This is a genomic window from Paraburkholderia sp., from assembly GCF_050742655.1.
In the GTDB taxonomy this organism is placed as follows: domain Bacteria; phylum Pseudomonadota; class Gammaproteobacteria; order Burkholderiales; family Burkholderiaceae; genus Paraburkholderia.
In genome coordinates, this window is record NZ_JBOIGG010000022.1 from 1 (window position 1) to 56,830 (window position 56,830).

The window sequence follows — 56,830 nt, forward strand, 5'->3', positions numbered from 1 at the left end:
CCGTGAAACGACTCCACGCCGATGATAGTGCGGATTGCCCGTGTGAAAGTAGGTAATCGTCAGGCTCCCCAGCAGCAACACCCGCCCCCGCCCGCCCTCAGGCTCGCGGGGGCGTCGTGCTTTATGCCACAGCCTCCGCTATTTCTCCCCAGCCCCTCTCCCCGTCTATATCCCTCGCTCCAACGCCACACATTTGGTGTTCGACTACAGCAACTGGCGTAGTACATCCCGAATGGCAATTTCGAATGGTGTGCGCCTGCCGATACCAAGTTTCTCAAGGTTGCTCGAGTCGAGGTGGCAATCATGAGGCCGCGGCGTAGAGTCGGTCGGCGCTCTTTGCGGGATAAGACAAGCCTCAACTTGCAGGGCTGCTGCCAGATGCGCGGCGATGTCGTACTTTGTCATCGGCTGGTCGCCAGACCAATGGGTAACGCCGCTTACGGTTTTTCCGTGGAAATGTCGAGCGAGTAATTGCCGGATAACGAACGCAACATCCGGTGTGTAAGTTGGATATCGGACGGCCCACGCGTCCATCGTTGCCGGTGCGGTATCAGTTGAGGCAATGATGGACGGCACCAAGCTGGTTACTGCGGATTCTTGCCAATCGGTAACCGGTCCATATAGCAGAGGCAGGCGGAGCACGCACCCGGCGTGTGCGGCATCGATGAGTGCGCGTTCCCCAAGCAATTTGCTGCGGCCATACGCGTTGAGTGGGCACGGCGGGTCGTCGGCCAGGTAAGGTGGCCGAGTGCCGTCAAATACATAATCAGTCGAAATGGACAAAGTCCACGCGTTCACGCGATTGGCTGCCGCAGCTATATTTTGAACTGCCACGACATTCATGGCATGAGCACGCGCCGGCTCCAGTTCACAGACATCCGGTTTGCGCTCTGCGGCAGCAATCACAATAGCGTGCGGCGCCTCGCGGTCGATAAACCGCATGACTTCGCCGGCATTGCAAATATCCAGCGAAATCATCTCTGGGGATACTCGACGGAACGCAGTCGGCACGATACGCCACTCTCGCTCTTTCGCGAGTTCTCTCGCGATTGCCCGACCTAGCAAGCCCGAAGCGCCAATTACCGCAACAGTAAAAGGCATCGGCCGACGCTCGACCATCAGCTGGTGACGATTGCATCGCCGACGACGGTATAGCCCGCGTCGACGATCGCCGCTTCCAGCACTTTCACGAGTTGCTGCGACTCCACAACAACGCGACGCTCCGCGAGATCGACCTTCACTTGTGCGGACGCATCTTGATCGCGAATCGCCTCTGTGACGGCGGCGACACAGTGTTGGCAGCTCATGCCCTCGACGTGGAACTCGGTAGTCATCTTTTACCTCCAGAAAATGAACGGATCGAAAAATCAGCTTAGACCTTCCAAGTGTGGGAAGGTGTAGCATAAAAAATCGAAACTTGGAGCGAATTTGATGAACATTGGCGAAGCGGCAGGCGCGTCCGGAGTTACTGCCAAGATGATCAGATACTACGAAAGCGTTGGCTTGCTGAGTGCCAAAGGGCGTACTCCGGCTGGCTACCGAGTGTACGGGACCAAAGAAATTCACTCGTTGCGTTTTATCCGGCAGGCACGCCGTCTCGGATTTCTCGTGGAGGACATTCGCAAGCTTTTAGCGTTGTGGCAGGATCACTCCCGTGCGAGCGCTGAGGTCAAGTCAATCGCACTCGAGCATGTAGCCGAACTTGACCATCGAATTGCGGAACTGACGGAAATGCGCGATACGCTCACACATCTGGCGAATCATTGTCACGGGAATGCGCGTCCAGATTGCCCGATCATCGAGCGATTGGCGGCTGAACAGCCGTAATTCTGAGGAATGATAAGGTAGCGTGACGAGTCGCAACCGTCGCACTAAGCTGTTGCACGCTCGCAACAAGATTGCACCAAAAAAGTGCAAATCACATCAATCGCCACTTGCCGGTTGATGTAAATTTAATTTAAATCAATGGGTTATTGGAAAAATCTGAGCGCACCATTCCAAAACGGAATGCACATCAGTCGGGCATTTCACTAGCAAAGATCGGTTGGAAGCCTATAATGCGGGTTAACCCTTTTAAGGGAAATCCCTGATGCTCGAATTCACCAGGGGTTCTATTGATCCTTGGAGAACATCATGATTGCGTACCTTCTGGAAAAGCTGAGCAACTGGTTTGAAAGCGCTGAACGTAGCCGCCGTGAGGCCTATCTAGCATCGTCGGCTGACATCGTGCAACTTGAGCAGCGTATTCGTTCGCTCGAGACCAACGGTTACTCGCTGTAAACCGCTCGGCCCAACGCGGCTCGGTAAAGCCACAATGCAGCAGCATCAAAAGCCCCGTTTAGCGGGGCTTTGTCGTTTGTGGCAGGTCGAATGTTTCTGCGGCATGGCGCTGGCGCGAACGCCACGACGAAGGTAAGGTATAAATCATCGGCTGCTGCCTGTCGCAGGCCGTTGATCACTGGATCCGCGCATGCTTTTTATTCGACCATTCCGCTGTTTGCGGCGCTTTGCAGTTCCGACGGCGCTTGCTTCAGTGTTTGCTGTATCGACTGCGCTGGCGGCATCGTCAAGCGGCGGCCAACCGCTGATTCTCGATACGCAGAGGGGGATCAGCGACGGTCAGGGCGGAACAGTACTTCAGACGGCGCCTCTTTCCCATGCGCGGATCGTCGAAGCGCAACCCATTGCGACACCAACCGAACTCGCGCCGAACTCGTCGCCTCCGATTCTCGTTGCACCCTATATCGAGCTTCCCGCGACTGGTCAGTCGCAAGCTGCACCGAAACCTCCGCTACGTGTGCCGGTGTCGCGGCAATAGGCGAGGTTTCAGCCTTAACCTCTGGCGGGGAAGGGGGGCGTTTCCTGGGCGTGTGCATCCTTCCAGTCGTGAACCCGCAGGCGTAACGCTCGAAATTCATGTCACTGGTCAGGCAACGCAGCTCGGTTGCCGGGGAAACACGTCGACTAAACCAGCCACAGCGTACGCTTCAGTCGCCGCGATGTTCGAGCTTGAACTGCGCGGAGCCGTCCTCTTTCAATGCGTCGACGAGCCACGGCATGGTGTCTTTCAGCGTTTTTGCCAGCGTGTAGGGCGGATTGAGCACGAATATGCCGCTGCCGAATAATCCAAAACCATCCGAGGGCGGATTGCCGATCGTCAACGAGACGTGCAGCCAGTTCCTGTCTTGCAATCGCTTCAACTGATCGGGGAATCGCTGGGATTCGAGGCGCGCAACCTGCGGGTACCAGATCACGTAAGTCCCGTTGGCGAAGCGTCGAAGACTCTCTTCGACACATGTGAGCGTCCGTGCGTAGTCGCGTTTGTCTTCATACGAAGGGTCGATCAGCACGAGCGCACGGCGCGGGGGCGGGGGCAACAGCGCCTTGATGCCGTCGAACCCATCGCCGGCATAGAGCAGTGCGCGCCGGCCCGCGTCGCGGAAGTTGTGACGCAGCACATCGATTTCCGTACTGTGCAACTCGAAGAGGCGCATCCGGTCCTGCTCGCGCATCAGTCTCCATGCCAGATACGGTGAGCCCGGGTAGTACCGCAGATGGCCGTCCGGATTGAGCGCGGCCACTTCGTCGAGGTATTCGGCGAGCATGGGCGGCAGATCCTTGCGTTCCCACAGTTTGCCGACACCGGTCTCGAATTCAGCGGTTTTTGTCGCGTAACCTTCTTTCAGCGAATAGACACCGGCGCCTGCATGCGTATCGATGTACCAGTAAGCCTTGTCTTTCTGGCCGAGGTAGCGCAGCAGTTGCACGACAACGGCATGTTTCAGGACGTCGGCGTGGTTTCCGGCATGAAAGGCGTGGCGGTAGCTGAGCATGGTTTCGCGAGAAACGACGTAAACGGGGTCTGTCGGAACACGGTATCGCGCATGTGCCCGGCAGGTCGAGGGGGTCGCGTATTGTACGCGACCCCCTGCGCTTTTCAGCGAAGATGGACTACGGCAACCCCTCGTCCGCTAGTCGTGCGAGTCGCCGACGATCTCCTCGATCTTCAGCTTGATTTCCGGGGTGATCTTCGTTGCGATCTCATGAGCCTTCATATTTTCAGCGATCTGCTCGATGCGCGAGGCGCCGGTGATTACCGTGCTGACATTAGGATTCTTCAAAATCCATGCGATCGCGAGTTGTCCGATCGAACATCCCAGCTCATCCGCGACACCGCCGAGCTTTCCGACAACATCGTTCTTGCCGGTATCCGTTACCTGCTTGCGCAGCCAGTCGTATCCCTGCAGCTGCGCGCGGCTGTCGGCAGGCACGCCGCCGCGATACTTGCCGGTCAGCAGCCCGGACGCGAGCGGACTCCACGTGGTCAACCCCAGTCCGATATCCTCATACAGCCGCTGGTACTCCTGTTCGACGCGCTTGCGATGGAACAGATTGTATTGGGGCTGTTCCATCACGGGCTTATGTAGATGGTGCCGCTCGGCGATCTCATACGCCGCGCGAATTTCGTCGGCGCTCCATTCCGACGTGCCCCAGTACAGCGCCTTGCCGCGCGTGATCATGTCGCTCATCGCCCAGACCGTTTCCTCCACGGGCGTATTGGGATCAGGCCGGTGGCAGAACACGAGATCGACGTAGTCGAGCTGCAGACGTTTCAGCGAACCGTCGATCGCGTTCAGCAGATATTTACGGTTCAGCGTGTGGTACTGATTGGGCGCTTCATTCAAGCCCCAGAAGAATTTCGTGGACACGATATAGCTGACACGCGACCAGCCGAGTTCCTTCAATGCATGCCCCATGATCTCTTCGGATTTTCCGCTCGCGTAGACCTCCGCGTTGTCGAAGAAATTGACGCCGGCATCGCGCGCGGCAGCGAGCGATTCACGGGCCGCGCTCCGGTCCACCTGATTGCCGTACGTAACCCATGAGCCAATGGATAATTCGCTGACTTGCAGGCCGGAGCGGCCGAGTCGCCGGTAGTTCATGCGTGCCTCCTGGAGTGGGGTCGATCGGAATGCCACAGCTTAATCCGATCCGGGCAGGCGCGTAGGCTGCGGTGGCAACCACTGCCGCTTCATATGCCTTCATGCACAATACCAGGCAATGCCGGCGCGCGGTATCCGGCCGGACGGACTATGCCGTTCGGCCAGCTTTCTGCACGCCGGTTGCGATGTAATGATTCACCAACTGGACGACACCGTCGACGTCGTGTTCACGACGGTCGAGGACTTTGCACAAACAGTGCTGTTCCTGTCGTCGTTCCTGAGCGCTGCGCTTGCCGGCCAGTCGTTCCTCGTGAGCCATGGCTGGTTCATGCAGTAAGCCGATCAACGCCCCAAAAGGAGAGCGGCCATGACCGAACGCAATGTCAAACGCACACGCGCGGAAGTACCGGGCGGCGACAGCGCGGCGCGCACAGCCTCAGCAGCAGCGCCAGTCGACTCGTCGAAGTACGAGTCGATTGCGCTGATGCTGCAGGGCGGAGGGGCGCTCGGTGCCTATCAGGCAGGCGTTTATCAGGGTCTCGACGAGGCAGGCATCCGGCCGAACTGGCTCGCCGGCATCTCGATCGGTGCGTTGAACACCGCGATCATCGCGGGTAATGCGCCTGAACATCGCGTCGCGCGGCTGCTCGAATTTTGGGAAACCATCTGTCAGCCGGCTTTCGGTCCGCCGTTGCCGGCGTTCATCGAGCAAACGCTATTCAATTCGACGGACGCGGTGCGTAAAGCGTTCACCGCAATGCAGGCCGTCGGTGCGGTCGTGGAAGGGCAGAAGGGCTTCTTCGTACCGCGCTTCCCGCCGCCGCTGCCCGCTGTGTCTGGACCTCCGCAAGCCGCGAGCTATTACGACACGACGCCGCTCAAATCGACACTCGAACGGCTGTGCGATTTCGACCGGATCAACTCGCGCGAAGTGCGCGTCTCGGTTGGTGCGGTGAACGTCGGTACCGGCAATTTCGCTTACTTCGACAATACCCGCATGACGCTGCGGGCAGAGCATTTCATCGCGTCCGGTGCATTGCCGCCGGGCTTCGCGGCAGTCGAAATCGACGGCGAATACTTCTGGGACGGCGGCCTGATGTCGAACACCCCGCTCTACGAAGTGGTGCAGACTACGCCGCGCTACGACACGCTGGCGTTTCAGGTCGATCTATGGAGTTCGCGCGGACCGGTGCCGGACAACATCACCGACGTTCAGGGCCGCATGAAGGACATCCAGTATTCCAGCCGCACGCGGCTCGTCACGGACATGCTGCAGCGTTCGCAGCGCTTTCGTCATGTCTTGCGTGAGGTACTTGACCGCGTCGCGCCCGAGCATCGCGAGGACTCATGGTGCCGGCTCGCGGAAGATCTCTCATGCTCGAAGCGGTATAACGTGATCCATCTGATCTACCGGCAGAAAGAGTACGAAGGGCAGTTCAAGGATTATCAGTTCGGACTGTCGACGATGCGGGAACATTGGTCGAGCGGTCTGGAAGACATTCGCCAGTCGCTCGCGCAACCCGGCTGGCTCGATATGCCGGATAACGACGCAGGTTTCGTGACTCACGATATCCATCGCGATACGCGTTGAGTCCGGCGGAGTTCGCATCTGGCGCGTGTATCGCAAAAGCAAACGGCGCTCCAAAAGCGAGCGCCGTTCTCACACGCGAAGCCTGAAAAACCCGGCCTCCCGCAGTTTTACTTCAGCACATGTGCAATCGCGTTGGCGACTACGTCGAGATTGCGCGTGTTGAGCGCCGCGACGCAGATGCGACCGGTGCTCACGGCGTAGATGCCGAATTCGTCGCGCAGACGATCGACTTGCGGAGCCGTCAGACCCGAGTAGGAGAACATGCCGCGCTGCGCACTCACAAAGCTGAAATCGCGAGTCGCGCCGGCGCTCTTCAGGCGCTCGACAAGCCCGTTGCGCATCGTGCGGATGCGATCGCGCATTTCGCCGAGTTCGCTTTCCCACGTCGCGCGCAGTTCGGGCGATGCGAGCACTGCAGCGACGACCGAGCCGCCGTGCGTCGGCGGGTTCGAATAGTTCGTGCGAATCACGCGCTTCAGTTGCGACAGCACGCGCGTCGCTTCTTCCTTGCTGCCCGTGATGATCGACAGCGCGCCGACGCGCTCGCCGTACAGCGAGAAGGACTTCGAGAACGACGACGAGACGAACACGTTCAGTTCGGCTGCGGCAAAAAGATGTACCGCGGCGGCATCCGCGTCGATGTCGTCGCCGAAGCCTTGATAGGCGATATCGAGGAACGGAACGAGACCGCGTGCTTTCACGACTTCGACGATCTGCTTCCACTGATCGGTGGTGAGATCGACGCCGGTCGGGTTATGGCAGCACGCGTGCAGCACGACGACGGTGCCCGCGGCGTAGCTGTTCAACGCGTCGAGCATGCCGGCGAAATTCACGCCGTGCGTCGCTGCGTCGTAATACGGGTACGACACGACCTCGAAGCCGGCGCCTTCGAACAGCGCGCGGTGGTTTTCCCAGCTGGGATCGCTGATCGCAACCTTCGCGGCCGGGTTCAGGCGCTTCAGGAAATCCGCGCCGATCTTCAGTGCGCCCGTGCCGCCGAGTGCCTGCGCCGTCACGACACGGCCCGCTGCGATCAGCGGCGAGTCGTTGCCGAGCAGCAGTTTTTGCACGGCGGCATCATAGGCGGCGATTCCTTCGATCGGCAGGTAGCCGCGCGGCAGCGCTGCCTCGACACGTGCCTTTTCCGCGTCGCGCACGGCACGCAGCAGCGGAATCTTGCCTTCCTCGTTGGTGTAGACGCCCACGCCGAGATTGACCTTGGTGGTGCGGGTGTCGGCGTTGAAGGCTTCGTTCAGGCCCAGGATCGGGTCGCGGGGGGCAAGTTCGACGGCGGAAAAGAGAGACATGATGGGATCGGCAGTAGTGAGAAGAAGGCTTCAGGCGCGGCTGGCCGGTCGTGGCTCGATGAGGCGAGCGGTGTGCGGCTGACGCGCGTAACACGCCATTGTAGCGAATCCGTGCCCGTTTTTTAGGCTGGATCGTGTTGGCAGGCGGGTTTTTCCACGCCGGCGCTGGCTGCTGCCAGCGTACTGTCAGCAAGCCGGGTATAGACCCGGCTCCAGGCGGCCCAAACCGCTAAAATAGTCCTTTGCTCCCGCCGAGGATGCCGCATCCATGTCCGAACATCACCTGTCCGAGGTCGACGACGCGCTCGACGAGTCGAAATTCGTCGCATTCGAGGGCTCACCGTTCCAGCTGTATCAGCCTTATCTGCCGGCCGGCGATCAGCCGACAGCGATCGAGACGCTCGTCGAGGGTATCGAGGACGGCCTGTCGTTCCAGACGCTGCTCGGCGTGACCGGGTCGGGCAAGACGTTCACGATGGCGAATGTGATCGCGCGGCTCGGCCGCCCGGCCATCGTCTTCGCGCCCAACAAGACGCTCGCCGCCCAGCTGTATTCGGAGTTCCGCGAGTTCTTCCCACGCAACGCGGTCGAGTACTTCGTGTCGTACTACGACTACTACCAGCCCGAGGCCTACGTGCCGCAGCGGGATCTGTTTATCGAAAAGGACTCGTCGATCAACGAGCACATCGAACAGATGCGGCTGTCGGCGACCAAGAGCCTGATGGAGCGCCGCGACGTCGTGATTGTCGCGACCGTGTCGGCGATCTACGGTATCGGCAATCCGTCCGAGTACCACAAGATGATCCTGACGCTGCGCACCGGCGACAAGATCGGGCAGCGTGAGGTCATCGCGCGGCTGATCGCGATGCAGTACACGCGCAACGAAGCGGACTTCCAGCGCGGCGCGTTCCGCGTGCGCGGCGATACGATCGACATCTTTCCGGCGGAGCACGCCGAGATGGCGGTGCGCATCGAACTGTTCGACGACGAGGTCGAAACGCTGCAGCTGTTCGATCCGCTGACAGGCCGTGTGCGGCAGAAAATTACGCGCTTCACCGTATATCCGTCGTCGCACTACGTGACGCCGCGCGAAACCGTGATGCGCGCGGTCGAAACGATCAAGACCGAGCTTCGCGAGCGGCTCGAGTTCTTTCATCGCGACACCAAGCTGGTCGAAGCGCAGCGTATCGAGCAGCGCACGCGTTTCGATCTGGAGATGCTGCAGGAGCTCGGCTTCTGCAAGGGCATCGAGAACTACTCGCGGCACTTTTCGGGCGCGGCGCCGGGCGAACCGCCGCCGACGCTAGTCGACTATCTGCCGACCGACGCGCTGATGCTGCTCGACGAATCGCACGTGCTGATTGGCCAGTTGAACGGCATGTACAACGGCGACCGGGCGCGCAAGGAGAATCTCGTCGATTACGGTTTCCGGCTACCGTCCGCGCTTGATAACCGGCCTCTGAAGTTCAACGAGTTCGAACGCAAGATGCGCCAGGTCGTGTTCGTTTCGGCCACGCCGGCGGACTACGAAAAGAAGACATCGGGGCAGGTCGCCGAGCAGCTGGTGCGCCCCACCGGCCTCGTCGATCCGGAAATCGAAGTGCGTCCGGCGACGAGCCAGGTCGACGACATCCTGTCCGAGATCAACGAACGCGTGAAGGTGGGCGATCGCGTACTGGTCACCGTGCTGACGAAACGTATGGCCGAGCAGCTCACCGAGTTCCTGTCGGATCACGGTGTGAAGGTGCGCTATCTGCACAGCGACATCGACACGGTGGAGCGGGTCGAAATCATCCGCGATCTGCGGCTCGGCACGTTCGACGTGCTCGTTGGGATCAACCTGCTGCGCGAAGGGCTCGACATTCCGGAAGTGTCGCTCGTCGCGATTCTCGACGCGGACAAGGAAGGCTTCCTGCGCGCCGAGCGCTCGCTGATCCAGACGGTCGGTCGTGCTGCGCGCAACGTGAACGGCAAGGCGATCCTGTACGCCGACAGGATGACCGACTCGATGCGTCGCGCGATCGACGAGACTGAACGTCGGCGGGCGAAGCAGATTGCCTTCAACCTGGAAAATGGCATTACGCCGCGCGGCGTGGTGAAGCGGATCAAGGACATCATCGACGGTGTGTACAACGTCGACGAAGCACGCGCCGAGCTGAAGGAGCAACAGCAGCGCGCGAAATTCGAGGACATGTCCGAGAAGCAGCTCGCGAAGGAACTCAAGCGGCTCGAGAAGCAGATGATGGAGCACGCGAAGAATCTCGAATTCGAAAAGGCCGCTCAGGCACGCGATCAGCTCGCGCTGCTGCGCGAACGCGTTTTCGGCGCGAACGTCGGCGATCATCTGACCGGCACCTGAAGCGTCACGAGCGAAGCATGAACGCAGCGTCGGAGAGGCGCTCGCGTTCGATTCCTGCCATACCGGTTCTGCGAGTCCGCAGAGACTGTCAACCCCCTTCCACGAGCTTTCATCATTGTTCCGGCCGCGGAACGATGTTAAACTCATATTGAGAATGGTTCGCATTAACGTGTTTCGTCGCTTTTCAGGGTCGCTTCCGGAGCGGCGATACGCGAAGAGCGTCCGTTGAGAAGGTCAGTAGCCGGTCTATCAGATAAAAACAAGGAGTTGCAATGCAGGTTTCTTCATTCTTGCGTGCCGGCCTGATGGCCGCCGCAATCGGCGCCGCCGTGTCGGTTTCGGCTGCCGAATTCCCGATCGGCAAGCAGCAGATCCAGGGCGGCATGGAAATCGGCGCGGTGTATCTGCAGCCGATCACGATGGAGCCGGAAGGCATGATGCGCAAGGCGTCGGATTCGGACGTCCATCTCGAGGCCGACATCCACGCGGTGAAGAACAACCCGACCGGTTTCGCCGAAGGCGACTGGATGCCGTATCTGCAGGTTCACTACGAGCTGTCGAAGGCCAACTGGTCGCAGAAAGGCGATCTGATGGCGATGGTGGCGAGCGACGGTCCGCACTACGGCGACAACGTCAAACTGGCTGGCCCGGGCAAATACCATCTGAAGCTGATCGTCGAACCGCCGATGCAGACCGGCCACATGGCGTTCGGCCGTCACGTCGACAAGGAAACCGGCGTGGGTCCGTGGTTCAAGCCGTTCACGCTCGAGTACGACTTCACGTACGCCGGCATCGGCAAAAAGGGCGGCTACTGATCGCGTAGCGGCTAGCGGCGGATAACGGCGGATAACGGCGACAAAGTCTTCAGGAAGGGGCAATGGGAATCAACAGGAAGTTCGCGCTGCTTGCCGCGACGATGCTCTTCGCCGGCGTGGCACAGGCAGTGGATCTGCCGACTTTCAAGCTGGAGATGAGCGACGGCAAGCTGAACCCGGCGCGGATCGAAGTGCCGGCTGGTCAGCGTATCAAGATCGAGATCGTGAATACGGGCAAGGGCGCGGCGGAGTTCGAGAGCGTTCAGCTACGCAAGGAAAAGGTTCTGGCGCCGGGAGCGGACTCGTTCGTCGTGATCGCGCCGCTTTCGCCGGGCGAGTACAAGTTCTTCGACGATTTCCATCAGCAGGCCCAAGGGGTCATCGTCGCGAAGTAGTGGGCGAAGCATGGGCGTAAGGCGTTCGCCTGGCAATGGAGGATATCGATGGGTCAGGTGATGTTCATCGTATGGCGAGAAAGCGTCGAGGCGCTGCTCGTCGTCGGCATTCTGTACGCGTGGCTGAGGAACGGCGACGCTGACGCGCGGCGCGGCCTGCCGTACCTGTGGGCTGGCGTCGGGGTCGGGGTGCTCGCGGCGATCGCGCTCGGCGCGGCGCTCGTCGGGTTTACCGAGGTCCTGTCCGGTGACGCGCAGGATTATTTTCAGACCGCGATGGTGCTGGTCGCGTGCGTGCTGATCGTGCAGATGGTGCTGTGGATGAAACAGCACGGCCGCACGCTGAAGCGCGACATGGAACAGTCGCTGCGGCAGAGCACACGCAATTCGAACGGGTGGGGCGTTGCGGTGCTGGTCGCGCTCGCCATTGCCCGCGAAGGCAGCGAGACGGTGATCTTTCTGTACGGCCTCGGCTTTGGGCAGACGGGGCACGTCGACGGCAGCCAGATTCTCGCGGTGTTGATCGGCCTCGGGCTCGCGTTCCTCACGTTCTATATGCTGCAACTCGGCGGGAAAGTGTTCTCATGGCGGCATTTTTTCCGCGTCACTGAAATCATGCTGCTGCTTCTCGGCGCGGGGCTGTTCCAGACTGGCGTCGACAAGCTGATCGACAAGGAGATCCTGCCGACGCTCGTCGATCAGCTGTGGAATACGTCCGCAGTACTCGACGATTCCAGCACGTTCGGCTCGCTCGTCGCGACACTGACCGGCTATCGCGCGCATCCGGCATTGATGAACCTGCTTGCGTACGCGCTTTACTGGGTCGTCGTCTATCTGCTGGTGCGTCGCGCGTCGCGCGGGCCGGCGCAGCGAACAGCGGGACGCGCGGCATGACGAGCGTCGCCGTCCGCCCGGGCCGCCTTGCCGGGGCCGGTCAATGGATGCAGCGACATGGCGCGGCTATCCGCGGCATCCAGTGGATCGTCGTCGCGGTCTATGCCTTTCTGATTCTCGTCCCGGCATTCACGCCGCTGCCCGACGACAGCGCGCATCTGTGGAACAACCTGACGCTGGCCGCGCAGTTCGTCTTCTGGGGTATCTGGTGGCCATTCGTGCTGCTGTCGATGGTGATGCTGGGTCGCGTGTGGTGCGGCGTGCTGTGTCCAGAAGGCGCGCTCGCCGAGTTCGCGAGCAAGTATGGCCGCGGCCGGGCTATTCCGCACTGGATGCGCTGGGGCGGCTGGCCGTTCGTGGCCTTCGGCCTGACGACCATCTACGGGCAGATGGTGAGCGTCTACCAGTATCCGAAAGCGGTGCTGCTGGTACTGGGCGGATCGACCTTCGCCGCGATGATCATTGGCTTGCTGTATGGGCGCGAGAAGCGCGTCTGGTGCAAGTATCTCTGCCCTGTCAACGGGGTTTTTTCGCTTCTGGCGCGGCTTGCGCCATTCCACTACAAGGTCGATGAGGACGCGTGGCGTCGCTCGTATAAAGAGGGCGAGCACGGACATCGCGTGGTCCCGATCAATTGTGCGCCGCTGTTGCCGCTGCGGAAGATGAAGGGCGCCGAGGCGTGCCACATGTGCGGCCGCTGCGCCGGCCATCGGGATGCGATTGCGCTGACCTGGCGCGCGCCGTCCACCGAGGTCGTCGATCTCGGCGACAAACAGGCGAGCGCATGGGATACCGCGTTGATCCTGTATGGCCTGCTCGGCATCGCGATCGGCGCTTTCCACTGGACCGCGTCGACGTGGTTCGTCGATCTGAAGACTTTCTTCGCCACCTGGCTGATCGATCGCGACATCACGTGGCCGCTCGAGACCAACGCGCCGTGGTTCCTCTTCACGCATTACCCCGATCAGAACGACGTGTTCTCGTGGCTCGACGGGACGATGGTGATCGGCTACATCCTTGCGACCGCAGTCGTCTATGGCACGACGCTGCTCGTGCTGCTGGCCGGTGCGACGCGGATGTTGGGGCGCTTCGAATGGCGTCGGCTGCATCATCTGGCGCAGGGGCTAATTCCGATCGCGGGTGCTGGCGTGTTCCTCGGCCTGTCCGCGACGACGCTGTCGCTGCTGCGCTCGGAGCACGTACCGCTGTGGTGGGCGTCGGAGCTGCGCATCGCGATTCTCGTCGTCGCCAACGTGTGGAGCGCGTGGCTCGCGTGGCTCGTTACCCGTCGCTATACCGAACGCCTCGTGCCGCGCCTGCTGTCGCTGGCGTGGTTCGCCGCCGCACTGGCTGTCGTCGACAGCGCATGGTGGCTGATGTTCTGGGGCTGGTCGCGCTAGTCTTGCATCGCTGACCGCACGCCTTTCGCCGCATTCTGCAAAAACCACGTATCAATCGATCCGGAGATGTCCTGTGAGAACCCGACCCGCACTGACCGACGATGACGTCAGGAAAATGGCCGACGCCGCACACGCCCATGCCGCTGACAACCAGTGGAACGTGACGATCGCGATCGTCGACGACGGCGGCCATCTGTTTCATCTGCATCGAATGGAAAAGGCCGCGCCGTCCTCGGTCGACATCGCGACCGGCAAGGCGCGTACTGCTGCGCTCGGTCGGCGCGAAAGCAAGGTCTACGAGGACATCATCAAACAGGGGCGGGTCGCGTTCCTCAGCGCGCCGATGGTCGGCATGCTGGAAGGCGGTGTGCCGGTGATCGCCGACGGCGAAGTGGTGGGGGCGATCGGCGTGTCGGGCGTGAAGTCGGATCAGGATGCGGCGATTGCCCGCGCGGGCATCGCGGCGCTGGGGCTCAGCTAATCGAGACTGCGTAACAACACCGCGCATCAATAGGCAAAGGCCTTGCAGATGATCTTCATCTGCAAGGCCTTTTGTACTTCCAGGACTTCGATGCTGGCGTCAATTGCCCGACAGGCAAGAGCGCATTGCGGTGAGAACCAGAAAAAGCGGCCTGGCTGGCTGTGACGGCTGGCTTGGTGTCTGCACGAAGGGGTCTAGATCTCGCGTGCAAGCCGTCGTGGCTGGCTAAGGCCTAACACCTCTCGAGGAGGTGGTCCCCACAATACCCGGTACTTACTTCGTCAAAATGAGCTTGCCCAGACGCGTCGCACGCAGCTGATAAGTCTCGCCGTTGTGCATGATGCTGACGTGGCTGCGGCCTTGCAGCAGTGCATCGCTACGCACCACAGTGTCCGTTGAATCGGCAGGCGGGACGCTTCGCGAAACGGACGACGGCGCGGTGCTGCCCGTAACCGATGGAGCCTGCGACCCTGCCTTGGGACCGCTGGTCAGCGCGGCGGTCGGGCGGCGCAGGCTAAGCGTGGAAGAGCGCGTCAGGTCGGTCATTCGTTCCATCGGTTTGTCGATTCGATGGAGTGATTCTAAATGATAATGGTTCTTATTAACAAGAAGAAGAATTGATCGGAAGGGGATTCCGATAGTCGAGACGGGGGAGGCGCCGCAGACGAACTGCGGCGCTGGCGGATCAATGCAGCGGACCGGCGTCCTTGGGACTCAGCACGTATTGCCGGATCAATCGCACGGTGTCGATGTCGGACTCGCGGTAGGCGGACTTGACGATCTCCTGGGTCTGGCGGGCGTCTTCGCTTTCGTCGACGGGCAGGCTCGTGGTGTATTCGAAGCGCAGGAATAGCTGCAGCTCGTCCGGTTGCTCGATCGTCATGGTCAGCGAGCCGCCGACGTAGCTGTCGGTGGCGAGAATGTCGTATCGCACGCTGTTGTTCGGCTGCAGCGTGACGCGGTCGCGCACGGTGGCCTGGCCGTAATGCAGCTCGCGCTCGAGCGTGCTCTCGGTCCGCGAGACGATCGTGCAGCTGTCGAGTCCGAGCACGAACAGCTGCGGCTGTTCCGCGCGCAGCACGAGTCCTTCCCACAGTTGCTCGCGGGTCATTGTGTCGACGAACGGATTCAACGGATCGTTGATCTGGATCAGGTGTTCGAAATTCAAAACGGCAGCTTCCTTTTCAAGCGCATCGTCGGTCGATGCCAGTGCTGGAGCGAGGACGCGATCACGCAGCGGCCAGCCCCGTGCGGATCGTGATCGGACGCGTGAGGATCTTGTGGACTGGGCACGCATTCGCAATTTGCAAAAGCCGTTCCCGCTGTTCATCCGACAGGTCGCCTTCGAGCACAACCCGGCGGTCGATCGTCGAACCGGTGTCGCCGGTTTCGATCGACAGCGTGACGTGCACATTGTCGAGCGGCCAGCCCTTGCGTTGCGCGTACATTTTCAACGTGATCGACGTACACGCACCGAGGCTCGACAGCAGCAGATCGACGGGCGTCGGGCCGCGATCGCCGCCGCCGACCGATTCGGGTTCGTCGCCGAGCCACGTATGTCTGCCGTTGTCGAGCACGACCTGAAAATCTGCCGAACCGGTGTGTGCGGTAACGCTGGACCCTGCCATGAAGACTCCTGATCGGGAATAGGCCTGCCGCGCAAGGCGGCGCGAGCCGTTATTGTGACCGAAGTGACCGGAGTCGGTTACGTTCTCGTGCCGGACAGAACGCCGACTAGAGAAGAAAAGCGCTCCGCGCCGGAACGGCGGGAGCGCTTTTTTGTACGAGGAGCCCGGTTGAAATTACGCGTCATTCAATGCGTGATCTGCCCCATCTTGCCTGACTGGTAGTCGAGCACCGCCTGACGGATTTCCGCTTCGCTGTTCATCACGAACGGACCGTAGCGCACCACCGGTTCCTTCAGCGGTACGCCGCCGAGCAGCAGCACGTCGAGCGGCTCGTTGCCGGCTGCGAACGTCACCGTGTCGCCGTCGTCGTTGAACACGACCATCTGCCGCGCGTCGACCTCGTGCCCGTCTTCACCGTAAAAGCCCTTGCCGGACAGCGAATACGCGAACACGCGATAGTCGCGCGGCACCGGATGAACGATCCTCGCGCCCGGCTGCAGCGTGAAATGCTGATACAGGATCGGCGTGTGGGTCTCGATCGCCGCCTTGACGCCAAGCGCTTCGCCCGCGATCACTTTCACGCGCACTGTGCCGTCATCCGATGTCGCAACCGGAATACGCGCCGACGGAATCTCCTGATAGCGCGGTGCGGTCATCTTGTCGCTGCGCGGCAGGTTCACCCACAGCTGCAGCCCATGCACGCGACCGCCGGTGCGGGTAAATTCCGGGTCGGGCATCTCACTGTGCACGACGCCCGAGCCTGCGGTCATCCATTGCACGTCGCCTGCGCGCAGCGTGCCTGAGTGGCCCGCCGAATCCTTGTGGCCGAATTGTCCTTCGAGCGCGTACGTGACCGTTTCGAAACCGCGATGCGGGTGATCCGGCGCACCTTTCGCTTCGCCGGGTGCGTAGTCGACCGGTCCCATTTCGTCGAGCAGCAGGAACGGATCGAAGTCCATCAAGAGACGCGTCGGAAACGGACGGTGGACGATAAAACCGCCGCCTTCCGTCGTCCGAACGGCGGGAAACGTGCGCTCGATCGTGCGGGTCGTGGTCATCACAGTCGCCTTAAAAAATTGGGGAATAGCGTCATTTTTGAAACATGGAGCTATTATAGGGACCGTTTACGCCAGTGCCAGCCGTCCGGCCGCAATGGATTGTTCTGAAAATGGAACGATGACATGAATATCGATTCGCACAACCTGAACGACCTGATGTACTTTTCGCAGGTCGTCGAACACGGCGGCTTTTCCGCCGCCGAGCGGGTGCTCGGGATTTCGAAGTCGCGGTTGTCGCGGCGGTTGACCGAGCTGGAAGCGTCGCTCGGCGTCCGTTTGCTGCAGCGCTCGACCCGCAAGCTCGCGTTGACCGAAGCGGGGCAATTGTTCTACCAGCATTGCCAGGCGATGCTGCAGGAAGCGCGCACCGCGGTGAACGTCGTGCAGCAGCTGCGCGCGTCGCCGCGTGGCACGGTGCGCGTCAGCGTACCGGTCACGCTGTCGCAGACGATGATGGCGCAGATCCTGCCGGAATTCATGCATCGCTACCCGGAAGTGCGCATCGTGATGCGCGTGACCAATCGCGTCGTGGATCTGTTCGAAGATTCCGTCGACGTCGCGTTGCGGGTGCGCTCCGAGCCACCCGAAAACGCGAACATCGTCGTGCGCCCGTTATGGCGCACGCAGCAGATGCTGGTCGGCGCGCCGAGCCTGCTGAATCAGCATGCACCGCCGATGCAGCCCGCGGATCTGACGCACTTCGAAACGCTCGATACACCGACGGGCGACGGCCGTCACGTGTTCAATCTGATCGCGCCGGACGGCGCCCGGCACGCGCACGAACACGAGCCTCGTCTCGTCAGCGCCGACCTGATCGCGATCCTCGAAGTCGTGCTGGCGGGCATCGGCATCGCTGCATTGCCGGAGATGATGTACGGCGCCGCGTTGCGTTCGGGACAACTGTCACCGGTGATGCCCGGCTGGACGCTGCCGACGCCACAGCTGTATGCGGTCTTCCTGTCGCGGCAGGGGATGGTGCCGGCGGTGCGCAGCTTCATCGACTACCTCGTGGAAATGCTCGATCCTGACTCCGGCAAATACTCGGTGGGCGAGTGTCCGACGCGCGAATCGGTGCGTGCGGCGCAGGAGGCCGAAGCGTTGTGAGCGGTGCGCATCGCTTTTGGCATTTAAGCGTCGCCTGCGATGAGTACTTTCAATGGCTGTTTGCTTGAATGCGCCTCCGCGTCGACCTATATTTGAATCCCTTTCGTTAAGGAGTCTCTTGGCGAAAACTCATGGCCGCTATCATAGCGAGCCTGATAGGGCTGACCGCGCTGTCCGTGTCGATCACGGCTGTCGCATGTGGTGACTCCGGCCACACCCGTGGCAAGTGAACCCGCCGCCCGAATGCGCCGCGTGCGCACGAAAAAAGGCCTTCATCTGACGATGAAGGCCTTTTACTTTGGAGCGCGGTTTTTGCGTGCGTTTTCCATGCAGCCGCGCGGATCGCGCGAGGCGTTACCGCTTCGGCTGCGTGACGAAGCCGATCTTCGTCAGGCCGCCGGCCTGCGCTGCCGACATGACTTCCGCGACGGCTTCGTACGGCACCTTGCGGTCGGCGTTCAGGTGCAGTTCGGGTTGCGGTGTCTGCTGAGCGGCTGCGGCAATCTTCGTGCGCAGCGTCGCATCGTCGACTTTCTGCTCGTCCCACAGCACCGTGCCGTCCGCTTCGACCGACACGTTCACCTGCGCCGGCTTTGTGTCTTCTTTCTGGCTGCTCGCATGCGGCAGATCGATCTTCACTGCGTGCCGGATCACCGGAATCGTCACCATGAAGACGATCAGTAGAACCAGCATGACGTCGACGAGCGGCGTCATGTTGATCTCGTTCATCAGGCCATCGTCGTCGTCGCTGGCGAAAGGGCTCATTGCCATCGGAGTGCCTCGCGGATCAGTGGTTACGCGTGGCGAGACGCAGACCGTCGCCGCGCTTCGACGACGACAGGCGCGCGCCCGTCACGAAGAACGCGTGCAGCCCGTGTGCGAAGCGGTTCAGCTTGCTGACGATCGCCTTGTTCGCACGCGTCAGCGCGTTGTAGCCGAGCACCGCCGGAATCGCCACGAACAGACCGAACGCCGTCATGATCAGCGCTTCGCCGACCGGACCGGCCACCTGGTCGATCGACGTCTGGCCGGTTGCACCGATGGTCAGCAACGCGTGATAGATGCCCCACACCGTGCCGAATAGTCCGACGAACGGCGCGGTACTGCCGATCGACGCGAGGATCGCGAGTCCGCTCTGCATCCGCGCGACGCTTTCGTCCATCGTGTCCTTCAGGCAGCGTGTGACCCAGTCGGACACGTCCATCCGGTCGTGCAGATGCGGTTGCGTCTGATGATGATGGTCGGCGGCTTCCTGGCCCGACAACGCGAGCGCGAGGAACGGGTTGTCCTGCGGTGTAGACGAATGCGCACCGAGTTTCTTCACGCCGTCGGCGAGATCGTCCGAATGCCAGAACGCCTGTTCGGCGTTGCGCGTGAGGCGGTTCATCCGCACCACGTTCCAGCTCTTGATGACGATGACCGTCCACGACAGTACCGACATGATCACCAGCGCGAGTGCGATGCCTCGCGTGACGAAATCCCCTTGCGCCCAGACGTGGGCGATACCGTAATTTTGCATGGTCATTCCTTGATTGAAATCTGCTTCAGTCGTTGAGCCCGAACTCGAAGGGCTGCGTACGCGTCGCGAGGATCGGTTCACCGTTCTCGATGTACGGCCTGCACGTGGTCGCATGCATTGCTTCGAGGGCGGCGTCGTCGAGACGGCTGTAGCCGCTGCTCTTCGTCAATTCGATGTTCTGGACCTTGCCGGTCAACCCGACGACGAACTTGACGTACGCGACCCCGGTTTCGCCGCGCCGCGTGGACAGCGGTGGATAGTTGGGCTTGACGATGTCGCAGTCGAGATGGGCGACATTCTTCGGCGCGCTCATCGCGATCGTCGGACGTGCGGCCGGTACTGCGGGAGCCGGCGGCGCCGCAGGGGCCACGGGAGCCGGCGTGGGTTCCGGTGTCGTGATCTGGGTCGGCGACGGCGCTGCCGCCTGGGGCATAGGCGTCGGCGTGGGCCGCGGCTGCACCTTCGGCTTTACGTGCGGGACCGGCGGCGTGGGCAACGGCCGCGCGGGAGACTGGATTGCCGCGGGTGTGGCGACTGGAGGCGGTAGCAGCTCCGCGGTGATCGACTGCAGTTCCGGTGGCCGTGCAACGGGTTCGCGACGAGCCGTCAGCACGACGATGAGCAACGCAGCGTGAAGCGCCGCGACGATGGCGGTCGCGACGACGGCACGGGAGTTCATTCGGATAGAGGATGCCGGGGTTGAGCCGGCCGGAACGGAATCCAAGGCCTGCATGTTAGCGTCGGTCGGCGCCGTCGATGCAGCGGGTGAGGCAAGGCAGCGTCATGTTCGGAAAATCAGCAGCGAGATACATAAAGTGGTCACGAACCCGATCAGCAATTCCATCTCGTACTCCTTGAAGTTGAGGACGGTAGCTGGCTGGTGTGAGACTGGCTTGCTGACGACGGTGAGACAGGACAACACAGGACAACGGAACGGCAATTTATAGATAGCGCCCGGTGCGCCGCGCGCGAACGGTCAGGCTGCCTTGCGTTCGTAGAACGTGAGCGGTGCCGTGTGCGTGTGACGCTCGACGCCGCAGCGGCTCGCGCACACGCCCGTTTGTTCCATCACGTCGCGGACCGATTCCTCGCACTTGCCGCAGCACGTAGCGACGCCAAGCTCGAACTGCAGTTCGTCGAATGAATCGACGCCCTGCGCAATCGAGGCACGGATTTTCCGGTCGGATACAGACTTGCACACGCAGACGATCATGGCGATACGCGATAGTGAACGTTAATGCGAATTATTATCAATTATGTTCGGTGCATTGGCAAGGGTGCAACATGGATTTTTGTAACAAAACCAGACCGTTAGCAGGGTCTACGGCCACCGGACCGGTCGGTCGGGCGTTAGCCAGATGGCAGCTGTGAGCTACGCGGGGAGGGAATCGGGCGAAACAGTGCGCCGGGAGGGGATGACGACGTGCTCGACCGGCGCATCGAGGTGCAGCAGCGTGGCGGCCAGTTGCTGCAGATGCGCACCGTCGCTGGTCGAGCATAGACGGGGCAGCGGCGACGTTTCGCCGTCCGCGAGCGGGGCGGCGCGCAGGCCGTGCTGATCCAGCACGCGCTCGAGCTGCCGCGCGATCGCGACGCTCGTGTCGATCAGTTCGAGCCGGTCGCCGACGATGTCGCGGATCGTCGCATCAAGGAATGGATAGTGGGTGCAGCCGAGCACGAGCGTGTCCGCGCCGGCGTCCAGCATCGGTTGCAGATAGCTTTGCAGCAGCGCGCGCAGTTCGGCCGAGTCGACGTCGCAACGCTCGATGGCCGCCACGAGCCCGTGGCCCGGCTGGCACAGGAAGCGGCAATCGGCCGCGTATCGTTCCAGCAACCCCTGGAAGCGCGCGCTGCGCAGCGTGACCTGGGTGGCGAGCACGCCCGCGACTCGGGTCTTCGATTGCAGCGCAGCCGGCTTGATGCCCGGCTCGACGCCGACGAGCGGAATGGGCAGCTTCTCGCGCACGAATGCGATGGACTGCGCGGTCGCCGTATTGCACGCGACGACCAGCACCTTCGCGCCCTGCGACACGAGCCACTGGCCGATCGCGAGCGTGCGGTCCGTGATGAAATCGTCGTCGCGATCACCGTAGGGGGCGTAGCGCGAATCGGCTGCGTACACGACCGGTTCGGCCGGCAGCAGCGTGCGTATCGCGCGCAGCACCGACAGGCCGCCCAGGCCCGAATCGAAAATGCCGACGGGCATACGCGCGTCGGCGGGCGAGGTAAGCGGAACGGCGGAGTCGGCCTGCGTCGGAATCATCGGTAGTGCGAGAGACACGAGAAATAAGGCAAGAAACGGAAAGAGATGCGAAAAGTGCCCGTATTGTACGGCGACCCGCGGCGGTCGCCGTAACAGGTTACGCGGTCACGATTCGATCGATCCCATGCCGGTCTGCTGATAGTTCTGGATACCGACCTTGTCGATCAGATCGAGCTGCGTTTCGAGCCAGTCGATATGCTCTTCGGTGTCGTCGAGAATCGTCGTGAAGATCTGCCGCGAGATGTAGTCGTGCACAGTCTCGCAATAGGCGATCGCTTCCTTGCAGGTCTTCTGCGAAATCTGCTCGAGCTTCAGATCGCACTCGAGAATCTCTTTCGTCTCTTCGCCGATCAGCAGCTTGTGCAGGTCCTGAAGATTCGGCAGACCGTCGAGCACGAAGATACGTTCGATCAGCAGATCGGCATGCTTCATTTCGCCGATCGATTCGTCGTATTCGTGCTTGCCCAGTTTGTCGAGACCCCAGTGCTTGTACATCCGCGCGTGCAGGAAGTACTGGTTGATCGCGGTCAGTTCGTTTTTCAACTGCGCGTTCAGATATTCGAGGACCTTCTTGTCGCCTTGCATGATTGTTCCTTGTGGGGCTCTTCTTCAAACCAGAACAATAAACGCAGGGCCTTAAAAAGCCAAGGTTCTGCTGTCTTTCGTGCATGCTTCTCAATTAGACCCAGGCTCTCAACTAGAACCAGAAAAAGAAAAAGCCGGAACCTGAAGGTCCGGCTTTGCACTGTCACACCAGAAGTATGCCGTGCGTATCAGACCGTCGCGACCGGGATCTTGCCGATCTTCGCCTGCCATTCCTTCGGGCCGGTCTGATGCACGGACGTGCCGCTCGAATCGACAGCGACCGTCACCGGCATGTCCTGCACGTCGAACTCGTAGATCGCTTCCATGCCGAGGTCTTCGAACGCGAGAACCTTCGCGCTGCGAATCGCTTTCGACACGAGATACGCCGCGCCGCCAACAGCCATCAGATACGCGGCCTTATGCTTCTTGATCGCCTCGATCGCGACCGGCCCGCGCTCGGCCTTGCCGATCATCGAAATGAGGCCTGTCTGCGACAGCATCGTCTCGGTGAACTGGTCCATCCGCGTTGCGGTGGTCGGACCCGCCGGACCGACTGCTTCGTCGCGCACCGGATCCACGGGACCGACGTAGTAGATCACGCGGTTCGTGAAATCGACCGGCAGCTTTTCACCCTTCGCGAGCATGTCGGCGATGCGCTTGTGCGCGGCATCGCGACCCGTCAGCATCTTGCCTGACAGCAGCAGCGTCTGGCCCGGCTTCCAGCTCGCGACTTCCGCCGGCGTCAGCGTGTTCAGGTCCACGCGCTGACTCGTTTCCGTATTCGGTTCCCACTGCACCTTCGGCCATGCATCGAGCGAAGGCGCATCGAGCTTCGCGGCACCGCTGCCGTCGAGCGTGAAGTGCGCGTGACGCGTCGCCGCGCAGTTCGGGATGATCGCGATCGGCTTGCTCGCGGCGTGCGTCGGCGCGGCCATGATCTTTACGTCGAGCACCGTTGCAAGACCGCCGAGCCCTTGCGCGCCGATACCGAGCGCGTTGACCTTCTCGTGCAGCTCGACGCGCAGTTCTTCGATCCAGTCCTGCGGGCCGCGCGCGATCACATCCTGGATGTCGATCGCGTCCATCAGCGATTCCTTCGCCATCAGCATCGCTTTCTCTGCGGTGCCGCCGATGCCGATGCCGAGCATGCCAGGCGGGCACCAGCCGGCGCCCATCGTCGGCACCGTCTTCAGCACCCAGTCGACGATCGAATCCGACGGATTGAGCATCGCGAACTTCGACTTGTTCTCCGAGCCGCCGCCTTTCGCCGCAACCTGCACGTCGACCTTGTCGCCCGGCACGATCTCGTAGTGGATCACCGCGGGCGTGTTGTCCTTCGTGTTCTTGCGCGCGCCTTCCGGCGGGCTCACGATCGACGCGCGCAGTACGTTGTCCGGGTTCAGATAACCACGACGCACGCCTTCGTTGATCATGTCGGTGACGCTCATCGTCGCACCGTCCCACCGCACGTCCATGCCGACCTTCACGAACACCGTGACGATGCCGGTGTCCTGACAGATCGGGCGCTTGCCTTCCGCGCACATGCGGCTGTTGGTCAGGATCTGCGCGATCGCGTCCTTCGCGGCCGGACTCTGTTCGAGTTCGTACGCGCGGCCGAGCGCCTGGATGTAGTCGAGCGGATGGTAGTAGCTGATGTGCTGCAGCGAATCCGCGATGCTCTGGATCAGATCTTCCTGTTTGATGACGGTCATGGCTAACTCACTGGGGAAGGGAATCTTTTTTAGTCGGGCTTCAGTCGAGCCCTGATCGTGCAAATTCGGTCGAGGTCAGTCAGGCGCCGGCGCGGACATCGGCACCGGATGCCGCGCGGCGAGTTCCTGGTAATGCTCGGGATGCGTATGCGTCGTGAGCCGGTCGATCCATGCCATCACGAGCGCCGATGCGAGGAACGCGACGTGGATCAGCACCTGCCACATCACTGCGTGCGTCGTGTGCTGGTCCGGGTTGATGAAGGTCTTCAGCAGATGGATCGACGAGATGCTGATCAGCGCCATCGCGAGTTTCACCTTCAGCACGCCCGCGTTCACGTGATCGAGCCATTCGGGTTCGTCGGGATGCCCTTCGAGGCCGAGCCGCGACACGAACGTTTCATAGCCGCCGATAATCACCATGATCAGCAGGTTCGAAATCATCACCACGTCGATCAGGCCGAGCACGACGAGCATGATGCTGGTTTCGTCGAGCGTCATCGATGCGCTGACCAGATGCCAGACTTCCTTCAGGAACAGCACGACGTAGACGCCCTGTGCGAGGATCAGGCCGAGATAGAGCGGTACCTGGAGCCAGCGGCTCATGAAGATCATGGCGGGCAGCGGACTCATCGGACGACGGTTTCTGCGAGGAGACGAAGGGCGCGCAGCGGACATAGGCGGTGGCAATAGTAAGAACGGGACAGCGGCGGGCCGCGACGGACGGGTTTGCTCGTGCTTGCTCGGGGGCTTCGCCGGCCGCGCCTGACCAGCCGTGGCCGGTCGCGCCGGCGGCGGACTGCGCGGAAATGCGGCGGGGAGCGGCCGAAAGCACACTGGGCGCGATATTGTACAGCGTCGAACGAGCGGGTCGCCGCGGCGGCGGCATAGGATTTGGCGACGTAAGTGTGGGTGGATTGCCAGCACGATCGGTGTCCCGCCGCGAACGTCGCGCCCACCGCGCCGCATCGGCGTCGTGACAGGCAGTGAGCAGCGGTTCAAGCTGGAATCGAAACGGCGAGTTCAGTTAGCATTGCAAGAGCGGCTGCATGGCGGAGTAAATGCCCAGTGCGTGCGCCCGCGTTATGGCGATACGATGCGAGGCAAGTAAGTGGCTGGTAAGTTGCAGCGCTTATCGTAGCGACGTCAGCGTGCATGGTGCGGCGCGGCATCGCGTGCACCATGCACGGAAGTATGCAACGGATGCAACACGTGCAGTGCAGGCTGCGCGAGGGTGGGAGACAGGCGTCGCGATACCACGATACGCGGCGTCCCCAGGATAGACGATACGGCGCGTCACCGGCGCGCCGGCACAGATTGACGGTTTCATCTTCACCAAGGGGTAGTCGATGTCTGCGATTGAATCTGTTCTTCAGGAACACCGTGTGTTTCCGCCGTCCGCCGCGGTCGTGGCGCAGGCGACGGTGTCCGGCATGGACGCGTACCGGGCGCTCGTCGCCGAAGCGGAGCGCGATTACGAAGGTTTCTGGGCGCGTCTCGCGCGCGAAACGTTGAGCTGGAAGAAGCCGTTCACGAAGGTGCTCGACGAATCGAAAGCGCCGTTCTACACGTGGTTCGAAGATGGCGAACTGAACGCGTCGTACAACAGCCTCGATCGTCACGTCGAAGCGGGTAACGGCAAGCGCGTCGCGGTGATCTTCGAAGCCGACGACGGCACCGTAACCCACGTCACGTACCAGGACCTGCTGCAACGCGTAAGCCGTTTCGCGAACGCGCTGAAGGCGCGTGGCGTGAAGAAGGGCGACCGCGTCGTGATCTACATGCCGATGTCGGTCGAAGGAATCGTCGCGATGCAGGCCTGCGCGCGGATCGGTGCGACGCACTCGGTCGTGTTCGGCGGTTTCTCGTCGAAATCGCTAAACGAACGGCTCGTCGATGTCGGTGCCGTGGCGCTCGTCACGTCCGACGAACAGATGCGCGGCGGCAAGGCGCTGCCGTTGAAGAACATCGCCGACGAAGCGCTTGCGATGGGCGGTTGCGAAGCGGTGAAGAGCGTGATCGTCTATCGCCGCACGGGTGGCAAGGTTGCGTGGCACGAAGGCCGCGACCTGTGGATGCACGAAATCGTCGCGCAGGAATCCGACCAGTGCACGCCCGAGTGGGTCGGCGCCGAGCATCCGCTTTTCATCCTGTACACGTCGGGTTCGACCGGCAAGCCGAAGGGCGTCCAGCACAGCACCGGCGGCTACCTGCTGTGGACCGCGCAGACGATGAAGTGGACCTTCGACTGGAAGCCCGACGACGTGTTCTGGTGTACCGCCGACATCGGCTGGATCACCGGCCACAGCTACATCACGTATGGTCCGCTTGCGCTCGGCGCGACCCAGGTCGTGTTCGAAGGCGTGCCGACTTATCCGAACGCGGGCCGCTTCTGGGACATGATCGCGAAGCACAAGGTCACGCTGTTCTACACGGCGCCGACCGCGATCCGCTCGTTGATCAAGTTCGCCGATGCCGATCCGAAAGTGCATCCGAAGAGTTATGACCTGAGTTCGCTGCGCGTGATCGGCACGGTTGGCGAGCCGATCAATCCGGAGGCGTGGGTGTGGTACCACGAGAACGTCGGTGGTGGCCGTTGCCCGATCGTCGACACGTGGTGGCAGACCGAAACCGGCGGCCACATGATCACGCCGCTGCCGGGAGCGACGCCGCTGGTACCGGGCTCGTGCACGTTGCCGCTGCCGGGCATCATGGCGGCGGTCGTCGATGAAACCGGGCAGGACGTACCGGACGGGCAGGGCGGCATCCTCGTCGTCAAGCGACCGTGGCCGTCGATGTTGCGCACCGTGTGGGGCGATCCCGAGCGCTTCAGGAAGAGCTACTTTCCGGACGAACTGGGCGGCCGCCTGTATCTGGCCGGCGACGGCAGCGTGCGCGACAAGCAGACTGGTTACTTCACGATCATGGGCCGCATCGATGATGTGCTGAACGTGTCTGGTCACCGGCTTGGCACGATGGAGATCGAATCGGCGCTGGTCTCGAATCCGATCGTGGCGGAAGCGGCGGTGGTCGGCCGACCCGACGATACGACCGGTGAAGCCGTCGTCGCGTTCGTCGTGTTGAAGCGCGAGCGTCCGGAAGGTGATGAGGCGGTAAAGCTCGCGAACGAATTGCGCGCGTGGGTCGGCAAGGAGATCGGGCCGATTGCGAAGCCGAAGGACATACGGTTCGGGGATAACCTGCCGAAGACGCGTTCGGGGAAGATCATGAGGAGATTGCTGAGGTCGCTCGCGAAGGGCGAGGCGATTACGCAGGATGTGTCTACGTTGGAGAATCCTGCGATTCTTGATCAGTTGGGGGAGACGCTTTGATGTGGGGGGCGCCGCGAGGCGCCTGATTTTTGTAGTTGTTTTTGCCTTGGCAGGCGGGTGCTTATTAGCGCCTCGCGGCGCAGGCGTTGCCCCTGTGCGGGGCGGCACCTACTTTCTTTGCCGCGGCAAAGAAAGTAGGCAAAGAAAGCCGCTCGACACGAAACTTCTCGTTTCCGGAGGCTTGCCGACGTGGCCCTCGCCTAAGTGGGCACCTCGTTCACCCAGGGTAGTGGTCCGAGACGAGATCCGCCCTCGCACCACACGCGTTAGTGACAAAGCCGTCATCCGTTCCGGCGAGCTTCGCCGCCGAAGGGCATAACACCCTCGGTCAATGCCTCTGCTTAACGCCTCCACTCACTATGTCATCGCTTTTCCCCAGTGGTTTCCCACGCAGACCCGGCCGCGCGCACACCAGTGCGCCGCGGGGTGGGCGGGCGCCTTGTCACTCAGTGATACCGCGCGAGGGACGGTCTCGTCTCGGACCACTACCGTGTCGGTGCGAGGGCGACACTTAGGTGCGGGCCATCTCGGGTTACGCGCGGAAAGGACTGGGTAACGTGTCGAGCGGCTTTCTTTGCCTACTTTCTTTGCCGCGGCAAAGAAAGTAGGTGCCGCCCCGCACAGGGGCAACGCCTGCGCCGCGAGGCGCGAAATCGCAGCCACCTGCCAGGGCAAACAGCAAAGATCAACGCCTGCGCCGCGAGGCGCGAAATCGCAGCCGCCTGCCAGGGCAAACAGCAAAGGGCAACGCCTGCGCCGCGAGGCGCTAAAACGTAGCCGCCTGCGAGGGCAAAAACCAGAGGGCAACGCCTGCGCCGCGAGGCACTAACAAGCACCGCGGCGCGGAAAGAAGGACCACAGCGCAAGCCAGGGAAACCAGGCGCCGCGCAGCGAGACGCGAACCGCTCGGCGGTACCTATCCTGATTGCCTCGATAGGCACTTTTTGTTAAACAGGCGCATGACCGCGCCACACGTCCCACAGAACCCCTTCGAACCCCCACCGGTATCGGCCGCGATGGCACACGCCCACCGCCGGTACTGGCGCTTCAACCTCGCACTGATCGCGACGCTGATGACGATCGGTTTCACGGTATCGTTCGTCGTGCCGCTCGCCGCGCGCAGCCTCACACCGATCCGCTTCGCCGGCTTCCGTCTGCCGTTCTACATGGGCGCTCAGGGCGCGATCCTGGTGTACCTCGCACTCATCGTCATCTACATCGTGCTGATGCAGCGCGCCGACCGCGTGCTGCAGGCGGCGCGCGATGCGGACAACGCCGCGCACGGCAACTGAGTCGATGAAACTCGCGCACCGGCTCGTCCGCTCCTACGCGCTCTACACGCTCGGCTTCCTGTTCTTCATCTACGTGATGTGGCGCATCGAAGTGGTGAACGGCACCGGCATGTGGATCGGCTACGTGTTCCTGTTTGTGCCGATCGCCGTCTATGCGGTGATCGGGCTGCTGTCGCGCACGTCGGACCTCGTCGAGTACTACGTCGCGGGACGGCGCGTGCCGTCCGCGTTCAACGGCATGGCGACGGCCGCGGACTGGCTGTCGGCAGCATCGTTCATCGGCCTCGCGGGCTCGCTCTACACGACCGGCTACGACGGCCTCGCGTACATGATGGGCTGGACCGGCGGCTACTGTCTCGTCGCCTTCCTGCTCGCGCCGTACGTGCGCAAACTCGCGCGCTACACGATTCCCGATTTTCTCGGCACGCGTTTCTCGAGCAATCTGGTCCGCGCGCTCGCCGCGCTCGCGGCGATTCTCTGTTCGTTCGTCTATCTGGTCGCGCAGATTCAGGGCGTCGGGCTGATCGCGATGCGCTTCATCGGCGTCGACTTCGCGATCGGCATCTTCTGCGGACTCGCCGGCATTCTCGTGTGCTCGTTTCTCGGCGGCATGCGCGCGGTGACGTGGACCCAGGTCGCGCAGTACATCATCCTGATCGCGGCAATCCTGATCCCGGTATCGATGATCGCGCACAAGGACGGGCTCGGCTGGGTGCCGCAGATCAGCTACGGCCGGCTGATGGAGCGCGTCGAGGCGCTCGAGCGCGAGGTGCAAACGGCCGCGCCCGAGCAGGCGGTCCGCGACGCGTACCGGCAGCAGGCGCAGCAGGTCCAGCAGCGGCTCGACACGCTGCCGCAGTCGTTCGTCGACGAGCGTAGCCGGCTGGTCCGCGAGATCGCCGATCTGCGGCGGCATAACGGACCGCTGCGCGACATCAGCCGGCACGAGCGCGATCTCGATGCGTTCCCGAAGGATGTAGCCGCCGCGCGCATCGTGTGGACGCAGCAGCGCGACGAACTGCTCGCGCGCGCATCGGCGCCGGTTCCGATGCACGAACCGTTTCCCGCGCCAGGCGAAGAAGAGCGGCGCGTGCACAGGCGCAATTTCCTGTCGCTGCTGCTGTGTCTGTCGCTCGGCACCGCGAGCCTGCCGCACATCCTCACGCGCTACAACACGACGACCTCGGTCGCGTCCGCGCGTCGCTCGGTCGGCTGGACGCTGTTCTTCGTCGCGCTGTTCTATCTGACGGCGCCGGTGCTCGCGGTGCTGATCAAGTACGAGATCCTGTCGAACCTCGTCGGCCACCGCTTTGCCGATCTGCCGCAATGGGTGATGCAGTGGCGGCGCGTCGAGCCTTACCTGATCAGTATCACCGACGTGAACCTCGACGGCATCGTGCGCTGGAGCGAGATCCAGATGCAGCCGGACATGGTCGTGCTCGCAGCGCCCGAAATTGCCGGGCTGCCTTACGTGATGTCGGGGTTGATCGCAGCGGGCGCGCTGGCCGCCGCGCTGTCGACCGCGGACGGCTTGCTGCTGACAATCGCCAATGCGCTGTCGCACGACGTCTACTACCACATGGTCGATCCGGCAGCATCGAGCCAGCGGCGCGTGACGATCTCGAAGATCCTGCTGCTTGGCGTCGCGCTGTTCGCGTCGTACGTCGCATCGCTGAACACGGGGAACATCCTGTTTCTGGTCGGCGCGGCGTTTTCGCTGGCGGCGTCGAGTCTCTTCCCGGTGCTCGTGCTCGGCGTGTTCTGGAAGCGCACGACGCGGCTCGGCGCGGTGGCTGGCATGCTGGCGGGGCTCGTCGTGTGCATCTACTACATCGTGTCGACGTATCCGTTCTTCACGCAGATGACGGGCTTCTCCGGCGCGCGCTGGTTCGGCATCGAGCCGATCAGTTCAGGCGTGTTCGGCGTGCCGGCGGGCTTCGTCGCTGCGATCGCGGTGAGCCTCGTCGATCGCAAACCCGATGCTTATACACGGGCGCTGGTCGACTATATCCGGCATCCATGAACAGCGATTTGCGCGGGCGTAGTGGATGGATATGAGCGGATCGCGACGCCGTCGGCCGAGGGGCGCGCAGGACCCGGCTGCGCGGAAACCTTCACGCCACCAAAGCCGCGGAGTCCGACTCCTGCTCTTCAAGTTCAGGCGCTGCCGTACGCGCATGTACCGAGCGATACTGTCTCGGCGCATAGCCGGTCATGCGCTTGAATGCATTGCTGAATGCACTCTCGGACGTATAGCCGAGCGAACGGCCAAGTGTCGCGACGGGGACGTTGCCGTCCTGTAGCGAACGTGCTGCCAGACGCATCCGCCACGCGGTGAGGTAGGCAAGAGGCGCGACGCCAGCCGCCGTTCTGAAATGAAGCGCGAACGTGGTCCGGGACATCGCACATTCCTTCGCGAGCGTCTCCAGCTTCCATTCCCGACCGGGTTCGCCGTGCATCAACCGCAACGCCGGAGCGAGGCGCGCATCCGACAGCGCGCGCAGCCATCCCGCCGGAAACGTCCCGGACCCAGCAAGATGCGCGCGCAGCAGGTGCACGAACATCAGCTGCGCAAGCTGCGTCGAGGCGATGCTGGCTCCGGGAAGTTCATCGGTCAACTCGCGGACCAGTCTTTCGATCAGCCATTTCAGGTCCGCTGCATGCGCCGACGATCCCCGCACATGAATGAGCGGCGGCAATGCACTGGCGAGAAAGTCGCCGTTCGTCGAATCGAGCAGCACATGTCCGCCCAGATGGATGCAGTCCTCGTTTTCGCCGAGCGTGATGAATTTTCTGGCCAGCCCCGCAAACAGCGGCGTTGCTTCGAGCGGTGTCACGTCAAGGTCGCTGGCGAGCACGAAAGCGCGTTTCGCCGACAGAAGGACCACGTCTCCCGTTTCGACCCGGACGGCTGCGTCGTCGCCGTCGACACGCAGCCAGCACGCACCCTTGACGAGGGCCGCGAATTTGATCTTGTCCGGGGCCGGAAAGCGCAGCGCCCACGATCCTCCGGCCGTGAAGCCGCCCGCGAGGACCGGCTGGGCACCCAGCAGCTTCAGTACGTCGGAAAACGGATCATGGGTCATGCCCGTACTATTGCGCAAGTAATGCGGCTTTTCAAGTATTCACTGTCCGGCTTTGAATGCTTAAAGTGCTCCCCATCGGCATCGGGTTACCTCGCTCTGCCATCACTCGCTGGGAGAAAAATATGCGTTACATCAAGCTTGGCAACACGGGTCTCGACGTGTCGCCCATCGCACTCGGGTGCATGACCTACGGTGAGCCGGGTCGCGGTCATCCGGTCTGGTCGTTGAACGAGGAGGCAAGCCGCCCGCTCATCAAACATGCGATCGAGTCGGGCATCAACTTCTTCGATACGGCGAACATGTATTCGCAAGGCTCCAGCGAAGAGATCGTTGGCCGTGCGTTAAGAGACTTCGCCCGTCGCGATGAAATCGTCATTGCGACGAAGGTTCGTCACCCGATGCACGCGGGCCCGAACGGTGCCGGTCTCTCGCGCAAAGCCATCTTCGCGGAAATCGACCACAGCCTGCGACGGCTCGGCACCGACTACGTCGATCTCTATCAGATCCATCGCATGGACGGCCGGACACCGATCGAGGAAACGCTGGAGGCGCTGCACGACGTCGTCAAGGCGGGCAAGGTTCGCTACCTCGGCGCGTCGTCGATGTTCGCGTGGGAATTCAGCAAGGTGCTGCATCTTCAGCGCACGCACGGCTGGGCGCGTTTCGTGTCGATGCAGGATCACTACAACCTGCTTGCCCGGGAAGAGGAGCGCGAGATGCTGCCGCTGTGCGCCGACGAAGGTGTCGGTACGATCGTCTGGAGTCCGCTGGCGCGCGGCCGTCTGGCGCGGGCTGCCGAAGCGGCCACCGACCGGTCCGGCAGCGACCCGTTCGCCGATCTTCTCTACACGCAGGAAGCGAGCGATCGCGCGATCATCGACGCGGTCTCGACTATTGCAGGCAATCGGGGAGTCAGTCAGGCACAGGTGGCGCTTGCATGGCTGCGGCGCAATCCGGTCGTCGCTGCACCGCTGGTGGGCGCCACGAAGCGGTCTCACATCGACGACGCTGTCGCGTCGCTGGACCTTGAGCTCAGTACGGAAGAGGCGACCTCACTCGAGGCGCCGTACACGCCGCGTCACGATTTTCAGGGTGTTTCCGATGACGCGGTGCTGGCCCGTCTTTCGGCGCAGATCGGTATCAAACCTGCGTGAGTCTGGGGCGGTCGCGAAGGAATCGATCGAGCAGGGTGCCCGGCTTGGGAAGAGACATCTGTGCATGCGCGCAGATGTCTTTCCGGATGGCTAGTTTCGTTTTATTGCCGATACGCATTCGACGTGAGCGAATCGTGGCGGTGGCGACGGTGGCATCAAAGCCGCCGTCGCCGGACCTCACGCTTACCAGCCCGGTTGCTGCTCGTAACCGTACTGGCCCGCCGGCGCGCCGCACGGGACGTACGCACGCTGATAGCGGTCATAGCAGTATCCCGGGGGCGGGCCCGCATACTGCGGTGCCTGCTGATACACCGGCTGGTACACCGGTTGGGCATAGACGGGCTGCGCGTAGACAGGCTGCGCATAGGCGGGCTGTGCGTAGACCGGTCCCGGGTTCAGTGCGGAAGTGACGACGGCGCCGAGCACCGCTCCACCGATCAGCGCACCGACGATATCGCCGCCGCGCCCGTGAGCGGATGCCTGTCCTGCCGCCGTCAGGCTGGCCACCATCAGTACTGCCGCTGCAATCTTTTTCATTTTGACTCTCCTGGTCCCGAATGGTCGGGAGCACGGGAATCATTGTGGGTGGGAATCGCTGAAACAGATGCAGCAGATGGTAACAGCCCATTACGGCCGTTACGCCTGCGTTCAGGCGCGCGGCAGCGTTGCAAGGTACCCAATGAGCACTCAGTGGGCGTAGCCCATGACCAGCGACTGATGTACAGCGAATCCCGCCATCGCACCGGCCGCGCTTGCAAACGTCACGCTGGCCATCGGGCTCGATGCATCGCCGGGAACGTAGACGCCTTCGATCGTCGTGTGCTTGAAGTTGTCCACCTTGACGAGCGCACCGAGCGGTCCCGCCTCGAATTCGCAGCCGAGTTGTTCCGCGAGCGGGCTCGACTGGTGGAATCTCGGTGCGGTGAGCAGCGCGTCGATCGGGACGACGCGACCGTCGGCGAGTTTGACCGCTTCGAGTGCGGGCGCCGCGCCGAGCAGCTCGACCACTGGCACGCGTTCGATGCGTGCGCCGCGGGCCGTCATCTGCGCCGTCTGCGCTTCGTCCGGTTCGAATACCCCTTGCGTGAAGTACGTCGTCGGCCCCCAGTCGGGCACGAGGATCCCGTGATGCGCCGATATCGCGTGGTTCGCCAGCACGCCAAGCTGGCGATCGCGGAACTCGTAGCCATGACAGTACGGGCAGGCGAATACCGTCGCGCCCCAGCGCGCCTCGAGACCGGGCAGCGGCGGCAGTTGGTCCGTGACACCGGTCGCGAGGATCAGCCGCGATGCCGAGATACGGAGGTCATTCGATAGCGCGACCGTGAACCGTCCATCGGCTTCTTTCTGCGCACGCTCCGCGTAGCCGTCGACGATCTCGACCGTCGAATAAGCAGCGATCTGTGCGGCGGCTTCGCGGAGGATCTCGCGTGGTGGTTTGCCGTCATGGCCGAGCAGCCCATGCGAGTGTGCGGCGAAGCGGTTGCGCGGCTGCCCGGCATCGACGAGCAGCACCTTGCGTCGCGCCCGGCCAAGCTGCAACGCGGCTGCCAGCCCGGCAAAACTGCCACCGACGATCACTACGTCGTGGGAAGTCTGCATCGTGTGTCCTTTCTCATGTCACGTAACTTTATGAGTTTCATGATAACGGGCGAACCCAAACCATGCAACTTATAATGTTGCATGAGGAGCGAACCGCTCCCGTGCCAGGTCAGAAATCAAGAAACCAGGAAACCCGCCGATGAGAAGCGATAGCCGGTTGTCGCGCATGCTGCACGTACTGATCCACATGGACCGGCACGATGCGCCGATGACCTCCGAAAAGATTGCCGGGATGCTGTGCACGCATGCGGTCGTCGTGCGGCGGATGCTGGGTGGCCTGCGCGATAGCGGCTACGTGCAGTCCGACAAGGGGCACGGCGGTGGCTGGGTGCTGACGGTGTCGCTCGACGAGCTGACGTTGCTCGACGTCTATCGCGCGCTCGGCGAGCCGCCGGTCTTCGCGCTCGGCATGACCGACGACGAAGCACAATGTCTCGTCGAGCAGGCGGTGAACGCGCGCCTCGCGCAAACGCTGGAAGCCGCGGAAGCGTTGCTGCTCGAACAGTTCGGCAATGTCACGGTAGGGGATATTGCGAGAGACTTCGAAGACCGCTTCGCGAAAAAAACGCGCGGCATGGAAGGCACGCAGCGCGCGCAGCACAAACCCCATCGCAGGTAGCGGCGACGCACGGTTCGATCCGCGCGCAGCACCGCTAGGCACCGCGCAGCTATCGCACAGTTACTGCGCCGCAGTCGTTTTCGCGATCGGCCCAGCCGCCGCCTTCGACGGATCGCGCGCATCGTGCAGATCCGCCGTCGACCAGCCGCCGCCCAGATCGCCGATCAGCGTCGCTGCATCGATCAGCCGTTGCTCCTGCACGTTCAGCGCGGTCTGCTGGTTGGTCAACTGGGTCGCCTGCGCGGTCGCCACGGTCGTGTAATCGACGGTTCCGGCCTGGTATTCGTCGAGCGTGATCTGCGCGCCGCGTGTCGCGTCGGTGACGGCGGCCGCCAGCACGTCGGCCTGCTGCGCGAGGATGCGCAGGCCGGCCAGATCGTTCTCCACGTTCTCGAACGCGGTCAGCACGGTGCCGCGATAATTGGCGACCGCCGCGTCGTAAGCGGCCTTCGCCGCAGCGACGTTCCCGCTGCGCTGGCCGCCGTCGAACAGCGTTTCCGACGCGCTGCCGCCAAGCGACCAGATGTAGTTCGTCACATTCAGCAGGCCGGACAGCGGCGACTGCGTGAAGCCGGCGGCACCCGACAGCGAGATCGTCGGATAGTACGCCGACACCTCGACGCCGACCGCTGCGTTCTGCGCAGCCATCTGGCGCTCGGCGGTAGCGATGTCGGGGCGGCGCTCGAGCAGCGTCGACGGCACGCCGACCGGAATCGACGGCAGTACCGGCATCGCGGTGCTGTGCGGGATGTCGAGCGCTTCGGGATTTTTGCCGACCAGCACCGCGATCGCATGCGCGAACTGCGCGCGCGACACGCCGAGCGCAATCAGGCTGGACTGCGCGCTTTCGAGCTGCGTGCGCGCGCTGATCAGGTTCGACGGCGCGACGGTGCCGGCACGGTCCTGATCGGTCACGACGTCGAGCGCATGTTGGTAGGCGGCGACCGTTTGCTGCAGCAGGTCGATGTCCGCATCGGTGGCGCGCAGCTGGATCACGGTCGTCGCGAGCGTGATTTGTTCGGACAGCGTCGCGTTCGCGAGCGTTGCCTCGCTGGCCTGCGCGGTCGCCGAGTTCTCTTCGATCGTGCGACGCACCTGGCCCCACACGTCGAGATCCCAACTGAGACTGCCTTCGAGCGAGCCCGAGTTGTCGATGGTGGCGCCGCGCGACACCCCGATACCGGTTGAACTGCTCGTGATCGAACTGCCGCTCGAACGCTGCCGGGTCCCCGTACCCGTCACACCGACCGTCGGAAACAGCCCGCTGCGCGCGACCTTGACCTCGGCGAGCGCCTGCTGGTAATTCGCGTAGTCCTGGCGCACGGTCTGATTCGACACCGACACCTGCGGCTCGAGTTCGTCGAGCAGCGGATCGTGGAACCCGGTCCACCATGTGCCCTTCGGGGCTTCGGCGGCCGGCTCGGCCTGAGTCCAGCCGGGCAGTTCGGTATATGTCGCCGGCACCGCGACCTGCGGCCGCTGGTAGTCCGGGCCGACCATACAGCCGCCGAGCAGCACGGTCAGCGCGGCGGCGAGGGGAGTGCAGGAGTATTTCATCGTCATGCCTTCGTATCCTGTGGTCCGCGCGGTTCGCCGGATGATCCCCGTACCCACGGCAGTCTCGCCGACGACCTGACGAGCCGCGAACGCAGGCGGTCGAGATACAGGTAGATTACCGGCGTCGTGTACAGCGTGAACAGCTGGCTCACGATCAGACCGCCCATCACGGTAATGCCGAGCGGCTGGCGCAGCGACGCGCCCTGACCGATGCCGATCGCGAGCGGCACCGCACCGAGCACTGCGGCCGCGGTGGTCATCATGATCGGCCGCAGCCGCACGACGGCGGCGTCGTGGATCGCATCGCGCGCGCTCTTGCCTTCGGTGCGTTGCAGGTGGATCGCGACGTCGACCATCATGATGCCGTTCTTCTTGACGATACCGATCAGCAGGATGATGCCGATCAGCGCGATCACCGAGAACGGTATGCCGAACACGAGCAGCGCGAGTGTTGCGCCGATGCCCGCCGACGGCAGCGTCGACAGGATCGTCAGCGGGTGGATCGAGCTTTCGTACAGCACGCCGAGCACGATATAGACGATGCCCAGCGCGGCGAGAATCAGCAGCGGGATCGTGCCCATCGACTGCGCGTAGGCCTGGGCCGCGCCCGCGAATGCACCGTGGATCGTCGCGGGCATGCCGATGTCGCGCATCGCCTGGTTGATCACCACTGCCGCGTTGCTGAGCGAACCGCCGGGCGGCAGGTTGAACGAGATCGTCGCGGCGACGAGCCCGCTCTGGTGGTTGACCTGGGTCGCCGTATGGTTGTTGGCGTAGCGCGCGAACGCGGGTAGCGGCACCATCGTTTCGGCTGCCGTGCTGTCCGCGCTGCCGCTCGAACTGCCGCCCTTGCTGTTCGAGATGCTGTTGGTGGTCTGGTTGGCCTGCGCATTGGAATTCAGCGAACTGGTGTTCGACGACGCGCTCGACGTCGTGCTGATCGCGCTCGCTGCCGTCACGCCTTTGACCGTGCCGCCGGGCATCTGCGTCTGCGCAGTGCCGGCCGCATTACCCGCCGCGGTGCTGAGGAAGATGTTGTCGAGCGTCTGCGGGTACTGCCAGTACTGCGGCGCCACTTCCATCACGACGAAATACTGGTTCAGCGGGTTGTAGATGGTCGACACGGTGCGCTGGCCGAACGCGTCGTACAGCACGTTGTCGACCTGGTTCGGTGCGAAGCTGTAGCGCGCGGCGGTGCTGCGGTTGATGTTCACGTATGTCTGCAGGCCGTTCTGCTGCAGGTCCGAGTTCACGTCGAGCAACTGGCCGTGCTGCTTGTTGAGCGCGTCGACGAGCTTCGGCGTCCACGCGAACAGCGCGGCGGAGTCGTCGCTCGTCAGCGTGTACTGGTATTCAGCAGCGGACTGTCTGCCGCCGATCCGCAGATCCTGTTGCGCCTGAATGAACAGCCGCGCGCCGGACACCTGGTTGAGCTTCGGACGCAGCCGGTTCACGACGTCGGTCGCGGTCGCGTGCCGCTGCGCGAGCGGCTTCAGCTCGATGAACACGTTCGCGGTGTTGAGCGCGCGACCGCCGGTGAAGCCCGCGACCGATGCGACCGCCGGATCCTTCTGCACGATCTCCTGCAACTGCGCGAGTTTCTTCTTCATCGCGGGGAACGAGATGCTCTGGTCCGCGATGATCTGGCCGATCAGGATGCCGGTGTCCTGCTCCGGAAAGAACGTCGCGGGCACGAGCTTGAACAGGAACACGTTGGCGACGAGCAGGCCGATCAGCGTCAGGATCACCAGCAGCGCATGGTCGAGCACGGCGGTCAGCGAGCGCGAGTAGGCCTGCTTGAAGCGCTCGAACTGCGCATCGACCCACGTCGCCCAGCGCGCACCGGAGTGGCCCGCGCGCTCGCGGCTCAGCACGTACGCGCACATCGCGGGCGTGACGGTGAGCGAGATCACGAGCGAGATCAGGATCGCAATCGACAGCGTGACCGCGAACTCGTGGAACAGCAGGCCAACGATGCCGGGCATCAGCAGGATCGGCAGGAACACCGCGATCAGCGACAGGCTCATCGAGATCACCGTGAAGCCGACCTCGGAACTGCCTTTCAGGGCCGCTTCGCGCGGACTCAGCCCGGCTTCGAGATGGCGCGTGATGTTTTCCAGCACCACGACGGCATCGTCGACGACGAAGCCGGTGCCGATCGTGAGCGCCATCAGCGACAGGTTGTCGATGCTGTAGCCGAGCAGGTACATCGGCCCGAACGTACCGACGATCGACAGCGGCAGCGCGACGGCCGGGATCAGCGTCGCGCGCGGCGACTGCAGGAAAATGAACACGACGCCGACCACCAGCAGCACCGCGATGAACAGCGTGCGCTCCGTGTCGCCCACCGACGCGCGGACCGATTCGGAGCGATCGATCGCGACGTTGACGTGCACGCTGCTCGGCAGCGTCGCCTCGATGGTCGGCAGAACCTTGCGAATCTGCGCGACCGTGCTGACGACATTGCTGCCCGGCATCGGGTAGACGATCACGAGCACCGCCGACTTGCCGTTGAAGAGCCCCGCGTTGCGGATGTTCTCGTTCGAGTCCTCGACGTCGGCGACGTCGGCGAGCTTCACCGGCGCGCCGTTGCGATAGGCAATCACGACGTCGCGGTACGGCGCCGCCTTCGTGATCTGGTCGTTGGAGCGCACGATGTAGCGCTGGCCGCCCTCGTCGAGATGGCCTTTCGCACTGTCGGCGTTGGCCGCGCTGATCGCCGCACGCACATCTTCGAGACCGATGCCGTAGCTGTTCAGCTTGCCCGGCTGCAGCTCGACGCGCACCGACGGCAGCGCGCCGCCGCCGAGCGTGATCTGACCGACGCCCTTCACCTGCGACAGCTGCTGCTGGATCACGGAATCGGCGGAGTCGTACAGCTGCGCCTTCGTCAGCGTGTCCGACGTGAGCGCGAGCACCATGATCGGCGCGTCGGCGGGGTTGTACTGCCGGTAGGTCGGATTGGCGCGCAGCGTGGTCGGCAGGTCTGCGCGCGCGGCCTGCAGTGCGGCCTCGACGTCGCGCGCGGCGCCGTTGATGTCGCGGTTCAGCCCGAACACCACGACGACCAGCGACGAGCCCACATAGCTGATCGACGTCAGTTCGCTGACGTCGGCGATCGTGGCGAGCCGGCGTTCGAGCGGTTCCGCGACCGTCGACGCCATGATGTTCGGACTCGCGCCCGCCATGCTCGCCTGCACGACGATCACCGGAAACGCGACGTTCGGCAGCGGCGCGACCGGCAGCCGGAAGTACGCGAGCGCACCGGAGATCAGGATCGCGATCGCCAGCAGCGTCGTCGCGACCGGGCGCCGGATGAAGAGCGCCGAGATGTTCACGATGCCTGCTCGCCGCGGCGCGCGCGCCGCCTATTGTTCACGCGTTGCGCGAGCCGGTCGAAGAACAGATAGATGACCGGCGTCGTGAACAGCGTCAGCACCTGGCTCAGCATCAGCCCGCCGATGATCGCGAGGCCGAGCGGACGGCGCAGCTCCGAGCCCGTGCCGGTGCCGAGCAGCATCGGCAGTGCGCCGAGCATTGCCGCGAGCGTCGTCATCAGGATCGGCCGGAAACGCAGCAGCGACGCCTCGAAAATCGCGTCGCGCGGCGACTTGCCGTGGCCGCGTTCGGCCTCGAGCGCGAAGTCCACCATCATGATCGCGTTCTTCTTCACGATACCGATCAGCAGCACGATACCGATGATGCCGATTACGTCGAGATCGCTGCCGGCGATCATCAGCGCGAGCAGCGCGCCGATGCCCGCCGAGGGCAGGGTGGAGAGAATCGTCACCGGATGGATGAAGCTTTCGTACAGCACGCCGAGCACGATGTACACGGCGACCAGCGCCGCTACCAGCAGATAGACCTCGCTCGACAGCGAATCCTCGAACGCCTGTGCGGCCCCCTGGAACGACGACGTGATCGACGGCGGCAGGTTCACCGCCTGTTCGGCCGAGCGGATGCGGTCCACCGCGGTGCTCAGCGACGCGTCCTTCGCGAGGTTGAACGAGATCGTCACGGCCGGGAACTGCGCGAGGTGACTGATCACGAGCGGCGACTTCTGGATCTTGATCTTCGCGATGCCGGCGAGCGGCACCTGACCGCTGCTGCTCGTCTGGCTCGGCAGATACAGGTTGCCGAGCGACTGCACGGTGGGGATCGACTCCGGCTTCGCGACGAGGATCACGCGGTACTGGTCGGACTGCTGGAAGATGGTCGACACGATGCGCTGGCCGAGCGCGTCGTAGAGCGCGTTGTCGATGGTCGCCGACGTGATCCCGTAGCGCGCCGCGAGTGGCCGGTTCACGTCGACGTACACGCTCAGGCCGTCGGTGTTCAGGTCGCTCGTCACGTCGGTGATCGACGGAATCTGCTTCATCCTGTCGATCAGCGCTGGCACGTACTGGTTGAACGCCTGCTGGTTCGGCCCGCGCAGCACGAACTTGTACTGGTTCGGCGACACTGTGGTGTCGAGCGTCAGATCCTGTTCGGGCTGCATGTACAGCTTGATGCCCGGCACGTCGGCGACTTCATCCTGCAGCCGCCGCGCGATTTCCTGCGCGGAGAGCGAACGCTTGTCGCGGTCGCGCAGATTGATCAGGAAGCGGCCGTTGTTCAGCGTCGTGTTGATCCCGTCGATGCCGACGTAGGAGGTCAGCGACGTGACGTCGGGGTCTTTCAGGATCGCATCGGCGAGCGCGGCCTGGCGTGTGACCATCGTCTTGTACGAGACCGAGTTGTCGGCGACGCTGATGCCCTCGATCACGCCGACGTCCTGCACCGGGAACAGCCCTTTCGGAATCACGATGTACAGCACGAGCGTCAGCGCGACCGTGCCGACCGCGACGAACAGCGTCAGCAACTGATGGTCCAGCACCCAGCGCAGCCCGCGCTCGTAGCCGGCGAGCGTCTTGTCGAACAGCCGCTCGCTGATGCGCTCGAAGCGGCTCGGATGCCGGTCCGATTCCGCGCGCAGCATTCGCGCGCACAGCATTGGCACGACGGTCAGCGACACGACCGCCGAGATTACGATCGTGACCGCCAGCGTCACCGCGAATTCGCTGAACAGCCGGCCGATCACGCCGCCCATGAACAGCAGCGGAATCAGTACCGCGATCAGCGAGATCGTCAGCGAGAGGATCGTGAAGCCGATCTGTCCGGCGCCTTCGATCGCGGCCTCGAGCGGTGTCTTGCCTTCCTCCAGATAGCGGACGATGTTCTCGATCATCACGATCGAATCGTCGACGACGAAGCCGGTCGCGATGATCAGCGCCATCAGCGAGAGGTTGTCGATCGAGTAGTTCAGCTGGTACATCACCGCCAGCGTGCCGATCAGCGAGACGGGCACCGACACGCTCGGAATGATCGTGGCCGGCACGTTGCGCAGGAACACGAAGATCACCAGCACGACGAGGATGACCGCGAGGACGAGTTCGAACGCGGCGTCGGACACCGACGAGCGGATCACGCCAGTGCTGTCCGACACGATGGTGACCTTCATGCCGGCCGGCAGCGTCGATTCGAGCTGCGGCAGTTCCTTCTTGATCTGGTCGACCGTCGCGATCACGTTCGCACCCGGCTGGCGCTGCACGTTCAGCACGATCGCGGGCGTGCCGTTGTACCACGCGCCGCGCTCGACGTCCTGCGCGGCCGACGTGACGCGGGCGACGTCGCGCATATAGACGGGCGCGCCGTTCTGATACGCGATGACGGTGTTCAGATAGTCCTTCGGATCGGAAATCTGGTCGTTGCCGTTGATCGTGTAGTCGAGATCCGGGCCGTCGAAATTGCCCTTCGGCTGGCTCACGTTGACGTAGGAGAGCAGCGTGCGCAGATCGTCGATGTTCAGTCCGTACGCGGCGAGCTTCTGCGGGTCCGCCTCGACGCGGATCGCCAGCACGTTGCCGCCCGCCGTCGTGACGAGACCGACGCCGGGCACTTCGGAGATCTTGGTGCCGAGCCGGTTGTTCGCGGTGTCCTCGAGCTGCGTCAGCGACATCGACTTCGACGTCACCGCGAGCGTCAGGATCGGCTGGTCGGCGGGATTGACCTTCGCGTAGGTCGGCGGCGCGGGCAGCCCGCTCGGCAGGAAGCTGTTGGAGGCGTTGATCGCCTGCTGGACGTTCTGCTCGGCGACGTCGAGGTTCAGCGACAGGTCGAACTGCAGCGTGATCACCGACGCGCCGTCCGAGCTGTACGACGTCATCTGCTGCAGGCCGGGGATTTCGCCGAGCTGCACTTCGAGCGGCGCGGTGACCGTGGTCGCCATCACGTCCGGGCTCGCACCCGGATAGAAGGTCTGCACCTGGATCGTCGGATAGTCGACGTTCGGCAGTGAAGAGACCGGCAGCACGCGCACCGCGACGAGACCGACCAGCACGAGCGCGATCATCAGCAGCAGCGTCGCCACCGGGCGGAGAATGAACAGACGGGAGATATTCATCGGCGCATCGGGGTGGGGCTACGAGGCTGCGGCAGGCGTTGCCGATGCCGAAGAGGCCCCCGACGCTGCGCCAGGCGGACGTCTGTGAGGATGCGCGCCGCTCGCGGCGGCAGCACCGCTTGATCCAGCGGCACCGGCACCGGCACCGCTCGCGGCGGCGCCCGCCCGTGCCGTCGACGCGCGGATTTTCGCGCCGTCGCTCAGACGGTCCATGCCGTCGGTGACGACCGTGTCGGTGGCCGCGAGGCCGGAGGTGATCACGGTGTTCTTGCCGTCGCTTGGACCCAGCGCGACCTTATGCACGGACACCGTCTGGTTCGCCCCATTGACGAGATACACGTAGTCGCCGGGCGCGCCGGTCTGCACGGCGGCGGTCGGCACGAGCACCGCGTTCTGCAACGTATCGACGAGCAGCTTCACGTTGACGAACTCGTTCGGGAACAGCGCTTCGTCGTCGTTCGCGAACGTCGCGCGCAGTGTCACGGTGCCGGTCGCCGTCGCCATCTGGTTGCTGGCCGCGTACAGATTGCCGGTGGCGATCTGCCGCGAGTTGTCGCTGCTGTACGCGGTGACCGGCAGACTTGCACCGCTGTTGAGCCGGTCCATCACACGGGCGAGCGAATCCTGCGGCACGGTGAATTCGACGGTAGTCGGCTTGATCGTCGTGATCACGACGATGCCCGGCGACGACGATGCCGTCACGTAGTTGCCCGGATCGACGAGCCTGAGGCCGACGCGTCCGGCCACCGGCGCGGTGATGTGGCAATAGGCGAGGTCGAGATCGTCCTGCGCGATCGTCGCGAGATCGGACTTCACGGCGGCCTCGTCCTGCTGCACGAGGAACACCTGGTCCGTGTAGGTCTGCTCGGCGATCGACTTGCGCTGGTTCAGCTCGGTGAAGCGGGCGAGGTCCGAGCGGGCCTGCGCGAGCGCGGCCCTGTCTTTCGCGAGTTGTGCCTGCGCCTGCTGCTTCGAGATTTCGTATTGACGCTGGTCGATCTGCGCGAGGAACTGGCCTTTCTGGATGTCCTGGCCTTCGTGATAACCGACCGCGGTCAGATAGCCGCTCAGTTGCGGCAGCACGGTCACGGTCGCGGTGGGCGTCACGGTGCCGAGTTCGCTCAGCACTTCCGGCATCGTGCCGGTCGACGCGGTCGCGACGGTCACGACCTGCGGCGGCGTAGCGCGTGCAGGTTGCTGCCGATGCAGCACGTGCAGCACGACGAGCGCGACCAGCACGAGCACGACGATCACGAGCACGACGAGGTTGCGTCGGGAGCGCTTCGGCTGCGCGGGCATAGCTTCGCTCATAGCACTACCTCCAAAGACATGGGCTGCCCCTCACGAACAGGGCGGGCATGCTGCCGGATCCGGCATGCCGTTTGATTGCGACGGCGGAACGATGCCGCGTGGGTTGCGGTTTGTCGTGCGGGACCGTTCATCTCTATCTCGCGACGGACGGAAATCGGGCGGTGCGCGATGCGGCTGCGTCGCCGGTGTGTCGACGCGCGGACGATGCGCGGGTCGGTGTCGAAGTGGACAACAGGAGTCGGTTAGCCATGCGCGGCAGTGTAACGTGCGCACCTTGCGTTTCTGTTGACGCATTCGTTAAAGAGGTTGCGCGAAATTACGAGACAAGCGGCGTGTAACGGCCGGTAAAGAGGCGCGGGGACCGCGAGAATTGGCAAGACGGCCGGAGCGCGCGACAGGGCGGGGGACAGGGAACGGCCGGCGGCTCGCGGGAGAGACCGTCGCGGCCAATCTGTATGGGGATATTTCAGAGAATGCGCCGCGTGGCGCGGCGCATTGTTTTCAAAATGCTTTCGATGGCGGGTTGAATCCGGCGTTCAGCTTTGACCTTGCGGGTAATCGGCACCGATCGTCGTCGCTTCCTGCGTATCGAAGTCGTGACGCAGCAGATCGAGCTTCTTGCGCGCGACTTCGAGCGCCATCTTGCCGAGCAGCAGACGCAGCGGCGGCGTATCGGACAGCGACGCATCGATGATCGCCTGCGCGGCGCGCACCGGATCGCCTGCCTGGTTGCCGCTACGCGCTTCAGTCTGCTTGCGGCGCTCGCCGGCGGTCGCGTCGTAATCGGCGATGCGCACCGCCGACTGCTTGATCGACGACCCCGCAAAGTTCGTGCGGAACGGACCTGGCTCGACGATCAGCACGTCGATACCGAGCGGCTTCACTTCGAGCGCGAGCGATTCGGAGATGCCTTCCAGAGCGTACTTGGTGCCGTGGTAATAGCCGGTCGCCGCGAAACTCGTGATGCCGCCGATCGACGACAGGTTGACGATGAAGCCGCCTTTCTGCGCGCGCATCGTCGGCAGCACGGCCTTCGTCATGTCGACGAGACCGAACACATTGGTTTCGAACATATCGCGGACCGCATCGTCCTCGCCTTCCTCGATGGCTGCGAGATAGCCGTAGCCGGCATTGTTGACGAGCGCGTCGATGCGGCCGAAGCGCGCGGTGGTCTGCGCGACGACCTGCGCGATCTGGTCGCGGTTCGTCACGTCGAGCGGTAGCGCGAGCGCCTGGTCTTCGTGACCCTTGACGATGTCCTCGACCTTCGACACATCGCGCGCCGTGACGACGGCACGCCAGCCGCGTGCGAGCACGAGTTTCGCGAGTTCGCGGCCGAAGCCGGTCGAGCAGCCGGTGATCAGCCAGACGGGGTTGTTGCGATTCATCATGGAAAGACTCCTGTGCGTGGACGGCCGCGTGGATGTATATGGGCGGGCAGTCGAGGCCCCATCGTAGGCGCCTGCGCCAGTGCGGGGAATACCTGAATGTCTTGAAGGTTTGCCGGATTCTCTTTCGGCGGCGGTTAGCGCTTCAGCGCGTTACTCTGGTCCCATGCAAAGCACTTACTGCTGTCCCACGCAGAGCGCCTTACTCGGGCGCTGCCCCCATCACGATCTGCTTGAGTTTCATATCACGGCACGCTAAATTCGGCTCGCCTGCAAAGGTCATATCAAACACATCCTGACAAAATCCATACGGACTGCGGGCGTCAGGCGAAGCTCATCGGGATGCCCATGCCGCCTCCGCTTCAAGCCGACAACGACAGACACGCCAGCAACGCTTGTGCCACGGCCGCGCGTTTCGCGTGGCTAAGCCTCGTGCTGGTGGTCTTGCTGGGCAGTCTGCCGTTCGTGAGAGGCGGCTGGTTCGACGTACGCTGGTGTGCCGCGCTGTCGTGCGCATGGCTCGATGTGTTGACGGTCGCGCTCGGCGCGCGTCTTGCATTTATTCCTCCTTCCTCCGTTACACGCATCGATGCGGCTTTACTGTCGCGCGCACTCCGTCCGTGGCGCCGCGACGGTCGACAGGCGTTAGGCCATGCCGTGCTGGCAGCCAGCCGCACGATTCGCTGGCAGCCGTGGATCGTGCTCGCGTGCGCGGCGCTGTCCATTTATGCGGCGTCGATCGCCTGGGACCCGCCCGTGCAGTTCGTGCTGGCGCTCGCGTTGCAGCCCCCGGTCGCCGCGATCGTCGCGGCGGCGGCTGCGCTGATGCTCGCGTTCGGCACGCTGTTCGGCGAATTGTCGTGCGCGCTGCAGGCCGACCGCGGGCGCACGTGGGCGTCGCTTGCGAATGTGCTGCGCGTTGCGCTCGCGATGGCGCTCGTCGCGGCTGCATCGTTTGCGTGGCAGGTCCATACGCAGGTGTCGTCGCGATGGCCAGTGCGTATTGCCGCGTGTTTCTGCGCGGCGATCGCAATGGAACTCGCGCTGCGCGCCTTGCTGTCCTGGTTCGCGCCGCCGCATGCACGCCACGGCGACGCGGCTGTGCCCGACAGCCTGATCGCCGGCCTGCTGCGCTGGCGTCCTTCTCCATTCGCGCGTTTCAGCATCGAACTGCGCAAGCGCTACGGTATCGATCTGCGGCAGAACTGGGTGCTGCTGAATATTGTGCGGCTGCTGCCCGCGGTCGTCGTCGCGATCGGCGTGTGCGCGTGGCTCCTCACCGGCATCGCGATCCTCGGCCCGGATCAGCGCGCGGTGTACGAGCGCTTCGGTGCACCGGTCGCGGTGTGGCAACCCGGTTTGCATGTCGCGATGCCCTGGCCGTTCGGCAAGACACGCGTGATCGATAACGGCGCGGTGCATCAGGTGGTCGTGTCCGGTTCGCCCGAGGACAGCAGTGTGGCCGCTCCGCTCGTGCCTGCCGACGCGCGGACGCCCGACGTGTTCAACCGCCTGTGGGACGTCGCGCATCGCGGCGAGACGAGCCAGGTGATCGCGGGCGCGAGCGGCGACCGGCAGAACTTCCAGACCGTCAGTGCTGACGTGCGGCTCGACTACCGGATCGGTCTTTCCGATGCGGCCGCGCGCGCCGCGCTGTACCGGCTCGCCGACGTGCCGGGGACGATCCGCTCGGTGGCGAATCGCGAAGTGGTGCGCTACCTCGCGTCGCATACGCTCGAATCGCTGCTCGAAACGCGTCAGACGGCGATGGCCGACGACGTGAAGCGCGCGATCCAGGCGCAGCTCGATCGCGCGGGCAGCGGCATCGATGTGGTCGCGGTGATCATCGAGAGCGTGCATCCGCCGGCGGGAGCATCGGCCGCGTATCACAGCGTGCAGGCCGCGCAGATTCTCGCCCAGGCAAGCGTCGCCAGCGCGAGCGGGCAGGCCGCCGGCCTGCTCGGTCACGCGCAGCAGGACGCCTATGCGGCGATTGCGCAGGCGAACGCGGAGGCTGCCGACATCACGTCGGCGGCGCGCGCACAGCAAACCAGTTTCAGCGCCGACGTCGCCGCCGCGCAGGCGGGCGGGCCGGCCTTCTCGCTCGAGTACTACTTGCACAACTTGCAGAAAGGCTTGCAGAACGCGCACCTCACCATCATCGACGACCGGCTGGTGGACGGCAATCGCGCGACCGTCGATCTGCGGCCGTATGGTGCGTACGGCGCTGTCGGTGCGCGCCACGTCGATTGATGCATGACTGAACGACTGGATCGGGAGATATCGTGAGTTTCAACCATTCGCATGCGCACGGGCATGGGCACCATCACCACGATCACGGCGATGCGGACGCGGCCGGTGGTCCAGGCGGCAGCGGACTCTACTGGCGCTTCGCGCTGTGCGTGCTATGCATCGCGGCGGCGTTCGCGGTCGCGAGCTTCATCCAGGTGCGGGCCGGCGAGGCGACGGTCGTCACGCGCTTCGGCGAGCCGGTGCGCGTATTGCTGGAACCGGGACTCGCGTGGCGCTTGCCCGCGCCGATCGAGGCGGCGACGCCGGTCGACCTGCGCCTGCATACGACATCGAGCGGCATGCAGGACGTCGGCACGCGCGACGGGCTGCGCATCATCGTGCAGGCGTACGTCGCGTGGCGCGTGCCGGCCAACGCGAACGACGTCGGGCGCTTCGTGCGCGCGGTGCGTAACGAGCCCGATGAAGCGGCCCGCCAGATTCGCTCGCTGCTCGGCTCGGCGTTGCAGACCACGTCCGCCGATTTCGACCTGACATCGCTTGTGAACACGGATGCGAGCCAGGTTCGCATTGCCGCGTTCGAGGACGAACTGCGTCGCCAGGTCGATGCGCAGGTGTATGCCGCGTATGGCGTGCACGTCGAACAGGTCGGGCTCGAACGGTTGACGTTGCCGGCCGTGACGCTGTCGGCGACCGTCGAGCGCATGCGCGCCGAGCGCGAAACCGTCGCGGCGCAACGCACGGCGGAGGGCCGGCGCGAAGCGGCGCAGATCCGTTCCGATGCGGACCGCGATGCACGCATCGCCTTCGCGGACGCGAACGTGAAGGCCGCGGAAATCGAGGCGTCGTCGCGCAAGGACGCGGCCGCGATCTACGGCAAGAGCTACGCCGGTGACCCACATCTGTACACGATGCTGCGCTCGCTCGATACGCTGAACTCGGTGGTCAACGTGAACACGAACCTGATCCTGCGCACCGATGCCGCGCCGTTCAACGTGCTGGTGCAGGGGCCGGGCGCGCTGGACACATCCACTGCGTCGGCACCGAAGAACGTCAGGCGCACACGATGAATGCCGTTCCCGATACGCCGTCGCTCGGACCCGGCGCGCAGGCCGTTCGCGTGGCGTTCTGGTTCGTCGCCGCGATCACGGTACTGACCGCGTGTGCGTGGGCCGTGTCGAACGTCCAGCGTATTCCGGCCGACAGCCGCGCGGTCGTCATGCGTTTCGGCGCGTTCGTGCGCACGCAGGACGCGGGCTTGCTGATCGCGTGGCCGCGGCCGTTCGAAAACGTACTGCTCGTGCCAGGCAGCGCACGCGTGCTCGAACATCGCGTCGCGACACTCGATCGCGATCCGGCCGCGCTTGCTACCGATCCGCCGGCCAACGGTGCGAATGCGGACATGCCGACGTTGCTGTCCGACGCGCTCGCCGGTTCCGGCTATCAGCTGACGGGCGACAGCGGTCTCGTCCAGCTGAGCGCCACGCTGTACTACCGCGTCGTCGATCCGTATGCGTATGTGCTGCAGCGTGAGCATCTCGATGCCGCGCTCGACCGGATCGTCGCCGCGGCCGCGGTGGAAGTGACGGCCGCGCGCGATCTCGATGCGATCCTCGTCGCGCGTCCCGAGCGATTGTCGGCTGACCCGAGGATGGCCGCGCAGCGCGAACAACTGCGCGGCGATATCGCGCAGGCGGTGCAGCGTCATCTCGATGCGCTCGCGGCGACTCATGCGGGGCTCGGCATCGACGTTGCGCGGATGGACGTGCAGGCATCGTTTCCCGCCGCGGCCGTCGACGCGTTCAACGCCGTGCTGACCTCGCTGCAAACCGCCGACCGCAACATCGCGGAAGCACGCACGGCGGCGGAAACGATCCGCCAGCGCGCGCAGCAGGACGCCGATCAGGTCCTGCAGAGCGCACAGGCGAGCGCGACCGAACGCGTTGCGACCGCGCAGGCCGAGACCACGACGATCCTGCAGCTCGAAGCGCCGCTCGATGCGGACCGCGATCCGGGTCTGCTCGCGCGAACTTACCGTGATCGCATCCAGCAGATCCTGTCGAAGGCGGGACACGTGACCACGATCGATCCGCACGATGCATCGAACCTCGTGCTGCCGGGGAGAAACCAATGAGCGTCGATACGGAGTCGCTTGTCGGCGGAGCGCACGCACACGCGCCGGTGCACGATGAGGAAGCCGCAGACGGCCATGACGAACACGGCCCGACGATCGCACTGTCGGCCACCGAGCGCCGCACGGTGACGCGGCAGATTGCGCTCGCGCTGCTCGCGGGCGGCCTGCTCGTGCTGTCGCTGGGGTGGCGTTATTTCGGACCCGACAGTGGGACGGCAGGCGGCTCGCAGGTGGCCGAGGTGCTGGCAGGGCTCGCGTCGCTGCTGGTCGCCGGGCCGGTGTTCGCGGGCGCGTGGCACAGCCTGAAGTCACCGAGCCTGCACGGCGTCACCGACCGGCTGATCGCGCTCGCGATGCTCGCCGCGTGGGCCATCGGCGACATGACGACGGCCGCGTTGTTGCCGATCGTGATGACCTTCGGCCATGCGCTGGAAGAACGCAGCGTGCTCGGCTCGCAGGAAGCAATCCGCGCGCTCGGACGCCTCACGTCCGGCAACGTGCGGCGTGTGAAGACCGACGGATCGATCGAAGAGATCGCCTACGAAGCGGTGCGTGCGGGTGATCTGGTCGAGGTGGCAGCCGGCGCGCGCATTCCCGCCGACGGCATCGTGCGGCGAGGCCGTTCGAGCGTCGACAACGGGCCGATCAACGGCGAATCGGTGCCGGTCGACGTCGACGAAGGCGCGACGGTATTCGGCGGTGCGATGAATCTCGATGGCCCGCTGCGCGTCGAGGTCACGCATGCGGGCGCGCAGTCGACGCTCGGCAAGATCATCGAACTGCTGCAGCGCGCGGAGCAGGTCAAGCCGCCGATCACGCAGGTGCTCGAACGCTATATGGGCGGCTATCTCGCGCTCGTGCTGCTGATCGCGGCGATCGTCTGGTTCACGTCGGCGAATGCATCGGCGATGCTGGCCGTGATCGTCGCCGCGTGTCCGTGCGCACTCGTGCTGGCTGCGCCGTCCACCGCGATTGCGGGGATCGCGGTCGGTGCCCGGCATGGCGTGCTGTTCCGGAACGCCGCGTTTCTCGACCGGATCACGGAGATCGATTCGCTGGTGATCGACAAGACTGGCACGCTGACGCGCGGCGAACTGGATGTGTCGACGGTCGCGGTGCAGCCCGGCGTCGATGCGGCGCAGGCGATCGCGCTGGCTGCGCGACTCGGGGCGGGCAGTGCGCATCCGGTGAGTCGCGCGCTAGCGCGTCATGCGGCCGGCGCCAGCCATGAACCCGTGCCTTACGAGCGAACGCGCGAGATGCGCGGCCTCGGTGTGCTTGCCGAGACGCCCGATGGGGAGGCTGTGCTCGGACGCGCCGAACTACTCGTTGCGCACGTCGCGGAACTGCAGCCGCCGCCGGACGAAATCGACGGCCCGTGCGTCGGTCTTGCATTGAACGGCCGGTTGCTCGCGTGGTTCGGTTTCGCGGACACGCTGCGTGCGGAAGCCGCGGATGCGCTCGCGAGCCTGCGCGACCTGGGACTCGCTCGGCAGACCTTGCTGACCGGCGATCGCGACACCGTGGCGCGCAAGGTCGCGGCCGAAGTCGGCATCGACACGGTCGTGTCGCAGGCGCTGCCGCACGACAAGCTCGACTACGTGATGCATGAACTCGACGCGGGACATCATCCGCTCGTCGTCGGCGACGGTCTGAACGACGTGCTCGCGATCAAGGCGGGCGCGACGAGCATCGCGATGGGCGAACGGGGCATCGACATCGCAGTCGCTTCCGCGGACATCGTGCTGCTCGGCGACGATCTACGGCGGATCGCGACGTGCATTCGCCTCGGGCGGCGCTGCCGCCGTACCGCGACGATCAATGCGGCGATCGGTTTGCTGTGGACGGTCGAAGTGATTGCACTCGCCGCGCTTGGGGTGCTGGGCGCGGTGTGGGTGGCGATCCTGCATAACGTCGGGACGTTTATCGTGATCGCGAATGCGGGGAGGTTGTTGCGGATCGATGAGGAGAGCGGGGGGCGATCCACGAACGATTAGAGCGGTCGAGCAATGCCTTTGCGGACACGCGTGCGCGGAGTCATGCGAAAAACGATGAAGTCGCCGTCCCTGTCTATAGCCGGCCAGCCGTTGCGTTCCATGAACGCAATACACGTAGGGTTAAAGGCTTCGACTTTTACGTCGATTTCCTGCTTGAGACTGAAGACCCAGTCGAGCGCCGATTCCCACAGCAATGCCCAGCGTCCGTGATACTCGGGCAGTACCGCAACATGCGCTTCTTCGCCGTCGAAAATCATGCCCCCAATAGGTTTCCCGTCGTACTCGAAACCTATCGAGGGACATGCCCCGAAGAAATCGATAAAGCGTTTCCGGGTGACGGTGTGCATCATCCATTGCCCATGCTCCCCGAGTGTTTTGTAACGAGCCATCTCTGCCTCGTAGTACACGTCCAGGTCTGCATGGGCAGCAAGACTGAGCCGCTTCATCACGCCAGCTCGCCAAGGCCCGTTTCTTCCTCGCGCTCGAGCAGCCGCAGCATCGCTTTACGGATGTAGGGGTCCTTGCTGTCTTCAAGTGCCGTCGCATAGCTGTGCCATGACGGATCTTTCAGAAGATACAGGCACAGTGCCTTTAACTCGGGACTTTCGTCTTCGGGCAAGCCGTTGACGATCTGCCACGCCCCCCGTACGTCGCCGCGTTGAATGGCCATCAGCACGGGAAAAAGGAGCATGTCTCTCGAGGCGGGATGCACCTCGTGCAACTGCTGAAGGAGCGTCTCGGCCTCGTCGAAACGGTCGGCGTTGATGCTGTCGATCACGGCCTGCCCCAGCCGGGCGGCCTCATTCGTCTGGAGCAGATCCATGGGGGTTCCTTGCATCGATTACGATTGCGAGCCCGATCCACCGCTCAGCGACTGCATGAAGCCCTCGAGCAGTTGCTGGATCGCATTGTCCTGGGGCGAACCAGCCGGTGCCGGGCTGTTCGACTCGCCGCTGTCTTTTTTGCAGAGCTCCTTAACGCCGTTGGCGCTTTCGATGACCGGGCTTGCTTTTTCCGCGACGGACGAAACGCTGCTGAATAACTTACCTGCTGCTCCCATGATCTTTCTCCTGGGTCAAAGGGTGCTGCTGAAGTAGGGAACTACACTGGGGAAACCGTCGTGACGGTGCCTGTGATTAATGTAGCGGCCGGGAGAGGGGCAGCGAGGAGGGTGTGCGAAGCGGGGTGTCGGGAAACGAAGCGGGGTTGATGAAAGTGCCGGGATGACGCTCGTGCTTGCCAAAGTTCGCCACCGCACCGATCATTCCAGTAATTCGGCCAACACTTCCCAATGGTCGGCAATGTCTCTACGCACAGAACTGAATCAGCGCCTGTGCTGATCGCAATCGCCTTATCATCACGTCAGTCCTGGCGCTTTCCGCCAGTTACGGTCTGACGGTCTCTAGCTTATTTTTGGGGGGGCGCAATGGATCGCATCAGCGGGCACACTTTTTTTCAACGTTTCTTGCGGCGAGACAGCGTTGTAGTCGATCTCGGTGCGAACGTCGGGGCATTTTCCCGGACGATGTCGGAAAAATACGGATGTATATGCTATGCGGTTGAACCGAATCCCGCCTGTTTTAAGCGGCTAGTCGGTTTTACTCATGTGAAGCCATTTAACTTTGCAATCGCTGACCGGGAAGGGACGATGAATTTTTTCGTCGCGCTGAATTCGGAAGCGTCGTCTTTCGCGCGCACCAGCGATAGCGATCTGGAAATTTCGGTCCCTACCATGCGGCTTGACACCTTCACGCGACAGCAGGGTATCGGTCGGCTCGATCTGCTGAAGATCGACATTGAAGGTGCCGAAGTGTCGCTCCTTGATTCATTGCCCGATTCTTTTCTAGGCAACGTGGGTCAGATTGCAATCGAATTCCACGATTTCTGCAATCTTGTGAAGAAGGAGGACGTAGCGCGACTCGAGCGTCGGATCAAATCGCTAGGATTTTTTTCGATCAACTTTACGAAGGAATCGCACGGGCATGAAGATCATTTGTTCGTGAACCGGCAGCGGTGTCCAGTAAGCAACATCGAGTATGTGATGACGAAGTACGTGACAAAATACCTGCTAGGTATGGGCCGCATCGTGCGGCGACTAGGGTCCAGTCGCCGGCAAGTGGCCGTGTTAGCGAAATGATGTTGGCGGCACCGGTCGTCGCGATATGCCGGAAGCTGTGAAGTCGCATATTCTTCTGACGACGGCCGAGGTTAGTCACGACTATTCAACGTCGGATCCTCCCGCAGTTTCTTGCCCTTCTCCTTGACGTCGTTCATCAAGTCGATCTTGAGCGGCGACAGATCGCGGTAGCCCGTGATCTGCTTGTGCTGATTGTCGATGTCTGTCCCTTGGATGAGGTTGAGAAGTGCGTCGCCCGTTGTAGTAGCGGGGCGTGTAGTCGAACCGCGTACTAATTTTCTGATAATAACGCTTGACGTTAATAACGCGCAACGTTACTATCGATTCCATGATCACTTCATTCGACGACCGCGACACCGAGATCCTGTTCAAGGGCACCCGCGTCGCACGGTTCGCGAACATCGAGAAGGTGGCGATGCGCAAGCTGCAGCAACTGCATGCGGCCGCGACGCTCGACTTCCTTCGGGTGCCGCCGGCGAACCGGCTGGAGTTGCTGAAGGGTAATCGGGCTGGCCAGTACAGCATCCGCATCAATGATCAGTGGCGCATCTGCTTTCGGTTTGACGCCGGGAACGCGAGCGGCGTCGAGATCGTCGACTACCACTGAGGGTGGTAGTCAGAGTCAGGTAGGCAGGTGAGCATCACAGAGACAGGAGTGAATATGGCACGCGAAATTCCGCTGGCGACGCCGGGAGAAATCCTTGCGCTCGACTGGCTTGAACCTATGGGCATCACGCAGTACGCGCTCGCGAAGGCGATCGATGTGCCGGCTCGCCGCATCAACGAAATCGTGAAGGGCGAACGCTCTATCACTGCAGACACGGCTGTGCGCCTTGGGGCCTACTTCGGCACCGACCCGCAGAGCTGGATGAATCTGCAAACGCACTTCGACACGGAAATGGCAAAAGAGAAGATCGGCGAGGAAAAGATCGCTGAGATCAAGCAGCACGCTGTCGCTGCATGATCTCTGGATCGCCATTCCGTAGTCCGGCGCTTCCGTGAATGTCACGTAGTACTTCTTGCCTGGCACCAGCGCTGCGACGACGGCTTTGTTCCTGATCGTCGCGTTGAACTCGAACTGCCTGGAGTGGGCGATACCTGCAATCCAACCCACAAATGATGGTTGGCTTGTGTGGGCAGCAGCGAGAGAAGGCAAGAACGGCGACACCCGCAAACCGTGGGTAGGAGATGTGCCGTCTGAGCGAATTCGCGAGAGGACTCGGGAACTGCCAGGAATGGAATCTGGCGGAGAGACGGGGATTCGAACCCCGGATAGGTTATTAACCTATACACGCTTTCCAGGCGTGCGACTTAAACCGCTCATCCATCTCTCCGGCGGGGACGCGCATTATAGCAAACTCCTGGCGCAGCGCCAGCCGCATGGAGAGCGGCGTGTGATGGACGCGCGGACCTCGCCCGCAGCAGGGTCCTCAAGCTCTGTCGAATACGCGATTTGCATAGTCGAATTCATCGTTTGGGCGGGCACGATGGGCCCGGTAGCATCGAGCGCAGTGCTTTCCCTTCACGCTCCTTCGGCTACGCATCATGTCCACCGTCACGCTTTCCCCGTCCGTCGACGACGTCGCGGACTTTAATCGCCCATCCGATTCCACCTCCGCAATCGTCCGCTCCGCACAGGACGTGTCGCGCCTCGTCAACGCGGGCGCGAAAGAGGGCAGCCACGCGCGCATCGTGATCGCGATTGCGCTCGGCGGTGTGTTCCTCGATGCCTATGATCTGACGTCGCTCGCGTACGGCATCAAGGACATCGCGCGGCAGTTCGCGTTGACGCCGGTGCAGGTCGGCTTCGTCGCGTCGGCGATCACATTCGGCGCGATTCTCGGCGCGGCCGTCGGCGGCTATCTGACGGATCGTATCGGCCGCTATCGCGTGTTCATGGCCGACATGCTGTTCTTCGTCGTCGCCGCGATCGCCGCGGGGCTCGCCCCGAACGCGTGGGTGCTCGGCGGCGCGCGCTTCCTGATGGGCTTCGGCGTCGGGCTCGATCTGCCGGTCGCGATGGCCTTCCTCGCGGAGTTCTCGCGCGTGTCGGGCAAGGGCAACAAGGCGGCCGCGGTCGCCGCGTGGTGCCCCGCCTGGTACGCGGCGACCAGCACGTGTTATTTGCTGATCCTCGGTCTGTACGCGGTGCTGCCCGAATCGCACACGGGCTGGCTGTGGCGTCTGACGCTCGCGTTCGGCGCGGTGCCCGCGCTCGTGATCATCGCGGTCCGCAGCCGCTACATCAGCGAATCGCCGGTGTGGGCCGCGAATCAGGGCGACCTCGAAGGTGCGGCGCGCATCCTGAAGCGCACGTACGGAATCGATGCGACCGTGCAGCGCACCGATGCGTCGTCCATCCATGTGCCACGCACGGCAAGCTGGCGCAACTACGCGGCGCTGTTCAACACGACCTACCGGCGACGCACGATCCTCGCGGCCGTGATCGGCGCGGCGTCGTCGTTCGGCTATAACGCG

The 56,830-nt window shown here is 63.3% G+C and carries 51 protein-coding genes, 1 tRNA gene and 1 pseudogene (1 of these 53 cut by a window edge); 24 read left to right on the plus strand and 29 right to left on the minus strand.

Features of this window, described 5'->3' with window-relative positions; translation table 11 throughout:
- Positions 1–204: 204 nt before the first annotated feature.
- Together ACREXZ_RS25820 and ACREXZ_RS25825 are read right to left on the minus strand one after the other, a co-directional pair.
- Complete coding sequence (locus ACREXZ_RS25820) at positions 205–1,101, minus strand: dTDP-4-dehydrorhamnose reductase family protein (RefSeq protein WP_431766967.1); 897 nt, start codon at positions 1,099–1,101, stop codon at positions 205–207.
- Positions 1,102–1,118: 17 nt separating this feature from the next.
- Complete coding sequence (locus ACREXZ_RS25825) at positions 1,119–1,334, minus strand: heavy-metal-associated domain-containing protein (protein WP_431766968.1); 216 nt, start codon at positions 1,332–1,334, stop codon at positions 1,119–1,121.
- Positions 1,335–1,431: 97 nt separating this feature from the next.
- On the opposite strand from ACREXZ_RS25825, the gene cueR reads away from it, so the two are divergent.
- Together cueR and ACREXZ_RS25835 are read left to right on the plus strand one after the other, a co-directional pair.
- The gene (gene cueR / locus ACREXZ_RS25830) at positions 1,432–1,827 is read left to right on the plus strand and encodes a Cu(I)-responsive transcriptional regulator (protein ID WP_431766969.1); all 396 of its coding nucleotides are present in this window, start codon (positions 1,432–1,434) and stop codon (positions 1,825–1,827) included.
- A 306-nt stretch (positions 1,828–2,133) separates the two neighbouring features.
- The gene (locus ACREXZ_RS25835; protein WP_431766970.1) at positions 2,134–2,280 is read left to right on the plus strand and encodes a DUF3563 family protein; all 147 of its coding nucleotides are present in this window, start codon (positions 2,134–2,136) and stop codon (positions 2,278–2,280) included.
- 707 nt (positions 2,281–2,987) lie between these two features.
- Here the strand turns inward: ACREXZ_RS25835 and ACREXZ_RS25840 are convergent.
- On the minus strand, positions 2,988–3,833 hold the full coding sequence (locus ACREXZ_RS25840; protein ID WP_431766971.1) for a 23S rRNA (adenine(2030)-N(6))-methyltransferase RlmJ: 846 nt from the start codon (positions 3,831–3,833) through the stop codon (positions 2,988–2,990).
- Between the two features lie 138 nt (positions 3,834–3,971).
- A complete protein-coding gene (locus tag ACREXZ_RS25845) occupies positions 3,972–4,943 on the minus strand; it encodes a potassium channel beta subunit family protein (RefSeq protein WP_431766972.1) in 972 nt (323 codons plus the stop codon).
- 202 nt (positions 4,944–5,145) lie between these two features.
- Between ACREXZ_RS25845 and ACREXZ_RS25850 the strand changes: the two are divergent.
- Together ACREXZ_RS25850 and ACREXZ_RS25855 are read left to right on the plus strand one after the other, a co-directional pair.
- A pseudogene (locus tag ACREXZ_RS25850) lies at positions 5,146–5,280 on the plus strand (3-hydroxybutyrate dehydrogenase); the annotation flags it as partial.
- 30 nt (positions 5,281–5,310) lie between these two features.
- The gene (locus ACREXZ_RS25855) at positions 5,311–6,534 is read left to right on the plus strand and encodes a DUF3734 domain-containing protein (protein ID WP_431766973.1); all 1,224 of its coding nucleotides are present in this window, start codon (positions 5,311–5,313) and stop codon (positions 6,532–6,534) included.
- A 107-nt stretch (positions 6,535–6,641) separates the two neighbouring features.
- Here ACREXZ_RS25855 and ACREXZ_RS25860 read toward each other — a convergent pair whose 3' ends face one another.
- A complete protein-coding gene (locus tag ACREXZ_RS25860) occupies positions 6,642–7,841 on the minus strand; it encodes an amino acid aminotransferase (protein WP_431766974.1) in 1,200 nt (399 codons plus the stop codon).
- Between the two features lie 268 nt (positions 7,842–8,109).
- On the opposite strand from ACREXZ_RS25860, the gene uvrB reads away from it, so the two are divergent.
- From uvrB to ACREXZ_RS25890, 6 genes are all read left to right on the plus strand, one after another.
- On the plus strand, positions 8,110–10,200 hold the full coding sequence (gene uvrB / locus ACREXZ_RS25865) for an excinuclease ABC subunit UvrB (protein WP_431766975.1): 2,091 nt from the start codon (positions 8,110–8,112) through the stop codon (positions 10,198–10,200).
- Between the two features lie 272 nt (positions 10,201–10,472).
- Positions 10,473–11,015: an iron transporter gene (locus tag ACREXZ_RS25870; RefSeq protein ID WP_431766976.1), complete on the plus strand. Its 543-nt coding sequence runs from the start codon at positions 10,473–10,475 to the stop codon at positions 11,013–11,015.
- Positions 11,016–11,077: 62 nt separating this feature from the next.
- A complete protein-coding gene (locus ACREXZ_RS25875) occupies positions 11,078–11,410 on the plus strand; it encodes a cupredoxin domain-containing protein (protein ID WP_431766977.1) in 333 nt (110 codons plus the stop codon).
- Positions 11,411–11,458: 48 nt separating this feature from the next.
- Positions 11,459–12,304 carry an FTR1 family iron permease gene (locus ACREXZ_RS25880; protein WP_431766978.1) on the plus strand — a complete coding sequence of 282 codons (846 nt, stop codon included), beginning with the start codon at positions 11,459–11,461 and terminating at the stop codon, positions 12,302–12,304.
- A complete protein-coding gene (locus ACREXZ_RS25885) occupies positions 12,301–13,704 on the plus strand; it encodes a 4Fe-4S binding protein (RefSeq protein ID WP_431766979.1) in 1,404 nt (467 codons plus the stop codon). Before ACREXZ_RS25880 ends, ACREXZ_RS25885 begins: the two co-directional genes overlap by 4 nt.
- A 73-nt stretch (positions 13,705–13,777) precedes the next feature.
- The gene (locus ACREXZ_RS25890) at positions 13,778–14,185 is read left to right on the plus strand and encodes a GlcG/HbpS family heme-binding protein (RefSeq protein ID WP_431766980.1); all 408 of its coding nucleotides are present in this window, start codon (positions 13,778–13,780) and stop codon (positions 14,183–14,185) included.
- A gap of 273 nt (positions 14,186–14,458) precedes the next feature.
- On the opposite strand, the gene ACREXZ_RS25895 is transcribed toward ACREXZ_RS25890, so the two are convergent.
- The 4 genes from ACREXZ_RS25895 to ACREXZ_RS25910 all read right to left on the minus strand — a co-directional run bounded on the left by ACREXZ_RS25895 (position 14,459) and on the right by ACREXZ_RS25910 (position 16,871).
- Positions 14,459–14,731, minus strand: coding sequence for a hemin uptake protein HemP (locus tag ACREXZ_RS25895; protein WP_431766981.1), 273 nt, complete (start codon positions 14,729–14,731; stop codon positions 14,459–14,461).
- 139 nt (positions 14,732–14,870) lie between these two features.
- Positions 14,871–15,353, minus strand: coding sequence for an SRPBCC family protein (locus ACREXZ_RS25900; RefSeq protein WP_431766982.1), 483 nt, complete (start codon positions 15,351–15,353; stop codon positions 14,871–14,873).
- A gap of 61 nt (positions 15,354–15,414) precedes the next feature.
- On the minus strand, positions 15,415–15,813 hold the full coding sequence (locus tag ACREXZ_RS25905) for an OsmC family protein (protein WP_431766983.1): 399 nt from the start codon (positions 15,811–15,813) through the stop codon (positions 15,415–15,417).
- A 185-nt stretch (positions 15,814–15,998) separates the two neighbouring features.
- Positions 15,999–16,871, minus strand: coding sequence for a pirin family protein (locus ACREXZ_RS25910; RefSeq protein WP_431766984.1), 873 nt, complete (start codon positions 16,869–16,871; stop codon positions 15,999–16,001).
- 123 nt (positions 16,872–16,994) lie between these two features.
- On the opposite strand from ACREXZ_RS25910, the gene ACREXZ_RS25915 reads away from it, so the two are divergent.
- On the plus strand, positions 16,995–17,975 hold the full coding sequence (locus ACREXZ_RS25915) for a LysR family transcriptional regulator (protein ID WP_431766985.1): 981 nt from the start codon (positions 16,995–16,997) through the stop codon (positions 17,973–17,975).
- A 354-nt stretch (positions 17,976–18,329) separates the two neighbouring features.
- On the opposite strand, the gene ACREXZ_RS25920 is transcribed toward ACREXZ_RS25915, so the two are convergent.
- From ACREXZ_RS25920 to ACREXZ_RS25955, 8 genes are all read right to left on the minus strand, one after another.
- The gene (locus ACREXZ_RS25920; protein ID WP_431766986.1) at positions 18,330–18,746 is read right to left on the minus strand and encodes an ExbD/TolR family protein; all 417 of its coding nucleotides are present in this window, start codon (positions 18,744–18,746) and stop codon (positions 18,330–18,332) included.
- Between the two features lie 16 nt (positions 18,747–18,762).
- The gene (locus ACREXZ_RS25925) at positions 18,763–19,494 is read right to left on the minus strand and encodes a MotA/TolQ/ExbB proton channel family protein (RefSeq protein ID WP_431766987.1); all 732 of its coding nucleotides are present in this window, start codon (positions 19,492–19,494) and stop codon (positions 18,763–18,765) included.
- A gap of 25 nt (positions 19,495–19,519) precedes the next feature.
- Positions 19,520–20,227 (minus strand): TonB family protein, encoded by a 708-nt coding sequence (locus ACREXZ_RS25930; RefSeq protein ID WP_431766988.1) that lies wholly within the window; start codon positions 20,225–20,227, stop codon positions 19,520–19,522.
- A 243-nt stretch (positions 20,228–20,470) separates the two neighbouring features.
- Positions 20,471–20,707: a (2Fe-2S)-binding protein gene (locus ACREXZ_RS25935; RefSeq protein ID WP_431766989.1), complete on the minus strand. Its 237-nt coding sequence runs from the start codon at positions 20,705–20,707 to the stop codon at positions 20,471–20,473.
- Between the two features lie 159 nt (positions 20,708–20,866).
- Positions 20,867–21,757: a glutamate racemase gene (murI, locus tag ACREXZ_RS25940; protein ID WP_431766990.1), complete on the minus strand. Its 891-nt coding sequence runs from the start codon at positions 21,755–21,757 to the stop codon at positions 20,867–20,869.
- A gap of 105 nt (positions 21,758–21,862) precedes the next feature.
- Entirely contained in the window at positions 21,863–22,342 is a 480-nt protein-coding gene (gene bfr, locus ACREXZ_RS25945; protein ID WP_431766991.1) for a bacterioferritin, read from the minus strand.
- Positions 22,343–22,530: 188 nt separating this feature from the next.
- Positions 22,531–24,054: a fumarate hydratase gene (locus tag ACREXZ_RS25950; protein WP_431766992.1), complete on the minus strand. Its 1,524-nt coding sequence runs from the start codon at positions 24,052–24,054 to the stop codon at positions 22,531–22,533.
- Between the two features lie 75 nt (positions 24,055–24,129).
- Positions 24,130–24,729, minus strand: coding sequence for a TIGR00645 family protein (locus ACREXZ_RS25955; protein WP_431766993.1), 600 nt, complete (start codon positions 24,727–24,729; stop codon positions 24,130–24,132).
- 671 nt (positions 24,730–25,400) lie between these two features.
- Here ACREXZ_RS25955 and acs point away from each other — a divergent pair.
- The 3 genes from acs (at position 25,401) to ACREXZ_RS25970 (ending at position 30,698) form a co-directional block, all read left to right on the plus strand.
- A complete protein-coding gene (acs, locus tag ACREXZ_RS25960) occupies positions 25,401–27,383 on the plus strand; it encodes an acetate--CoA ligase (RefSeq protein ID WP_431766994.1) in 1,983 nt (660 codons plus the stop codon).
- Positions 27,384–28,342: 959 nt separating this feature from the next.
- Positions 28,343–28,675: a DUF4212 domain-containing protein gene (locus ACREXZ_RS25965; RefSeq protein ID WP_431766995.1), complete on the plus strand. Its 333-nt coding sequence runs from the start codon at positions 28,343–28,345 to the stop codon at positions 28,673–28,675.
- Between the two features lie 4 nt (positions 28,676–28,679).
- Positions 28,680–30,698 carry a sodium:solute symporter family protein gene (locus ACREXZ_RS25970; protein ID WP_431766996.1) on the plus strand — a complete coding sequence of 673 codons (2,019 nt, stop codon included), beginning with the start codon at positions 28,680–28,682 and terminating at the stop codon, positions 30,696–30,698.
- 91 nt (positions 30,699–30,789) lie between these two features.
- On the opposite strand, the gene ACREXZ_RS25975 is transcribed toward ACREXZ_RS25970, so the two are convergent.
- A complete protein-coding gene (locus ACREXZ_RS25975) occupies positions 30,790–31,761 on the minus strand; it encodes an AraC family transcriptional regulator (protein ID WP_431766997.1) in 972 nt (323 codons plus the stop codon).
- A 122-nt stretch (positions 31,762–31,883) separates the two neighbouring features.
- On the opposite strand from ACREXZ_RS25975, the gene ACREXZ_RS25980 reads away from it, so the two are divergent.
- Positions 31,884–32,915 carry an aldo/keto reductase gene (locus ACREXZ_RS25980; RefSeq protein ID WP_431766998.1) on the plus strand — a complete coding sequence of 344 codons (1,032 nt, stop codon included), beginning with the start codon at positions 31,884–31,886 and terminating at the stop codon, positions 32,913–32,915.
- Between the two features lie 183 nt (positions 32,916–33,098).
- Here ACREXZ_RS25980 and ACREXZ_RS25985 read toward each other — a convergent pair whose 3' ends face one another.
- Positions 33,099–33,452, minus strand: coding sequence for an ecotin precursor (locus tag ACREXZ_RS25985; protein WP_431766999.1), 354 nt, complete (start codon positions 33,450–33,452; stop codon positions 33,099–33,101).
- Between the two features lie 150 nt (positions 33,453–33,602).
- Positions 33,603–34,517, minus strand: a complete 915-nt coding sequence (locus ACREXZ_RS25990; protein ID WP_431767000.1) for an NAD(P)/FAD-dependent oxidoreductase — start codon at positions 34,515–34,517, stop codon at positions 33,603–33,605.
- A 139-nt stretch (positions 34,518–34,656) separates the two neighbouring features.
- On the opposite strand from ACREXZ_RS25990, the gene ACREXZ_RS25995 reads away from it, so the two are divergent.
- On the plus strand, positions 34,657–35,136 hold the full coding sequence (locus tag ACREXZ_RS25995) for an RrF2 family transcriptional regulator (protein WP_431767001.1): 480 nt from the start codon (positions 34,657–34,659) through the stop codon (positions 35,134–35,136).
- Positions 35,137–35,196: 60 nt separating this feature from the next.
- On the opposite strand, the gene ACREXZ_RS26000 is transcribed toward ACREXZ_RS25995, so the two are convergent.
- From ACREXZ_RS26000 to ACREXZ_RS26020, 5 genes are all read right to left on the minus strand, one after another.
- Positions 35,197–36,693 (minus strand): efflux transporter outer membrane subunit, encoded by a 1,497-nt coding sequence (locus ACREXZ_RS26000; RefSeq protein WP_431767002.1) that lies wholly within the window; start codon positions 36,691–36,693, stop codon positions 35,197–35,199.
- Positions 36,694–36,695: 2 nt separating this feature from the next.
- Positions 36,696–40,031, minus strand: coding sequence for an efflux RND transporter permease subunit (locus ACREXZ_RS26005; protein WP_431767003.1), 3,336 nt, complete (start codon positions 40,029–40,031; stop codon positions 36,696–36,698).
- The gene (locus ACREXZ_RS26010; RefSeq protein WP_431767004.1) at positions 40,028–43,135 is read right to left on the minus strand and encodes an efflux RND transporter permease subunit; all 3,108 of its coding nucleotides are present in this window, start codon (positions 43,133–43,135) and stop codon (positions 40,028–40,030) included. Before ACREXZ_RS26010 ends, ACREXZ_RS26005 begins: the two co-directional genes overlap by 4 nt.
- Positions 43,136–43,153: 18 nt before the next feature.
- Positions 43,154–44,446 (minus strand): efflux RND transporter periplasmic adaptor subunit, encoded by a 1,293-nt coding sequence (locus ACREXZ_RS26015; protein WP_431767005.1) that lies wholly within the window; start codon positions 44,444–44,446, stop codon positions 43,154–43,156.
- Positions 44,447–44,982: 536 nt separating this feature from the next.
- Positions 44,983–45,837, minus strand: coding sequence for an oxidoreductase (locus tag ACREXZ_RS26020; protein WP_431767006.1), 855 nt, complete (start codon positions 45,835–45,837; stop codon positions 44,983–44,985).
- A 345-nt stretch (positions 45,838–46,182) separates the two neighbouring features.
- Between ACREXZ_RS26020 and ACREXZ_RS26025 the strand changes: the two genes are divergently transcribed.
- From ACREXZ_RS26025 to ACREXZ_RS26040, 4 genes are read left to right on the plus strand one after another with little or no spacing between them, the layout of a single operon-like run.
- Positions 46,183–48,087, plus strand: coding sequence for an SPFH domain-containing protein (locus ACREXZ_RS26025; protein ID WP_431767007.1), 1,905 nt, complete (start codon positions 46,183–46,185; stop codon positions 48,085–48,087).
- Between the two features lie 32 nt (positions 48,088–48,119).
- Positions 48,120–49,154 carry a protease modulator HflC gene (gene hflC, locus ACREXZ_RS26030; RefSeq protein WP_431767008.1) on the plus strand — a complete coding sequence of 345 codons (1,035 nt, stop codon included), beginning with the start codon at positions 48,120–48,122 and terminating at the stop codon, positions 49,152–49,154.
- Positions 49,151–50,218, plus strand: coding sequence for a protease modulator HflK (gene hflK, locus ACREXZ_RS26035; RefSeq protein ID WP_431767009.1), 1,068 nt, complete (start codon positions 49,151–49,153; stop codon positions 50,216–50,218). Before hflC ends, hflK begins: the two co-directional genes overlap by 4 nt.
- Entirely contained in the window at positions 50,215–52,215 is a 2,001-nt protein-coding gene (locus ACREXZ_RS26040) for a heavy metal translocating P-type ATPase (RefSeq protein ID WP_431767010.1), read from the plus strand. The genes hflK and ACREXZ_RS26040 overlap by 4 nt, the downstream gene beginning before the upstream one ends.
- Here the strand turns inward: ACREXZ_RS26040 and ACREXZ_RS26045 are convergent.
- The 3 genes from ACREXZ_RS26045 to ACREXZ_RS26055 are packed head-to-tail and all read right to left on the minus strand — an operon-like array spanning position 52,212 to position 53,275.
- On the minus strand, positions 52,212–52,661 hold the full coding sequence (locus tag ACREXZ_RS26045) for a GNAT family N-acetyltransferase (protein WP_431767011.1): 450 nt from the start codon (positions 52,659–52,661) through the stop codon (positions 52,212–52,214). The two genes, ACREXZ_RS26040 and ACREXZ_RS26045, sit on opposite strands and share 4 nt — an antisense overlap.
- Positions 52,661–53,038, minus strand: a complete 378-nt coding sequence (locus tag ACREXZ_RS26050; protein ID WP_431767012.1) for an HrpB1 family type III secretion system apparatus protein — start codon at positions 53,036–53,038, stop codon at positions 52,661–52,663. The genes ACREXZ_RS26045 and ACREXZ_RS26050 overlap by 1 nt, the downstream gene beginning before the upstream one ends.
- A gap of 18 nt (positions 53,039–53,056) precedes the next feature.
- The gene (locus ACREXZ_RS26055; RefSeq protein WP_431767013.1) at positions 53,057–53,275 is read right to left on the minus strand and encodes a hypothetical protein; all 219 of its coding nucleotides are present in this window, start codon (positions 53,273–53,275) and stop codon (positions 53,057–53,059) included.
- Positions 53,276–53,641: 366 nt separating this feature from the next.
- Between ACREXZ_RS26055 and ACREXZ_RS26060 the strand changes: the two genes are divergently transcribed.
- The 3 genes from ACREXZ_RS26060 (at position 53,642) to ACREXZ_RS26070 (ending at position 55,316) form a co-directional block, all read left to right on the plus strand.
- Positions 53,642–54,352, plus strand: coding sequence for an FkbM family methyltransferase (locus tag ACREXZ_RS26060; protein ID WP_431767014.1), 711 nt, complete (start codon positions 53,642–53,644; stop codon positions 54,350–54,352).
- A 328-nt stretch (positions 54,353–54,680) separates the two neighbouring features.
- Positions 54,681–54,959, plus strand: coding sequence for a type II toxin-antitoxin system RelE/ParE family toxin (locus ACREXZ_RS26065; protein ID WP_431767015.1), 279 nt, complete (start codon positions 54,681–54,683; stop codon positions 54,957–54,959).
- 54 nt (positions 54,960–55,013) lie between these two features.
- The gene (locus tag ACREXZ_RS26070; RefSeq protein WP_431767016.1) at positions 55,014–55,316 is read left to right on the plus strand and encodes a HigA family addiction module antitoxin; all 303 of its coding nucleotides are present in this window, start codon (positions 55,014–55,016) and stop codon (positions 55,314–55,316) included.
- Between the two features lie 279 nt (positions 55,317–55,595).
- Here the strand turns inward: ACREXZ_RS26070 and ACREXZ_RS26075 are convergent.
- Positions 55,596–55,686, minus strand: a tRNA-Ser gene (locus ACREXZ_RS26075).
- 211 nt (positions 55,687–55,897) lie between these two features.
- On the opposite strand from ACREXZ_RS26075, the gene ACREXZ_RS26080 reads away from it, so the two are divergent.
- A protein-coding gene (locus ACREXZ_RS26080; protein ID WP_431767017.1) for an MFS transporter crosses the window boundary here: on the plus strand, positions 55,898–56,830 show its 5' portion. 573 nt of this gene lie beyond the right edge of the window; the window shows 933 of its 1,506 coding nt (coding positions 1–933); the start codon lies at positions 55,898–55,900; its stop codon lies off the right edge, out of view.

Bases quoted from the DNA above. Each gene is read 5' to 3' on its own strand.
- ACREXZ_RS26060 (WP_431767014.1), top strand. From the start codon at position 53,642: ATGGATCGCATCAGCGGGCACACTTTTTTTCAACGTTTCTTGCGGCGA.
- ACREXZ_RS25910 (WP_431766984.1), bottom strand. From the start codon at position 16,871: ATGACCACGACCCGCACGATCGAGCGCACGTTTCCCGCCGTTCGGACG.
- uvrB (WP_431766975.1), top strand. From the start codon at position 8,110: ATGTCCGAACATCACCTGTCCGAGGTCGACGACGCGCTCGACGAGTCG.
- ACREXZ_RS25920 (WP_431766986.1), bottom strand. From the start codon at position 18,746: ATGGCAATGAGCCCTTTCGCCAGCGACGACGACGATGGCCTGATGAAC.
- ACREXZ_RS26050 (WP_431767012.1), bottom strand. From the start codon at position 53,038: ATGGATCTGCTCCAGACGAATGAGGCCGCCCGGCTGGGGCAGGCCGTG.
- cueR (WP_431766969.1), top strand. From the start codon at position 1,432: ATGAACATTGGCGAAGCGGCAGGCGCGTCCGGAGTTACTGCCAAGATG.
- ACREXZ_RS25955 (WP_431766993.1), bottom strand. From the start codon at position 24,729: ATGTCCGCTGCGCGCCCTTCGTCTCCTCGCAGAAACCGTCGTCCGATG.
- ACREXZ_RS26045 (WP_431767011.1), bottom strand. From the start codon at position 52,661: ATGAAGCGGCTCAGTCTTGCTGCCCATGCAGACCTGGACGTGTACTAC.
- ACREXZ_RS25915 (WP_431766985.1), top strand. From the start codon at position 16,995: ATGAATATCGATTCGCACAACCTGAACGACCTGATGTACTTTTCGCAG.
- ACREXZ_RS26015 (WP_431767005.1), bottom strand. From the start codon at position 44,446: ATGAGCGAAGCTATGCCCGCGCAGCCGAAGCGCTCCCGACGCAACCTC.
- ACREXZ_RS25845 (WP_431766972.1), bottom strand. From the start codon at position 4,943: ATGAACTACCGGCGACTCGGCCGCTCCGGCCTGCAAGTCAGCGAATTA.
- ACREXZ_RS25860 (WP_431766974.1), bottom strand. From the start codon at position 7,841: ATGTCTCTCTTTTCCGCCGTCGAACTTGCCCCCCGCGACCCGATCCTG.
- hflK (WP_431767009.1), top strand. From the start codon at position 49,151: ATGAATGCCGTTCCCGATACGCCGTCGCTCGGACCCGGCGCGCAGGCC.
- ACREXZ_RS26020 (WP_431767006.1), bottom strand. From the start codon at position 45,837: ATGATGAATCGCAACAACCCCGTCTGGCTGATCACCGGCTGCTCGACC.
- ACREXZ_RS25875 (WP_431766977.1), top strand. From the start codon at position 11,078: ATGGGAATCAACAGGAAGTTCGCGCTGCTTGCCGCGACGATGCTCTTC.
- bfr (WP_431766991.1), bottom strand. From the start codon at position 22,342: ATGCAAGGCGACAAGAAGGTCCTCGAATATCTGAACGCGCAGTTGAAA.
- ACREXZ_RS25905 (WP_431766983.1), bottom strand. From the start codon at position 15,813: ATGGCAGGGTCCAGCGTTACCGCACACACCGGTTCGGCAGATTTTCAG.
- ACREXZ_RS25980 (WP_431766998.1), top strand. From the start codon at position 31,884: ATGCGTTACATCAAGCTTGGCAACACGGGTCTCGACGTGTCGCCCATC.
- ACREXZ_RS25820 (WP_431766967.1), bottom strand. From the start codon at position 1,101: ATGCCTTTTACTGTTGCGGTAATTGGCGCTTCGGGCTTGCTAGGTCGG.
- ACREXZ_RS25970 (WP_431766996.1), top strand. From the start codon at position 28,680: ATGAAACTCGCGCACCGGCTCGTCCGCTCCTACGCGCTCTACACGCTC.
- ACREXZ_RS26000 (WP_431767002.1), bottom strand. From the start codon at position 36,693: ATGAAATACTCCTGCACTCCCCTCGCCGCCGCGCTGACCGTGCTGCTC.
- ACREXZ_RS25840 (WP_431766971.1), bottom strand. From the start codon at position 3,833: ATGCTCAGCTACCGCCACGCCTTTCATGCCGGAAACCACGCCGACGTC.
- ACREXZ_RS25870 (WP_431766976.1), top strand. From the start codon at position 10,473: ATGCAGGTTTCTTCATTCTTGCGTGCCGGCCTGATGGCCGCCGCAATC.
- ACREXZ_RS26040 (WP_431767010.1), top strand. From the start codon at position 50,215: ATGAGCGTCGATACGGAGTCGCTTGTCGGCGGAGCGCACGCACACGCG.
- murI (WP_431766990.1), bottom strand. From the start codon at position 21,757: ATGATTCCGACGCAGGCCGACTCCGCCGTTCCGCTTACCTCGCCCGCC.
- ACREXZ_RS26065 (WP_431767015.1), top strand. From the start codon at position 54,681: ATGATCACTTCATTCGACGACCGCGACACCGAGATCCTGTTCAAGGGC.
- ACREXZ_RS25895 (WP_431766981.1), bottom strand. From the start codon at position 14,731: ATGACCGACCTGACGCGCTCTTCCACGCTTAGCCTGCGCCGCCCGACC.
- ACREXZ_RS25975 (WP_431766997.1), bottom strand. From the start codon at position 31,761: ATGACCCATGATCCGTTTTCCGACGTACTGAAGCTGCTGGGTGCCCAG.
- ACREXZ_RS26070 (WP_431767016.1), top strand. From the start codon at position 55,014: ATGGCACGCGAAATTCCGCTGGCGACGCCGGGAGAAATCCTTGCGCTC.
- ACREXZ_RS26055 (WP_431767013.1), bottom strand. From the start codon at position 53,275: ATGGGAGCAGCAGGTAAGTTATTCAGCAGCGTTTCGTCCGTCGCGGAA.
- ACREXZ_RS25950 (WP_431766992.1), bottom strand. From the start codon at position 24,054: ATGACCGTCATCAAACAGGAAGATCTGATCCAGAGCATCGCGGATTCG.
- ACREXZ_RS25825 (WP_431766968.1), bottom strand. From the start codon at position 1,334: ATGACTACCGAGTTCCACGTCGAGGGCATGAGCTGCCAACACTGTGTC.
- ACREXZ_RS26010 (WP_431767004.1), bottom strand. From the start codon at position 43,135: ATGAATATCTCCCGTCTGTTCATTCTCCGCCCGGTGGCGACGCTGCTG.
- ACREXZ_RS25855 (WP_431766973.1), top strand. From the start codon at position 5,311: ATGACCGAACGCAATGTCAAACGCACACGCGCGGAAGTACCGGGCGGC.
- ACREXZ_RS25965 (WP_431766995.1), top strand. From the start codon at position 28,343: ATGACCGCGCCACACGTCCCACAGAACCCCTTCGAACCCCCACCGGTA.
- ACREXZ_RS25995 (WP_431767001.1), top strand. From the start codon at position 34,657: ATGAGAAGCGATAGCCGGTTGTCGCGCATGCTGCACGTACTGATCCAC.
- ACREXZ_RS25925 (WP_431766987.1), bottom strand. From the start codon at position 19,494: ATGCAAAATTACGGTATCGCCCACGTCTGGGCGCAAGGGGATTTCGTC.
- acs (WP_431766994.1), top strand. From the start codon at position 25,401: ATGTCTGCGATTGAATCTGTTCTTCAGGAACACCGTGTGTTTCCGCCG.
- ACREXZ_RS25990 (WP_431767000.1), bottom strand. From the start codon at position 34,517: ATGCAGACTTCCCACGACGTAGTGATCGTCGGTGGCAGTTTTGCCGGG.
- ACREXZ_RS25885 (WP_431766979.1), top strand. From the start codon at position 12,301: ATGACGAGCGTCGCCGTCCGCCCGGGCCGCCTTGCCGGGGCCGGTCAA.
- ACREXZ_RS25930 (WP_431766988.1), bottom strand. From the start codon at position 20,227: ATGCAGGCCTTGGATTCCGTTCCGGCCGGCTCAACCCCGGCATCCTCT.
- ACREXZ_RS25880 (WP_431766978.1), top strand. From the start codon at position 11,459: ATGGGTCAGGTGATGTTCATCGTATGGCGAGAAAGCGTCGAGGCGCTG.
- ACREXZ_RS25985 (WP_431766999.1), bottom strand. From the start codon at position 33,452: ATGAAAAAGATTGCAGCGGCAGTACTGATGGTGGCCAGCCTGACGGCG.
- ACREXZ_RS26025 (WP_431767007.1), top strand. From the start codon at position 46,183: ATGCCGCCTCCGCTTCAAGCCGACAACGACAGACACGCCAGCAACGCT.
- ACREXZ_RS25835 (WP_431766970.1), top strand. From the start codon at position 2,134: ATGATTGCGTACCTTCTGGAAAAGCTGAGCAACTGGTTTGAAAGCGCT.
- ACREXZ_RS25935 (WP_431766989.1), bottom strand. From the start codon at position 20,707: ATGATCGTCTGCGTGTGCAAGTCTGTATCCGACCGGAAAATCCGTGCC.